The organism is Colwellia sp. F1 (genome assembly GCF_056238625.1).
Map to the genome: position 1 here is coordinate 168,210 of NZ_JBWDLI010000002.1, position 57,671 is coordinate 225,880.

At 38.8% G+C, this 57,671-nt stretch carries 46 protein-coding genes and 1 riboswitch (2 of these 47 cut by a window edge); of the genes, 18 read left to right on the forward strand and 28 right to left on the reverse strand.

Translation table 11 applies throughout. The annotated features are described in order from the left end of the window. On the reverse strand, positions 1–12 hold the 5' end (the start) of the coding sequence (locus tag AC0UA9_RS02500; RefSeq protein WP_475656566.1) for a multidrug effflux MFS transporter. Its footprint begins 1,251 nt before the window's first position; 12 of the gene's 1,263 nt are visible here — the first part of the coding sequence; it begins with the start codon at positions 10–12; its stop codon lies off the left edge, out of view. Between the two features lie 36 nt (positions 13–48). Next, positions 49–1,503 (reverse strand): aminotransferase-like domain-containing protein, encoded by a 1,455-nt coding sequence (locus AC0UA9_RS02505; protein ID WP_475656568.1) that lies wholly within the window; start codon positions 1,501–1,503, stop codon positions 49–51. A 219-nt stretch (positions 1,504–1,722) separates the two neighbouring features. Here AC0UA9_RS02505 and AC0UA9_RS02510 point away from each other — a divergent pair, with 219 nt between their 5' ends. The 5 genes from AC0UA9_RS02510 to tyrS all read left to right on the forward strand — a co-directional run bounded on the left by AC0UA9_RS02510 (position 1,723) and on the right by tyrS (position 7,425). Then, positions 1,723–2,661, forward strand: coding sequence for a DMT family transporter (locus AC0UA9_RS02510; protein ID WP_475656572.1), 939 nt, complete (start codon positions 1,723–1,725; stop codon positions 2,659–2,661). A gap of 235 nt (positions 2,662–2,896) precedes the next feature. After that, positions 2,897–3,865 (forward strand): class 1 fructose-bisphosphatase, encoded by a 969-nt coding sequence (locus tag AC0UA9_RS02515; protein ID WP_475656575.1) that lies wholly within the window; start codon positions 2,897–2,899, stop codon positions 3,863–3,865. A gap of 212 nt (positions 3,866–4,077) precedes the next feature. Next, a complete protein-coding gene (locus AC0UA9_RS02520; protein ID WP_475656579.1) occupies positions 4,078–4,998 on the forward strand; it encodes a manganese-dependent inorganic pyrophosphatase in 921 nt (306 codons plus the stop codon). Positions 4,999–5,258: 260 nt separating this feature from the next. Further along, on the forward strand, positions 5,259–6,050 hold the full coding sequence (locus tag AC0UA9_RS02525; protein WP_475656582.1) for a LuxR C-terminal-related transcriptional regulator: 792 nt from the start codon (positions 5,259–5,261) through the stop codon (positions 6,048–6,050). A gap of 112 nt (positions 6,051–6,162) precedes the next feature. Beyond that, entirely contained in the window at positions 6,163–7,425 is a 1,263-nt protein-coding gene (gene tyrS, locus AC0UA9_RS02530) for a tyrosine--tRNA ligase (RefSeq protein WP_475656586.1), read from the forward strand. Positions 7,426–7,717: 292 nt separating this feature from the next. Here tyrS and fadA read toward each other — a convergent pair whose 3' ends face one another. From fadA to AC0UA9_RS02545, 3 genes are all read right to left on the reverse strand, one after another. After that, the gene (gene fadA, locus AC0UA9_RS02535) at positions 7,718–8,878 is read right to left on the reverse strand and encodes an acetyl-CoA C-acyltransferase FadA (protein ID WP_475656590.1); all 1,161 of its coding nucleotides are present in this window, start codon (positions 8,876–8,878) and stop codon (positions 7,718–7,720) included. 15 nt (positions 8,879–8,893) lie between these two features. After that, positions 8,894–11,065 (reverse strand): fatty acid oxidation complex subunit alpha FadB, encoded by a 2,172-nt coding sequence (gene fadB, locus AC0UA9_RS02540; protein ID WP_475656595.1) that lies wholly within the window; start codon positions 11,063–11,065, stop codon positions 8,894–8,896. A 615-nt stretch (positions 11,066–11,680) separates the two neighbouring features. After that, positions 11,681–13,903 carry a bifunctional diguanylate cyclase/phosphodiesterase gene (locus tag AC0UA9_RS02545; RefSeq protein WP_475656598.1) on the reverse strand — a complete coding sequence of 741 codons (2,223 nt, stop codon included), beginning with the start codon at positions 13,901–13,903 and terminating at the stop codon, positions 11,681–11,683. A gap of 366 nt (positions 13,904–14,269) precedes the next feature. Here AC0UA9_RS02545 and AC0UA9_RS02550 point away from each other — a divergent pair, with 366 nt between their 5' ends. Beyond that, a complete protein-coding gene (locus tag AC0UA9_RS02550; protein ID WP_475656601.1) occupies positions 14,270–15,163 on the forward strand; it encodes a TIGR03899 family protein in 894 nt (297 codons plus the stop codon). A gap of 143 nt (positions 15,164–15,306) precedes the next feature. On the opposite strand, the gene cysH is transcribed toward AC0UA9_RS02550, so the two are convergent. The 6 genes from cysH to AC0UA9_RS02580 all read right to left on the reverse strand — a co-directional run bounded on the left by cysH (position 15,307) and on the right by AC0UA9_RS02580 (position 22,112). Then, complete coding sequence (cysH, locus tag AC0UA9_RS02555) at positions 15,307–16,083, reverse strand: phosphoadenosine phosphosulfate reductase (RefSeq protein ID WP_475656603.1); 777 nt, start codon at positions 16,081–16,083, stop codon at positions 15,307–15,309. Next, positions 16,076–17,830, reverse strand: coding sequence for an assimilatory sulfite reductase (NADPH) hemoprotein subunit (gene cysI, locus AC0UA9_RS02560; RefSeq protein ID WP_475656606.1), 1,755 nt, complete (start codon positions 17,828–17,830; stop codon positions 16,076–16,078). The genes cysH and cysI overlap by 8 nt, the downstream gene beginning before the upstream one ends. Further along, positions 17,830–19,659: an assimilatory sulfite reductase (NADPH) flavoprotein subunit gene (locus AC0UA9_RS02565; protein ID WP_475656610.1), complete on the reverse strand. Its 1,830-nt coding sequence runs from the start codon at positions 19,657–19,659 to the stop codon at positions 17,830–17,832. Before AC0UA9_RS02565 ends, cysI begins: the two co-directional genes overlap by 1 nt. A 168-nt stretch (positions 19,660–19,827) precedes the next feature. Beyond that, complete coding sequence (locus tag AC0UA9_RS02570; protein WP_475656614.1) at positions 19,828–20,592, reverse strand: TIGR04219 family outer membrane beta-barrel protein; 765 nt, start codon at positions 20,590–20,592, stop codon at positions 19,828–19,830. A 5-nt stretch (positions 20,593–20,597) separates the two neighbouring features. Further along, positions 20,598–21,599 carry a DUF2333 family protein gene (locus tag AC0UA9_RS02575; RefSeq protein WP_475656617.1) on the reverse strand — a complete coding sequence of 334 codons (1,002 nt, stop codon included), beginning with the start codon at positions 21,597–21,599 and terminating at the stop codon, positions 20,598–20,600. A 9-nt stretch (positions 21,600–21,608) separates the two neighbouring features. Continuing rightward, positions 21,609–22,112 (reverse strand): copper chaperone PCu(A)C, encoded by a 504-nt coding sequence (locus AC0UA9_RS02580; RefSeq protein ID WP_475656621.1) that lies wholly within the window; start codon positions 22,110–22,112, stop codon positions 21,609–21,611. A 67-nt stretch (positions 22,113–22,179) separates the two neighbouring features. On the opposite strand from AC0UA9_RS02580, the gene AC0UA9_RS02585 reads away from it, so the two are divergent. After that, positions 22,180–22,917, forward strand: a complete 738-nt coding sequence (locus AC0UA9_RS02585) for an enoyl-CoA hydratase-related protein (RefSeq protein WP_475656623.1) — start codon at positions 22,180–22,182, stop codon at positions 22,915–22,917. A 20-nt stretch (positions 22,918–22,937) separates the two neighbouring features. Here the strand turns inward: AC0UA9_RS02585 and AC0UA9_RS02590 are convergent, their stop codons facing one another. The 3 genes from AC0UA9_RS02590 to dusA form a co-directional block, all read right to left on the reverse strand. Next, complete coding sequence (locus tag AC0UA9_RS02590) at positions 22,938–23,282, reverse strand: hypothetical protein (protein ID WP_475656626.1); 345 nt, start codon at positions 23,280–23,282, stop codon at positions 22,938–22,940. Positions 23,283–23,317: 35 nt separating this feature from the next. Next, the gene (locus AC0UA9_RS02595; protein WP_475656629.1) at positions 23,318–23,545 is read right to left on the reverse strand and encodes a PspC domain-containing protein; all 228 of its coding nucleotides are present in this window, start codon (positions 23,543–23,545) and stop codon (positions 23,318–23,320) included. 445 nt (positions 23,546–23,990) lie between these two features. Then, complete coding sequence (dusA, locus tag AC0UA9_RS02600; protein ID WP_475656631.1) at positions 23,991–24,980, reverse strand: tRNA dihydrouridine(20/20a) synthase DusA; 990 nt, start codon at positions 24,978–24,980, stop codon at positions 23,991–23,993. Positions 24,981–25,176: 196 nt separating this feature from the next. Between dusA and AC0UA9_RS02605 the strand changes: the two genes are divergently transcribed. Then, the gene (locus tag AC0UA9_RS02605; protein WP_475656888.1) at positions 25,177–26,031 is read left to right on the forward strand and encodes a DMT family transporter; all 855 of its coding nucleotides are present in this window, start codon (positions 25,177–25,179) and stop codon (positions 26,029–26,031) included. Between the two features lie 16 nt (positions 26,032–26,047). Here AC0UA9_RS02605 and AC0UA9_RS02610 read toward each other — a convergent pair whose 3' ends face one another. From AC0UA9_RS02610 to AC0UA9_RS02620, 3 genes are all read right to left on the reverse strand, one after another. Next, positions 26,048–26,935, reverse strand: a complete 888-nt coding sequence (locus AC0UA9_RS02610; RefSeq protein WP_475656633.1) for a LysR family transcriptional regulator — start codon at positions 26,933–26,935, stop codon at positions 26,048–26,050. Continuing rightward, positions 26,932–28,314 carry a hypothetical protein gene (locus AC0UA9_RS02615; RefSeq protein ID WP_475656635.1) on the reverse strand — a complete coding sequence of 461 codons (1,383 nt, stop codon included), beginning with the start codon at positions 28,312–28,314 and terminating at the stop codon, positions 26,932–26,934. The genes AC0UA9_RS02610 and AC0UA9_RS02615 overlap by 4 nt, the downstream gene beginning before the upstream one ends. 508 nt (positions 28,315–28,822) lie before the next feature. Continuing rightward, entirely contained in the window at positions 28,823–29,899 is a 1,077-nt protein-coding gene (locus AC0UA9_RS02620) for an acyltransferase family protein (RefSeq protein ID WP_475656636.1), read from the reverse strand. Positions 29,900–30,113: 214 nt separating this feature from the next. Between AC0UA9_RS02620 and zur the strand changes: the two genes are divergently transcribed. Both zur and AC0UA9_RS02630 read left to right on the forward strand, forming a co-directional pair. Beyond that, complete coding sequence (zur, locus tag AC0UA9_RS02625; protein ID WP_475656891.1) at positions 30,114–30,548, forward strand: zinc uptake transcriptional repressor Zur; 435 nt, start codon at positions 30,114–30,116, stop codon at positions 30,546–30,548. A gap of 191 nt (positions 30,549–30,739) precedes the next feature. Continuing rightward, positions 30,740–31,204, forward strand: coding sequence for a chemotaxis protein CheX (locus AC0UA9_RS02630; protein ID WP_475656638.1), 465 nt, complete (start codon positions 30,740–30,742; stop codon positions 31,202–31,204). 6 nt (positions 31,205–31,210) lie between these two features. Here AC0UA9_RS02630 and AC0UA9_RS02635 read toward each other — a convergent pair whose 3' ends face one another. From AC0UA9_RS02635 to AC0UA9_RS02650, 4 genes are all read right to left on the reverse strand, one after another. Then, the gene (locus AC0UA9_RS02635; RefSeq protein WP_475656640.1) at positions 31,211–31,681 is read right to left on the reverse strand and encodes a hypothetical protein; all 471 of its coding nucleotides are present in this window, start codon (positions 31,679–31,681) and stop codon (positions 31,211–31,213) included. 17 nt (positions 31,682–31,698) lie between these two features. Further along, positions 31,699–34,110, reverse strand: coding sequence for a reprolysin-like metallopeptidase (locus AC0UA9_RS02640; protein ID WP_475656642.1), 2,412 nt, complete (start codon positions 34,108–34,110; stop codon positions 31,699–31,701). Positions 34,111–34,334: 224 nt separating this feature from the next. Then, a complete protein-coding gene (locus tag AC0UA9_RS02645; RefSeq protein ID WP_475656643.1) occupies positions 34,335–37,580 on the reverse strand; it encodes an efflux RND transporter permease subunit in 3,246 nt (1,081 codons plus the stop codon). Positions 37,581–37,582: 2 nt separating this feature from the next. Beyond that, positions 37,583–38,806 carry an efflux RND transporter periplasmic adaptor subunit gene (locus AC0UA9_RS02650; protein ID WP_475656645.1) on the reverse strand — a complete coding sequence of 408 codons (1,224 nt, stop codon included), beginning with the start codon at positions 38,804–38,806 and terminating at the stop codon, positions 37,583–37,585. A gap of 348 nt (positions 38,807–39,154) precedes the next feature. Between AC0UA9_RS02650 and AC0UA9_RS02655 the strand changes: the two genes are divergently transcribed. Continuing rightward, on the forward strand, positions 39,155–39,610 hold the full coding sequence (locus AC0UA9_RS02655) for a tellurite resistance TerB family protein (RefSeq protein ID WP_475656647.1): 456 nt from the start codon (positions 39,155–39,157) through the stop codon (positions 39,608–39,610). 96 nt (positions 39,611–39,706) lie between these two features. After that, positions 39,707–40,573, forward strand: a complete 867-nt coding sequence (locus tag AC0UA9_RS02660) for a CvfB family protein (protein WP_475656649.1) — start codon at positions 39,707–39,709, stop codon at positions 40,571–40,573. Positions 40,574–40,605: 32 nt separating this feature from the next. On the opposite strand, the gene AC0UA9_RS02665 is transcribed toward AC0UA9_RS02660, so the two are convergent. Beyond that, complete coding sequence (locus tag AC0UA9_RS02665; protein ID WP_475656650.1) at positions 40,606–40,728, reverse strand: hypothetical protein; 123 nt, start codon at positions 40,726–40,728, stop codon at positions 40,606–40,608. 170 nt (positions 40,729–40,898) lie between these two features. Beyond that, a complete protein-coding gene (locus tag AC0UA9_RS02670) occupies positions 40,899–41,552 on the reverse strand; it encodes a methyltransferase (protein ID WP_475656653.1) in 654 nt (217 codons plus the stop codon). A gap of 187 nt (positions 41,553–41,739) precedes the next feature. Between AC0UA9_RS02670 and AC0UA9_RS02675 the strand changes: the two genes are divergently transcribed. Continuing rightward, positions 41,740–44,970, forward strand: coding sequence for an EAL domain-containing protein (locus AC0UA9_RS02675; RefSeq protein WP_475656655.1), 3,231 nt, complete (start codon positions 41,740–41,742; stop codon positions 44,968–44,970). A gap of 130 nt (positions 44,971–45,100) precedes the next feature. Here AC0UA9_RS02675 and AC0UA9_RS02680 read toward each other — a convergent pair whose 3' ends face one another. The 4 genes from AC0UA9_RS02680 to dapA all read right to left on the reverse strand — a co-directional run bounded on the left by AC0UA9_RS02680 (position 45,101) and on the right by dapA (position 49,412). Then, positions 45,101–46,303 carry a succinylglutamate desuccinylase/aspartoacylase family protein gene (locus tag AC0UA9_RS02680; protein ID WP_475656656.1) on the reverse strand — a complete coding sequence of 401 codons (1,203 nt, stop codon included), beginning with the start codon at positions 46,301–46,303 and terminating at the stop codon, positions 45,101–45,103. 36 nt (positions 46,304–46,339) lie between these two features. Then, positions 46,340–47,578 carry a PLP-dependent decarboxylase gene (locus AC0UA9_RS02685; RefSeq protein ID WP_475656659.1) on the reverse strand — a complete coding sequence of 413 codons (1,239 nt, stop codon included), beginning with the start codon at positions 47,576–47,578 and terminating at the stop codon, positions 46,340–46,342. A gap of 116 nt (positions 47,579–47,694) precedes the next feature. Further along, the gene (locus AC0UA9_RS02690) at positions 47,695–48,444 is read right to left on the reverse strand and encodes a 2,3,4,5-tetrahydropyridine-2,6-dicarboxylate N-succinyltransferase (protein WP_475656660.1); all 750 of its coding nucleotides are present in this window, start codon (positions 48,442–48,444) and stop codon (positions 47,695–47,697) included. Next, positions 48,441–49,412 carry a 4-hydroxy-tetrahydrodipicolinate synthase gene (dapA, locus tag AC0UA9_RS02695; protein ID WP_475656662.1) on the reverse strand — a complete coding sequence of 324 codons (972 nt, stop codon included), beginning with the start codon at positions 49,410–49,412 and terminating at the stop codon, positions 48,441–48,443. The genes AC0UA9_RS02690 and dapA overlap by 4 nt, the downstream gene beginning before the upstream one ends. Positions 49,413–49,576: 164 nt before the next feature. Then, a riboswitch (Lysine riboswitch) is annotated at positions 49,577–49,817 on the reverse strand. Positions 49,818–50,057: 240 nt separating this feature from the next. On the opposite strand from dapA, the gene AC0UA9_RS02700 reads away from it, so the two are divergent. The 3 genes from AC0UA9_RS02700 to arcA all read left to right on the forward strand — a co-directional run bounded on the left by AC0UA9_RS02700 (position 50,058) and on the right by arcA (position 53,688). Beyond that, the gene (locus AC0UA9_RS02700; RefSeq protein ID WP_475656665.1) at positions 50,058–51,095 is read left to right on the forward strand and encodes a methyltransferase; all 1,038 of its coding nucleotides are present in this window, start codon (positions 50,058–50,060) and stop codon (positions 51,093–51,095) included. Positions 51,096–51,168: 73 nt separating this feature from the next. Next, complete coding sequence (locus AC0UA9_RS02705) at positions 51,169–52,806, forward strand: sensor histidine kinase (RefSeq protein WP_475656666.1); 1,638 nt, start codon at positions 51,169–51,171, stop codon at positions 52,804–52,806. A 168-nt stretch (positions 52,807–52,974) separates the two neighbouring features. Next, a complete protein-coding gene (arcA, locus tag AC0UA9_RS02710) occupies positions 52,975–53,688 on the forward strand; it encodes a two-component system response regulator ArcA (RefSeq protein WP_475656669.1) in 714 nt (237 codons plus the stop codon). Between the two features lie 23 nt (positions 53,689–53,711). Here arcA and AC0UA9_RS02715 read toward each other — a convergent pair whose 3' ends face one another. Then, the gene (locus tag AC0UA9_RS02715; RefSeq protein WP_475656672.1) at positions 53,712–54,068 is read right to left on the reverse strand and encodes an Hpt domain-containing protein; all 357 of its coding nucleotides are present in this window, start codon (positions 54,066–54,068) and stop codon (positions 53,712–53,714) included. 233 nt (positions 54,069–54,301) lie between these two features. Between AC0UA9_RS02715 and folE2 the strand changes: the two genes are divergently transcribed. Then, entirely contained in the window at positions 54,302–55,225 is a 924-nt protein-coding gene (folE2, locus tag AC0UA9_RS02720; protein ID WP_475656676.1) for a GTP cyclohydrolase FolE2, read from the forward strand. Between the two features lie 553 nt (positions 55,226–55,778). Next, on the forward strand, positions 55,779–57,671 hold the start of the coding sequence (gene gltB, locus AC0UA9_RS02725; protein WP_475656679.1) for a glutamate synthase large subunit. The gene runs 2,715 nt beyond the window's last position; only the first 1,893 of its 4,608 coding nucleotides appear in the window; the start codon lies at positions 55,779–55,781; the stop codon falls past the right edge of the window.

Consider the following 57,671-nt stretch of genomic DNA (forward strand, 5'->3'; position numbering starts at 1 on the left):
GGCTGTGCTCATTGACGAGCTTTATGGCGTGGCTTGGTTGTACTGTTTTTATTTATTTTGCTTATAGGAATGTTCAAACACAAGCTTCCCTAATGTTTTTACTGCATCTTCTACTTGGCTATTCCATTGCACGCCAAAGCTAATACGCATATAGTTGGTATACTTTCCTGAAGGAGAAAATATGATGCCTGGTGCAAAGCTCACGCCCTGTTCCAGTGCTTGTTGAAAAAAGTCACTGGTACTCACATGTGACTGACACCGAACCCAGAGCACACTGCCGCCCTGTGGTTTAGAAATACAAACTTCACTTGGAAAGTGTTCAGCAATTAATGCTCGCATACGTTCACAGTTGTAAATTAACTTTTTCCGCAATACACATAAGTGGCGATCGTAGTCACCACTTTGTATATACTCATTAAGTGTCCACTGCTGCAACATCGGCGTTGAACATGACTGCGCTCGTTTAATCCGCTTAGCTTGCGCTTCATACTTACCAGGTAACAACCAACCGGTTCTGTACCCAGGGGCAGCAGTTTTAGAAAATGATGAACAGGTTATCACCAAATTTTTTTCTGAATACAGTTGTGCAGGCTTTGGCTTTTGCTCGGTAAAATACAGTTCACTGTATACTTCATCTTCAATTAAGGGGATGTTATGTTGCTCAAGTAAATTGATCATAGCCTGTCGCTGTTTATCTGTTTTCATTGAGCCTAAAGGGTTATTTATTGCCGTAGAGAACACACAAGCTTTAATAGGGTGTAAGCTTATGGCTTTAGTCAATTCGTCTAAACAAACACCGTCTTCCGTGCAGGTGTATACTTCTAATGCCTGCATGCCTAATGTTTCTATTAATTCAATAATACCAAAAAAACAGGGCGACTCTATAGCAATCACATCACCTCTTTGCGCGACACATTGCAGGGCAATAGATAAGGCTTCCTGCGCACCATTAGTCATGACAACGTCATCTGAATTAATCGCTACGCCTTGTTCTTGATACCGAAAAGCAAGCTGCATGCGCAATTTAGCATCCCCCGTTACTGGGCCATAACTCACGGCTTTTTCAGCCACTTTTGATAAAACTGAGCGCATTAACCTTGCCAAGGTTTTGTCTGGCGGGTTAGCCTGTACTGGGTTTGAAATCCCTAGTGCGATGGTGTCAGGCATATGTAATGCCGCATGGACTTGTTCGATCATATTACGACACAGTACAGTGACGGGTTCGCAATGAGCCCATTTTGTTGGCATGGGTTTTAATGTACGCGCTTGCGCTGCAGTTAAATAATAACCAGATTGTGGCCTAGCGCAAACGCGCCCTTGACGCTCTAACTCAATATAAGCTTGCTTTACCGTTGGTATGCTTATTTCAAATTGGCGGCTGAGTTTTCGTAAACTTGGTAACTTATCACCCGGTGCTAACGCCCCACTTTTTTGTTGATAACCAATAAAGTCGATGACTTGTTGATATAAAAAGGCGGATGAGGCTCTATTCAGTAATCGCATGCTACTCTCTTTACGGTGTTCTAGATAATAGGACTAGGGATTAAGTGCTAAACGCTCAAACTGTATAGGTTCCATTTTCGCTATTCTGTATATGTTATTAAAACAAAAAAACGTTACACTGTCATTAATAATCTGCTGTAGTCCTAACAACAAAATACACTTGTATTACTACCTTTACTTTGTTCATTATGACTATCAACCCCAAAAAGACACCAAAAAATGAATAATAGCTTACTCTACCTGCTCACTGTCCTTATTTGGGGCTCTACCTGGATTGCCATTAATTACCAATTAGGTGATGTTACACCAGAAGCATCGGTAAGCTATAGGTTTGCACTTTCTGCCTTAATTTTATTTTCTTTTGCTAAAATAAAACACCTACCGATGCGCTTTTCGTTAAAGCAACATGGCTTGTTTGCTGCTTTTGGCATTTGTTTATTTGGTTTAAATTATCTACTACTGTATAGCGCCCAGCAACATATTAACTCAGCCCTTGCTTGCATTGCCTTTTCTACTTTAATGTTAATGAACATTGTTAATGCTAGGGTATTTTTTAATACCAAAATCACTAAACAAGTCTACTTAGGCGGCTCTTTGGGTTTATTTGGTATAATGACACTCTTTTGGCCACAGTTAACTGATATTAATTTAGGTATGACAACCTTATTAGGTTTAGCCTTATGTTTAGTCGGCACTTTCTCCGCTTCACTTGGCAATATGTTATCCATTAAAAACCAAAAGAATAAGGTACCTATTGTGCAAGCGAATGCTTGGGGTATGTTATATGGTGCAATTTTTACCAGTTTAGCTGTTATAATTCAGGGCAAACAATTTACCTTTTCATTTGAGCCTGCTTATTTAACCTCGCTACTTTATTTGTCACTATTTGGCTCTGTTATCGCTTTTGGTTGTTATTTGAGTTTAATGACGCGTATCGGCCCACACAAAACTTCATACGCTAATATTATTTTTCCTGCGATTGCGGTGTTAATATCAACCGTGGTAGAAGGTTTTATTTGGAGTGGCTACACCGTGATTGGGCTCAGCTTTGTTTTACTGGGAAACTTGGTAGTGCTTACTAAAACAACAACATTTTCACGGTTTTTCCATTTAAAGCCCCTGAGAAAAGTTAATACTGATATTATCATAAACAAGTAATTAGGAGTAATAAAACAGTTTAGGCTTTAGAAAGCAAAGTGAAACTTGTTATAATAAAAGTGAAAGTAACATAAAAAACCATAAAGATTACTTTTTCAAACCATACACAGCTATTAACAAGACGCCCCCTCATTAATAGTCAGTAGTAAACTATTAGTTTTAAGTAAACTAACAATAATAAATAAACAGTGTGTTTACTTATAAAATATAAACTTTAACGTTATTAGGTAATACTATGCAAAGACTCGCACCTTCTCTACGCCAAGACAATGTTCCTTTAGATCTTATTTCTCTCATAAAAACTGTTCTAGCAGCAACGAAAGAAATTTCATTTCGTGTTAGCCAAGCTCACTTAAGTGGCTTAATGGGCTCAACATTAGATGAAAATATTCAAGGTGAAGTACAAAAAAAACTTGATGTGGTAGCCAATGAATTATTTAAAGATATTTTACTTGAATCAGGCTTTGTTAAAGCCATTTCGTCTGAAGAAGAAGATACGTCTGTCGCAGGCAACCCTGCAGGAAATTATATTGTTTCGTTTGACCCATTAGACGGTAGCTCCAACATTGACATTAACTCGCTGATAGGGACCATTTTCTCTATTCATGAAGCACCTAAGCACATGGATGCGGGTGATCCTGATATGTTCAAACAATCAGGTAATAAACAAGTTTGTGCCGGTTATGTTTTATATGGCCCAGCGACCATGCTCGTAATGACCACGGGTAGCGGCACACACTTTTATGTACTCGATAGAACACACGGTGGTTATCTTTTAGTTCAGCGTAATGTTCAAGTACCTGCCGACACACAAGAATTTGCAATTAACATGTCAAACCAACGGTTTTGGCAAACGCCAATGCAAAACTACATCAATGACTTAATTGCTGGTGATACTGGCCCACGCGGTAAAAACTTTAATATGCGCTGGATTGCTGCCATGGTAGGCGATATTCACCGTGTATTATGTCGTGGTGGTATTTTCACTTACCCTACCGACAACAAAAATGCTGAACAACCTAATAAATTACGTTTAATGTATGAAGCCAACCCAATGGCATTTTTACTTGAGCAAGCAGGTGGTTTAGCAGTAACAAGTAAAGAACGTATTATGGATATAGAGCCAACCAGCATTCATCAGCGCGTTGAAGTGATTATGGGCTCTAAAAATGAAGTAGAAGCCTGTTTACGTTACTATAAATAAAACAATAAACACTCTGCCACCTTGAAAGGTGAAACTCAACGAGCATTGAACAATTTATTCAAGCTAGGTGCTCGTTGCACAAGCGTTCTCTTGATGGCGTACGTTACTTATCAACTGCGCCAAACTTTGTGACAAAAAAGCGTTCAACTCTATCCTAGTCACATTTTTCTTGATAAAATGTCGCCCATCTTATTTTATGCTCGAGATTATTCATGCCAAACTATGCTGTTGGTCACAAAATTCCTGACTCAGACTCTATTTGTTCCGCTATTGCCCTATCGTACTTAAAAACGGCTTTAGGTGAAGAAACCGTTCCTGCCCGTTTAGGTGAACTGAACCCTGAAACTTTATTTATTTTAGATAAATTTGGTTTTGAACAACCAGAATTAAAATTAAGTTATGCTGGTGAAAGTCTTTATATTGTTGACCACTCTGAACGAACCCAAGGTCCTGATGATATTGATGAAGCGACGATATTAGGAATTATTGATCACCACAAACTCGGTGATATTACCACCTCTACTCCTCTAGAAATTTGGGTGAGGCCTGTAGGCTGTACAAATACAATCATTAAAATGATGTATGATTTTCATGATATCGACATTCCTAAAAATATTGCCGCCATCATGATGTGCGCAATTTTAAGCGATACAATTATTTTTAAATCTCCTACCTGCACAACCGCCGATAAAAAGTGTGTTGAAGCGTTAGCTGAAATTGCCGGCATTGATAACCCCATTGAACTGGGTATGGAGATGTTTAGAGTAAAATCAGCCGTTGCAGACACCCCCGTTAGAGACCTAGTGCTACAAGACTTTAAAGATTTTAATATGAACGGCAACCTTGTTGGCGTTGGCCAGTTAGAAGTGATTGATCTAGCTATTTTTGATGAACTAAAAGCTGATTTAATCACAGAAATTGCCAAACTTAAAGTTGAGGGTAAACGCCACACCGTGCTTTTGTTACTGACGGATATTATGAAAGAAGGCTCTGAGTTACTTGTTGCCACTGACCATGATAATTTAGCCTTAGATGCTTTTGGTAAAGCAAGCACTGACAACAAAGTATGGCTTGATGGCGTATTAAGCCGTAAAAAACAGGTAATACCACCATTAGAAGCTGTTTTTGCTTAATGTAAGCACAAACAATAAGCCTACTTTTTTATATGCTATTTTACCAATAAAAAAGTAGGCCTTGCTTAAGATGAATCAGAGCAAGGTAGCTAAGCCAGTTTGCTATCATTTTAACTAACTCTCTTCCTTTATTTTAACTGGCGTTGTACCCCTAGCAGTTACGTTACTCGCGTGTAATATATTAATTATATCCCTTTTTAATATTACCCAACATAGCGTTAATCACCCTTCATTAACATTCACTAAGACGCTAGACGACAATGAAAAATTTAAAAAATGAAGAGTATCAACTCATTGCAGAGTGTATCGCATCACTCAATACTATTAACTTTGCACAAAAGTTAGTGGCATTGATAGAAACACTCCTTGATTTTGACTGCCTTGTTATCTTAGGGTACAGAAAAAACAAACACCCTATTTATCTGTATGACTCGATTAAGACTCGCCGACAATTACTTTTTCAACGCTATTTAATGAATTCATTTCTTTATGATCCTTTTTACCTTGCTCTAACCCGACAGGGCATTGAAGGAGTGAGTAGCCTAAAAAATATAAGTGAAGGCACTCAAGAATATAAAAAATATCAACAGCAATTTTACAATGAAACAAACTGGCAAGATGAATTAGGAGTAACTATCCGTCTTGATGAAAGCCGTTGGGTTGTTATTTATTTAGGCTGCACGCAAGCCAATAAAAAATTTACGCAAGAACAGGAATACGCCTTAACAAGCCGCTATACGCTTATACAAGCACTGTGCCAACAACATTGGTCACAAGATATGTTTCTTTTAGCCAACGCAAAACAAAGCAATATAGGAGATATGGTTGAGCAGGCGCTAACTACCTTTGCTGAAGATATACTCACGGTAAGGGAAAAAGAAATCACTGTACTATTAGTCCAGGGGTTCGACTCTATTGATATTGCCTCGCATTTTAATATCAGTGTTGGTACCGTTAAAAATCACCGAAAACGTATTTACGCTCAACTTAATGTGTCTTCATTAAGTGCATTATTTCAACTTTTCTTAAACCATCTAATTGCCAGTCATTAATTTCCTCCTGTTATAGTGTATTAATTTACGCTTATATCCCTTTAGGGATATCGCCCAATCGTTAAACCTTCATTACTATTTACCTCTACTCACCAATTACTAGAGAAAAATAATGAATAACCAGCTTATTGCCGATATTACCGAACGCGGTTTAATTGCTCAAATCAGCCATCAAGAAGCAGTTCGCTCTTTATTAAATACACCACAAATCGTCTACTGTGGTTTTGACCCAACGGCTGGCAGTTTACATATTGGTCATCTTGTGCCACTGATAATGTTAAAAAGATTTCAAGATGCGGGCCATAAAAGTATCGCATTAATTGGGGGTGCAACGGGGTTAATTGGTGATCCAAGCTTTAAAGCCACAGAAAGATCATTAAACTCTGCAGACACAGTAACCACATGGGTTAATTCATTATCATCACAAATACAAGCGATCATGACCCCTCACTTAACCAAGCCACTCAGCATTAAAAATAATGCAGATTGGATCAACTCTCTTTCGATACTTGATTTTTTTCGCGATGTAGGCAAGCACTTTTCAATCAATGCGATGATCAATAAGGAGTCAGTGAAACAACGATTACAACGTCCCGAACAAGGACTTTCGTTTACTGAGTTTAGTTATTCATTATTACAGTCGTACGACTTTGCAAGGCTAAATAAAAAGTTAGGTTGTCGTTTGCAAATTGGTGGCAATGACCAATGGGGCAATATTGTCAGTGGTATAGACTTAACGCGTCGTTTAAACAAGACAACTGTATACGGTTTAACACTACCGCTGATAACTAAATCTGATGGAACCAAGTTTGGGAAAACAGAGAATGGCGCTATTTGGCTTGATCCTGATAAAACCTCCCCCTATAGTTTTTATCAATTCTGGTTAAACACCGATGACAGCGATGTTTACAACTTTCTACGTTTTTATACTTTTTTATCAAACAGCGAAATAAAAAGCATTGAGTTGGCTGATCTGAAAAGTAAAGGGAAACCCCAAGCACAAAGAATATTGGCTGAAAAATTAACACTTTTCGTCCACGGCGAGGAAAAGTTAACCAGCGCTAAACGTATTAGCCAATCACTTTTTAGTGGTGCGGTGCAACAATTAACCTTATCTGAACTGACTCAACTTGAGCTTGATGGCTTAAGGGTTACCACTGTAGGGCAGACTGTTGATTTAATTGAAGTGTTAATCGCATCAAAATTAGCAAGCTCAAAACGCATTGCAAGAGAGTTAGTTCACAATAAGGCGATTAAAGTCAATGGCGAGCTAATCACTGAAGATAACATGCAATTAGGCTTTCCATTATTTGATCGTTTTTGGATTATTCAACGCGGTAAGAAAAAATTTACCCTACTTAAAAAAATAAGTTAACTCGTTACTTTTAACAAACGTACGTAGTTTGGCCACAACCCGTTTCTCGTTATTAACGTGTCAAAGAAAAAAACCAGCAGATTGCTGGTTTTTTCTTTTTAATATTAAGTAAAAGGGAGCTACCCTGCCGATGAAAACTTTACTAACAAGACGAATGCACGGAGTTGACTTTAGTCAATACTCCGTACATCCTATACTACGCCTTTCAGGCCATCCTTCGGATGTTCAAATTATTTCCCGAAGAATTTGTGAGTACTTTCAACGATGTTAATAAAGATTTTCAGCAAAAAGATTAAGCTCGCTCGAAGACTGTTGCTATCCCTTGGCCTAACCCAATACACATGGTGGCTAAACCTAAGTTAACATCTTGACCTTCCATTAAGTTAATTAGCGTTCCTGAAATACGAGAGCCGGAACAACCTAATGGGTGACCTAGGGCAATAGCACCACCATTTAAGTTAATTTGATCCATTCTATCTTCAACTTTTAATGCCCTAACACATGAAAGTGCTTGGGCAGCAAAGGCTTCATTAAATTCAAATAACTCAATATCTTCAATGGATAAACCTGCACGTTTTAACGCTTTATTCGTTGCAGGTACAGGCCCATATCCCATAGTAGCAGGGTCACAACCCGCCACGCCCATACCGCGTATTTTAACCCGGGGGGTTAAACCCAACGCTTTGGCTTTAGCTGCTGACATAACTAACATTGCTGATGCACCGTCAGAAAGCGCAGAAGAAGTACCTGCCGTTACTGTACCGTTGACTGGATCGAACACAGGACGTAACGCAGATAAGCTTTCTGCCGTGGTTTCTGGGCGAATAACTTCATCGTGTTCCACCACTGTTAGCGCACCGTTAGCGTCATGGCCTTGTGTAGCCACAATTTCATTGCTCCAACGACCCGCAAGGGTTGCTTCATGTGCTTTTTGATGTGAGCGTGCGCCAAATGCATCTTGCATTTCTCGGGTAATACCGTGCTGTTTACCAAGTAACTCAGCCGTTAAGCCCATATTGCCAGAAGCTAAAGCGATATGCTTATTCAAGGCAGGGTCAAAATCAACATCGTACATCATCGGGACATGCCCCATGTGCTCAACGCCACCTATCAAAAACACATCACCTTGGCCACACATAATACTAGTACTCGCTTGGTGTAATGCTTCCATTGACGAACCACATAAGCGGTTGATAGTAACGCCACCAATTGATTTAGGTAAACCGGCAAGTAACGACGCATTTCGGGCAATATTAAAGCCCTGCTCTTTCGTTTGTTTGACACAACCCCAAATAACATCTTCAATTTCTTCTGGGTTTAAGGCTGGATTACGTTTTAAAATTTCTGTCATCAAATGTGCTGACAAGGTTTCAGCACGTACATTACGAAAAACACCCGCCTTTGAGCGGCCCATGGGAGTTCGTATGCAGTCTACTATTACAACTTCGTTCATTTTATTCTCCTTGGGTTAAGCGTTGGTTTTAACGTCTGTTGTGAAATATGATTTACCTGATTTTGCCATAGCACGTAAGCCATCGGTTACTTGGTATATTTCGCCTAAGTGCGCATACTTGTCAGCCATGGCAATAAAGTTATCTAAACCTAATGTTTCTAAATAACGAATTGCGCCACCTCTAAATGGTGGGAAACCAACCCCGTAAATTAAGCCCATATCAGCTTCAGCAGCGGTATCAACAACGCCTTCTTCTAAACAGCGTATCACTTCATTCACCATTGGAATCATTAAACGTGCAATGATTTCTTCACTGCTAAACTCTTTTTTATCAGCACAATGTTGTCCTAATAATTCATAAGCAACGGGTGCTGGTACTTTCATCGGACGACCACGTTTATCTTTCATATGATCATAAAAGCCCTTACCATTTTTCTGGCCAAAACGTTCATTAGCATACAAAGTACTTACTGGATCATTGGCAATTTTTTTCATGCGAGTTGGGAAGCCAGCTGACATTACGCCTGTACAATGATCTGCTGTATCAACACCAACCACATCAAGTAAATAAGCAGGCCCCATTGGCCAGCCAAATTGTTTTTCCATCACTTTATCAATCGTGGTAAAGTCTGCGCCTTCAAGTACCAATTGACTAAAGCCGGCAAAATATGGAAATAAAACACGGTTAACATAAAAACCAGGACAATCATTAACAACAATAGGTGATTTACCCATTTTTGCCGCATAAGCAACAACCGCTGCCACAGTATCGTCTGAGGTGTCTTTACCACGAATAACTTCTACTAATGGCATTTTATTCACTGGGTTAAAAAAGTGCATACCACAAAAATTTTCTGGCCGTTTTACGCTTTGTGCTAATAAATCAATAGAGATAGTTGATGTGTTAGAAGTTAAAATTGCTTCTTCATTGATCACCCCTTCAACTTCTGCTAACACTACCCCTTTAACTTTAGGGTTTTCGACTACAGCTTCAACAACAATATCGACACCTTTAACGCTGTCATAACTCAATGATGGAGTAATATTATTAAGTACGCCTGCCATTTGTTTAGCATTCATACGACCACGTTCAACTTGTTTAGTTAAAATACCTGTTGCTGTTTTTAAGCCTAAGTCTAATGCTTGATCATTAATATCTTTCATAATGATCGGCGTGCCTTTATAAGCAGACTGATAAGCGATACCACCGCCCATAATACCAGCACCTAACACTGCTGCTTTATTGACTGTTTTAGTTGCTTGTTTAGCCGCCTGCTTCGCTTTGCCTTTAATCACTTGGTCTGCCATAAACAAACCTATTTGGGCTGTAGCCTCGTCAGTTTTTGCCAATTTAGCAAAACCCGCGTTTTCTGCCGCCATTGCGCCAGCACGATCTAAACCTGCTGCTGCAGTTAACGTTTTGATCATTACCATAGGTGCAGGGTAATGTTTGCCTGCTTTTGCCGCTATCATACCCGTACAGGTAGTCGACGACATGATTAATTCTGTTTGAGATAAGGTTAATGGCGCTAATTTAGGTTGGCGTTTTGCGCGCCAATCGAGTGTTCCGTCAATTGCCAATTTCAGCATACTGATCGCTGCTGAACGTAAGTTTTCAGGGGCAACCACCGCATCTATAAGCCCTTGCGCTTGTGCTGCAGCAGGTTTAAAGGTTTTGCCTGTTGACATCCACGTCGCTGCGTTATCAAAACCAATAATACGCGGTAACCTTACTGTACCACCAAAACCAGGCATTAAGCCTAATTTCACTTCAGGTAAGCCAACACTCGCATTAGTATCGGCAACACGGTAATCACATACCAAGGTCATTTCACAACCACCGCCTAATGCCACACCGTTTATTGCCGCAAGAGTGGGTAATTGAATATCTTCAAATGAATCAAAAACATCCGTTGCCCCCTTAGCCCAAGAGACTAATTGGTCTTCTGGTTGTTTAAATGACCCTAAAAATTCAGTAATGTCAGCGCCAACAATAAATGTTGATTTGCCTGAGGTAACCATAACGCCTTTCGCTTCATTGCATTGATTAATTGCAGCGATTACTGCTTTATATTCTTCAAAGGTTGCTTGGTCAAACTTGTTCACTGAGCCTTGAGCGTCGAACTTAAGCTCTACAATGCCGTCTTCGAGTAATTGAGCAGAAAGGCTTTTGCCTTGATATATCATACGTGATCTCCTTCACCTAAAAGTGGTGTTGATGTTTTGATGATTATTGGTATGTAACTTTGTTTTTAACTTGGTTTTTTCACTTAACTAGTGACTGCGTTAATGAGTCATGCCGTGCTAAAAATGTAAAGTCAACTAATAATAGCTGACTGAGTGTGCCTTGAAAGGAAATGAATAGCAAATTTATTTAAACACTTGTTTTAATCACTTGTATTAATTATCTTACAGTTAAGGTGAATAACGGCTTAAAGTTAAGTTATAAATAATATCTGCCTATACAAGGAAGCACGCAGTCAGTACTGTTTTATGTACAAAACGCTCATCGTTTACTTACTTATAAAAATATTATTATATTTGCCCATAGCAAAGCTCACCTGCATTGTTGAAGTGCGGCGTATTTATATCATTTTTTCACGGGTATATTGTTACAAGCTTTGCTCTGTAACGCAGCTTAATAGTGAGCTCACATATAAAGGAGATAAGGGCTTGCTAAGATGGAGATAATAAATTAGGTATAGCAAAGCAAATACCCCTAGAATAGGTGTGTTCGTTACAACTTGCTCTCAAGACCTTTATTATACTTTAGCCAAGATAAATAAAGCGCTCAATTGGTTATTATGACTGATTTTGGAGGAATGCTAAGAAATCATCAGAGGGCATAGGTTTAGCATAATAAAAACCTTGTACTTCATCGCAACCTAACTCAAGTAATCGGTCTTGCTGTTCAACTTCCTCAATACCTTCGGCAATAACTTTTAGCTTCATTTTTTTGCCTAAGTTAATAATGGTTTCCGCAATAATAGATTGTCCCTTTTGCGCAATGCCATTAATAAATGATCGATCTACTTTTAGGCGGTCAAGGGGAAGCTTCTGTAAATAACTCATTGACGAAAAGCCAGTGCCAAAGTCATCAAGCGCAATACTGATCCCTTGACTCTTCAAGCTAACCAAAGCATCGATGACCGCTTGGGGGTCATCCATTAGAATATTTTCAGTAATTTCTAATTCTAATTTACTCGGTAGTATTTTGTGTGCTTTTGTCGAATTAAGTACGGTGTCAACGAAGTTGCCACACCTAAACTGAGGTATTGATACATTCACGGATATGGTAATATCATCAAATAATGTTTGTTCTAGTCGTTTAATTTCTGCGCAAGCTTTATTAATAACCCACTCGCCAATTCCTACAATTAAACCTGAATATTCTGCCAATGGAATAAATACCGCAGGAGAAATAAAATTACCATCTCTCGTGCGCCAGCGTAAGAGCGCCTCGGCCCCAATGACTTTACCCGTAGTAAGGTTCAATTGCGGTTGATACCATAGCTCTAGACGGTTTTCAGCAAAATCACTACGCAACTGCCTTATCATATTTAAACGCCATTGCGTTTCGTCTGCTAACTCTGGGTTATAATAAGCGTAATGGGTTTCTCGCTTTTTCTTGGCTAGATTCAAAGCAATATTAATTTGGTTTAATACTTTTACGCCGCTACTACTCGCATGCGCTTTGCTGCAAAAGCCAAAACAAGCATTCATAGGGATTTTTTGCTCCCCAGCTGTAAAGGGCTGTTCAAATAAAGCCAGCAGTATTTCAGGTGTTAAACAGGTACTTGTGCCAATAATACCAAAAACATCTGCGCCAACACGCGCAACTGTACAGCCACAGCTTATGTCTTGTAATCGTTGAGCAACCGCAATCAGTAACTGATTACCGATATCTTGCCCTAATGCGTCATTCACATCACTAAAGTGATTTAAATCAATTAAAGCAGCCACTTCATTATCAAGGCCACTGCGCGTAAAAGTGTCAAGCATGCGCACAAACTCTAAACGATTAGGTAAATTTGTTAACCAATCTTTATAAGCTGCATTATTGAGCTTATGAAACAAGTATACATTTTCATAACCAATACCAATGCCTGTTATAAACACTTCTAACAGTTGTTTTTGAAGATCCTGTAAAGGCTCGGATAAAGCAAGATAGACAACAGCACGTGAGGTGTTTCTAGCAATGTATAAATAAACTGAGTCAGCAAAGTATAAATGTTGTTTTTGAGTAAAACAGGTATTAATAGACTGGCTGACTTGCTCATCTTTTAACATCACTAATTTTTGCTTAGGCAGCAATGATGAAAAACCTTGCTGAGCAATAACGTAAAGACTTAAGTCGTCAACGTTATCAATTATTCCTTGCCCCCTACCACAGAACAAGCCTTCAATGTCTTGATTTAACAGTTGTGATAATTGCTTTAAAGTGCCTTTAGCGTACGCAGCTATAGAGTGGAGCTCAAAAAGACTCGAAGAGCCTGAAACAATTTTCTCTAAACCTTGTCGGCTTTCGGTAACGGTGGCAATTTGTTGATAAGAGCGAATAGCTGCATAAACGGTTGTTACAAGCTTTCGGCGTGTTAACTCTGTTTTTGTTTTGTAGTCATTAATGTCATATTCTTTGATGACACTTTCTTCTGGTGCATACCCAGGCTGGCCTGTTCTTAAAACAATACGTATGTCCTGTCGGTTTAACACCTCACGGATATGTTTAACAACCGTTAACCCCGCATTATCCGTTTCCATAACAACGTCAAGCAAAACTAATACTATATCAGGGTTTTTTTCAATCACTTGACAAGCTTCATTGCCAGAATAGGCATGAAAATATTCCAAGCGACGACCAAGAACGACTAAATCAGATAGTGCTAATTGAGTAACTGAGTGTATTTCAGGATCATCGTCGACAATCAGAACTTGCCAGACTTTTTTTGTCTCGTCTAAAGTTTCTTCTTCATCACTGTCATCGATAAAAAGAAAGTCATTTTCTGGATTTCCTGAAACCTGCATACTACCCTCAAGTAATTAGTTTATAACTAATTAAATTAGAAAATTGATCAACTAGCTCGTATTGACTCAATACTTTCTTTAATTATAACGGACTACTCCTAACTATAACCGAACTATAGCGTATTACTACTTTTTTGCTGCATACTTTTTCATTTTTTTCGCTTTACTTTATAATTTATATACCGACAGATAATAAACTATATTTATATATACCTAATAAATGTCGCTTTGACAAACGTTAATAAATCCATACAATAAATAATAGTTATATGGCAATAGATGGTGTGTGCTGTTTCGTTTTATCTTACTAAGATTCATTGCAGAGCAAGCATATCATTAGGGGGTTTATTAATATGGAGTATTCAATTGAAATCAGATAAACCAGCCGTTGTTATTGAACACGCTAATGACAATAATACTGCCCTTCCCACGGAAAGTGATGAGCTCAATAAAAAGAGCGGTGAATCAACCGCGCAAAACCAATTCTTTAAAATAAGTCAGCAATTTGGTCTTGAGGCGCCTTTATTACCCAAAGAAAAGCAAATGCCACTGGAGGAGCGGAGTAAAAAGCGAGAAAGATTAACACACCTTCGTAAGCAAGAAAACATAGAAGAGATAATGGAGAAAACCTTTGCTTTTTGTTCCGATAAGTCAATTGATAAGAGAACTGACTTAGACTGGTTTAATAGTTATATAAACTTGGCTGAAAATATTAGTAATAGTATTATGCAAGACTTGTGGGCCAAAATATTAGCCGGGGAATTAGCCCGTCCGGGGTTATATTCACTTAAAGCATTAAAAGTGTTTCGTGAGATGAGTATTGTTGACGCTAAGTTATTTGCAAAAGCATGCGCTTTAGCGGTAAAAGATCACAGTAAAAGAAATATTCGCGTACTTTCCGGCTCCTACCAAAAGCCAAACCTATTCAATTTTTTTAGCCAAGGCAACCAACAGTATATTAATTTAAGTCATTTTGGCTTGAATTATGCCGATATATTAGCACTTGCTGACAATCACCTAATTTTTAAACAACAAAGTGAATCAAGTATGATGGCAAAGGGTGAAGCACTTCATTTTTCATATAATGGCGCTGCATTAAAGCTGATCAGTAAAAAAAATAATATTGCATTACAGTTTTATAAGTTCACGCCAATTGGTACTGAATTAGCAAATTTAATTAATGATAAGCCCAACGAAGCTTTCTTGGCAACATTACAAAAAAAGCTAGCGTACCATTTTGATGTAAATAACGGAGAATAGGTTGACTATAATTTATAAGGGGTGAGCTTACCCCCCCCCCGTAAAATAAGCACAACGAAGGCGTCATATCTTGACTATTATCTGCCTTCGCTTGCTGTCGTTATTGGTTGGTTTCTAGCCACACCGCTAACCACACCGCTGCTTTAAATGCCATCACCATCAGTGTGTAAGCCACATTCACGTTGGCCACCGCCAAAGCGTGTTTCGCTTTCATCCATCCCTAGCGTTAATGGCTTAGTGCTATGTACATCCCCCACAGATACATAACCTTCATCCCACAATGGATGGTAAGGCAAGTTATGTTTTGTTAGGTACTGGTGTACGTCTTTGTTAGTCCAATCAATAATTGGATGCACCTTGTAGCGCCCTCGTAATGTACTCACAACTCCTAAGCTTTCACGATGAGCAGACTGCTGACGTCGAACGCCTGAGAACCAAGTTTGGGCATTAAGCTCGGATAAACCACGCTCTAACGGCTCTACTTTATTACGACGGTTATAGGCTTTTAATGCTTCATCACCTGCTGCCCATTCTTCACCATATTTTGCTAGTTGCCATGCAGTGCTTTCTTTCGCCTGATACACTTTTAAATTTAAGTTTAAGCGCTCTGTTAACTGCTCAATAAATTGATAGGTTTCTGGGAATAAATGCCCAGTATCTGTAAGCAGGACAGGAATATTGTTATCAATTTGTGTTAACAAGTGCAGCATTACCGCAGATTGAACACCAAAGCTAGAAGACAAAACAAATTCGCTCGGCAAGTTTTCCATTGCCCACTCAGTGCGCGCTTGTGCTGTTTGCTTTTCAAGTTGTTGGTTCCATTCATCTAACGAGCCACTCGGAAAAGTAAGCTCAATAGCACGATTAGCCGTATCACTACTTGTGGCAACCTTTGCATTATTTGTTACAGCATTAAGCATGATGAAAATCTCTAAAGCTTACAATCACCTGCTCAACAATACCTGCACGAATAACAAAATCACCAAAAGCTTCATTTTCGTTGCGCTCTGCCACCCAACGTGCACTCAGTGCATCAATTTCACTTAGTATCGTTGCTTCATCCACGTTTTCTTTGTAAAGCTTGGGCACACGAGATCCGGCTAAGTCACTCCCTAAATACATATTGTATTTACCTGGACCTTTACCAACAAGGCCAATTTCTGCCAACATAGCTCGACCACAACCATTAGGGCAACCTGTTACCCGTAAGATAATGCTTTCGTCTTTTAAGCCATTTTTTTCAAGGATAGCTTCAACATCATCAACCAAACCGGGGAGGTAACGCTCAGCTTCTGCCATCGCTAATGGGCACGTTGGAAACGCAACACACGCCATAGAGCTTTTGCGCTGGTTACTCACACCATCATTAATTAACCCGTGATCGCGTGCTAGTTTTTCAATAGCCGCTTTATCTTCTGGAGCAACGCCGGCAACAATTAAGTTTTGGTTTGCCGTTATACGAAAATCACCTTTGTGTATCTTAGCAATTTCACGCATTCCCGTTTTTAATGCTCTATTACCTGTAGCAGCATCATCAAAATCTAAAATACGACCATTTTCAATAAATAAAGTTAGGTGCTGTTTACCGTCAATGCCATTAACCCAACCAAAACTATCACCACGGTGGGTAAACTTGTAAGGACGTGAGTCAGCAAATTTAACACCCGCACGGCGTTCTACTTCGGCCCTAAACGTTTCAGCGCCAACACGATCTAATGTGTATTTCGTTTTCGCATTTTTACGGTTGACACGGTTACCCCAATCACGCTGTGTACTTACTACCGCAGCAGCGATAGCTAAGGTGTGCTCTTTATCGATATAACCAAAATCATCTGCACAGCGAGGGTAAGTTGCCGTATCGCCATGAGTCATGGCTAAACCACCGCCAACGAGTACGTTAAAACCAGTTAACTTTCCGCCCTCATGAATAGCAACAAAGTTTAAGTCATTACCATGCACATCAATATCATTATGCGGTGGGATAACAACAGTTGTTTTAAATTTACGTGGTAAGTAGTTGCTGCCTAAAATTGGCTCAATTACTTCATCTTCAGTCGTTTCAACACGCTCTTCATCTAGCCAAACTTCAGCGTAAGCACGCGTTTTAGGCAGTAAATGTTCACTGATTTTAGTTGCCCATTCATAAGCTTCTTGGTGAAACTCAGACTCTACGGGGTTAGACGTACAAAGTACGTTACGGTTAACATCACCCGCGGTAGCAATTGAATCAAGCCCTACACTATTAAGTGTTTGGTGCATCAATTTAATATTGGGTTTTAATACACCATGAAACTGAAATGTTTGACGCGTTGTTAAGCGAATGCTGCCGTAAGCAGTGTACTCATCAGCAAACTTATCAATCGCTAACCACTGTTTAGTACTGATAATACCGCCAGGCAAACGAGCTCTAAGCATGACATTATGCAACGGTTCAAGCTTTTGCTTTTGACGTTCTGCTCGAATATCACGGTCATCTTGTTGATACATGCCATGAGTACGGATCAACTGAAAATTATCGCTTGTGAAGCCGCCGGTTATTCTATCTTTTAAATCTTCTGTAATGGTGCCGCGAAGATAATCACTTTCTGCTTTTAAACGCTCGTTATCAGTCTGTTTGCCTTCAACAATTAATACAGGGTTTTCTACTTTTGGTAAATCATTGCTCATTAGTAAACATCCTTCTGGTAACGCTTATTAGATCTAAGTGATTTTAAATAATCTTCTGCTTGCTCGTTGCTTAGTTGGGCTTGATCTTCGATAATTTCAACCAGCGTTTGGTGAACATCTTTTGCCATACGGTTAGCATCACCACAAACATACAAGTGCGCGCCACGCTCTAACCATTCAAAAATATCGCTCGCATGTTCTTTTAACCTGTCTTGTACATATATCTTTGTTGCTTGGTCACGAGAGAATGCAACGTCCATACGTGTTAATAAACCAGATTTTAAATAGTTTTGCCATTCAACCTGATATAAAAAGTCTTGCGTAAAGGTTTGATCACCAAAAAACATCCAGTTGTCACCACTTGCATCACGTGCTTCACGCTCTTGCATGAACGCTCTAAATGGCGCAACACCTGTGCCAGGACCAATCATAATAACCGGTGTGTCGTCTGAGGTAGGTAAACGAAAGTTATCATTATGCTCAACAAAAACTTTGACTTGCTGCCCTTCCTCTAAACGGTGTGATAAGAAACCAGAAGCTCCGCCAGTGCGAGTTTCGCCATCAGCGTCATAACTAACCACACCTACGGTTAAATGGACTTCTTCCTCCACTTCAGCTTGTGCTGAGGCAATAGAATATAAACGCGGCGTGATTTTACGTAACGCATCAACAAATGTTTGAGCATCGAGTTCGGCCTTAGCAATTTTTACCACATCTATAATTTGATGAGCGCCAGCAAATTCACGCGCTGCATTCTTATCACTTGCAATTTCACTCAGCTGTTCATTTTTAGATTGTAACGCCCAAAATTCGATAAAAGACGGCGCTGTTTGCGTGATTTCTAATTGGCTAATTAATGCGTTTCTTAAGCTGTATTCTTGGCTTTCACCGGCAATTTTTAAGTTAACTTTTTCATCACCTGAAAAGTTAAGCTCGCTTAATAATTGAGTAACCAAGGTTTCATCATTTTCAAACCATACGCCTAAAGCATCACCGACTTGATAGGTTAAGCCAGAATCGCCTAAATCTATTTCAATATGGCGAACATCTTTGGCAGAATCTCGGCCAGTAATTTTTTGGCTTACTGAAAACTCAGCCACTAATGGGTTTTGTTTAGTGTATTGGCTAGCCGCTCCCGCTACGGGTAAATCGACTACTGCAGCTAAAGGGGTATCGGTTTGGGTAAGCTCTTCTTTTAATGACTCAACAATGTTTAATGTCCAGCTTTCACAGTCACTGTCATAATCAACATCACAATCTAAGCGAGGAGCAATTTGTGTTGCTCCTAGCGCTTTTAAGCGATTATCAAAATCTTTACCTGTTTGACAGAAGAATTCATAACTACTATCTCCTAATGCTAACACACTGTATTGTAAGTTAGGCAATTTAGGCGCTTTTTTACCAAGTAAAAACTCATGGAATTCAATAGCATCATCAGGTGCTTCACCTTCACCATTAGTGCTCGCAACAATTAATAAATGCGTTTCATTCTTTAATGACTTAGGTTTATAGTCAGCTGTATTTTTTAATACTACCGTGATCCCTGCCGCCTTAGCACTTTCAGCTAATTGAGTGGCAACACCTTTCGCGTTACCCGTTTGCGAAGCATAAAGAATGGTTAAAGTTTTAGCTGCTGCGGCGGCTGGTGCCGGAGATAATGACACGCCCTGGCCTGACTCACTTTTTGCGGCTAAATAACCACTTGCCCAGGCAAGTTGTAACGGCGAGTAGCCAGACGTAGCCTGTTGTAATAAAACAAGTTGATTTGCATCAAGCGAGCTCGATGCTGTATTTGAATTTTGCTGTAAAGATAGCTGTGCTTGTGGCATAAGAATGTTCACCATTAACAATTTATAGGCTAATGATAGACAAAAACAGATCAAACTAAAAAGAATAGATAGAAGTTTGTTATTCCAAAAAGGAATATGGAAAGAAGATTGAATTGTGCTTGACGCTAGTTCAAGCACTCAACTTGTAGAAAATACTGCTGTTAATCACTAAAAGTGAATAATGGCACCAGCAAATACGCCGTCAAAAGTTAGGTCTGAGTATAAGCCATCGATGTCATTTAATACTAACTTTACACTTCGATAACCTAAGGTAACGTCAAAGTCGACAGCAAGGTTATCAAGTATCGCATAACTTACACCCACTTGGTAGTCATGTACGCTGTCACTGTCATATGAGAAATAGTTACCTTCAGCAAATACATTAAAACCTGTAAATGGCAAGCCAACTATCGTTTTAGCATACAGCAAGGGTAAAAAGCCAGAGGCCATCAATTTACTATTGAGTGAGCCACTTTGTTCTGCAACACCAAAATTAGTCTCAATATCTCGTACTGTTAAGCCAAAGTCAAACGTCAGTAAGTCGTTATCAAATAGCTCATAATAAAAGGTGTAGTCAACGTAGCTAAGATCTAACGTGGTGTCTACATTTATTGGACCGCTGTAGGTTTCTCCACCGAAGGTAAAACTACGGTCGCTATCTATTGTGCTTTCTCCCACGGTATCAAGTGTTGTAGATGTTAATTTGATATTCGGAATTAGAGGAATTGGGTGTTCAAGCGCGACAAAGTAGCTCCCTTGCGTTTTATCTTCAAAATTAAAAGCTACTTGATCTAATTTACTCTCGCCAAAAGAACCGTCTGCTTGGCTTGCCCAAACTTGCCCGCCAATATAAAGCCCTAACAGGGTGTCCGCCTGTACATTTGTAACACAAAGCATTGTCGCCAAACTTGTGGCTATGATTGCTTTTTTCATTCTTATTACCCTTTTCTTAATAGTTCGTTTAAATCAATTAATGCCGCATTGGCGCGTGATATATAATTAGCCATCACGAGCGAGTGATTGGCAAGCACACCAAAGCCATCACCATTTAACACCATTGGGCTCCAAAGTGTTTGCTGGCTTGCTTCTAATTCTCTAATTATTTGTTGTAAGCTAATAGTAGCATTTTTATTTTTTAACACGCTGTCGAAATCAATTTCTATTGCTTGTAAAAAATGAAGTAATGCCCACGCCGCGCCACGTGATTCATAAAAAACATCGTCTAACTGCCACCAACTGGTTCTAACCTGTGAACGAGCACTTTCGCTAGTTGATTGTTTAGCTTCATTGTCACCCGCTAAATCGGTATTTATTTTTTCTTTACCAACACTCGCACTTAATCGTTGAGAATAACTCCCTAAACGCTTTTGTACCTCATCTAAATAGGAGGTTAAGTTGTCAGCTCGTGCATAAAACTGAGCATTGCCACTTTTTACTGTGCTCAAGCCTACTAAGGCATCTCTGTAGAGGTGCAAGCTCTCAATTGCTTTTCTATATTCTGACTCTGCGCTAGGCATCGCCCAGCTTTTATTGTCGATATTAAACTGTGGTTGTGCTTTTTGAATATGAACATTTTCTAACGATTGAGATTGAGAGCGACTGAAGTCTTTACGTAACACCAGCGCCATATCTCGTACCATTTCAAGCACACCAAATTCCCATGCGGGCATGTTGTCTAAAAACACACCTGGAGGTAATGCGTCGTTTGAGATATAACCACCAGGTTTGTCTAAAATACTGCTTGCCACTTTAATTAAGGTGGTCGTGGTGGTGTAACCAACAACTGGCGCAACCTTATCTGCTGTTGCCGCTATTTTTACTTCTTGCGCAATATCAAAAGAATCAACACTAGTGCTCCAGTAAACACCGATCAAATAAAAAAATACAAAAATACCTACCACTAGGTAGCCAATGTTTTTCGTTGAAAAGTTCATTTTCATTTTTTTCTCCTAGTGATGGTGATGTAAGTGTTTGACTGTTTCGCGCGCTGACTTCTCTTGCTTAGGACTATAAACCGGCACTTGTATCTTTCTCGTTACATCATTAGAAAAATGTAAGATTAAGTCGACTTTTTGCTGAGGTGTAAGCGGCTCTCGCACATCAAAAACCATTAAATGTAAGCCTGATGGTTGCAATTTAACTCGCGTTTTAGGTTTTATGTCCAATGAGTTGAATTTACGCATACGCATCATACCATCAACCATTGTATGTTGGTGTATTTCAATGCGCGGTGAAATAGCGCTAGTAACCTTTAGTAAGGTAATATTTTGCTCATTTGTGTTTTCAATGTCCATATAAGCTGACGAAATAGACGTACCTGGGATGGTAGCACGGATATAAGCTTTCTCAATGAAAGGGCCTGAGCTTTTATTTTCTGCTGAGGCACTTGCTACGCCAACAAAACTCAGCGCACAACATAGTAGTAATAAACAAAATAAATAAGTATTTTTCATTTGATGCTATACATCCTTTTTGATAACCCTTAAAGTTTAACTTTATCACTCTTCGTAAAGTAACAAAATGACTGACTTCATTATAACCAAAGAAAGCAACAGTGTATTAACTATTATTTTAACGCGTTTTGACAAAAAAAACGCGCTTAATACAAAAATGTACCAGCAGCTTTGCCAGCACTTTGAATACGCTAAAAATAGCGCTAAAATTCATTGTGTTTTGATTCACGGTAATGAACAATGTTTTAGTGCTGGTAATGACCTACAAGACTTTATTGAAAGCTCACAAAGTGATTCCTTGGCTGCGCTTGACTTTGTTAAGGTACTAAGTGAGTTTAACAAACCCATTATTGCTGCTGTTGCCGGTGCGGCAGTTGGTATTGGTACCACTTTATTACTCCATTGTGATATGGTGATTGCCGCTAATAATGCTAAGTTTAAACTGCCTTTTACTCAATTAGGCTTATGCCCCGAAGCAGGCTCTAGTTTTTTATTAACCCGCTTAGTTGGCCAAAACCGTGCGTTTGAATTAATGGTACTTGGTAATACCTTTTCAGCTGAACAAGCCTTAGAATACGGTATAGCCAATCAAATTTGTGCTCCTAACGAGTTATTGCCTACTGCTGCAAAAATCGCAGAAAACATTGCTACATTACCGAGTGATGCAGTAATGACAAGTAGAAAACTTATTCGCCAAGCTAGCCAAAACCACTTGTCACAAGTTATTGCAAACGAAGGTGATGAGTTTTCCCGCTTAGTTAACACACCTGAGTGCAAAGCTATTTTAGCCCGTTTTTTTAAGTAAATTTTTTGTAAATCTTACAGTTAGTAAGGGTATTGTTTTCTTGGTGTATCTTTAACGACTAACCAAATCACTGCTGCAATTAAAAAAACAGGCCAGAAAACACCTATCGCTAATAAAACTACTGACCCTGCGATTAAAAAGCCGATAAAAATCAACGAACCAAATACACTTAACACGATCGCTAGCGCGATCAATACTAAAATCACCGTAGACACTGTCCCCACTCCTATTGCTTTTAATGGCGCTATTAACTCACCATTAATGGTTAGGTTTACGTTAAAAAGCGCTAAAAAGCTAACACCTAAAACATAGGTTAAAAACACAGTTGCCAAAATAGCGAGTAATAACGATTTAATAAAGCCCAATTTCTCTCCCCTCTTTGCCTTACAATCAGTGCTTATTAGTATTTACGCTCTGGCAATAAAATACTTGCAACGACATAAGCAACCCCTGTCACAACGGGAAAAAAGATTAGGGCAGCCAATGTTACAAGGCGGACTGCAATACGCGAAAATCCATAATGTTTGGCAATTCCTGAACATACACCCGATACTTTTTTATACCTGCCATCTTTCGACAACCTGCCATGTATACGCTGGTGTGGGGAAAATTCTCTTTCGTATTTCATTGTGCGTTCCTTTTATACCTTGCAAGGTGACTTTGAACAAAGCCATTACTACCTAAGTTAGTTTGTGTATTCTCTAGTCAGCTACTAGTAAATAATTGATGGTACTTAATTTACTTTACTGAGTATTACAAGACTGAGTATTACAAGTGCCGTGCCAACGAGTAAAAAAACATTAACTATTGATTTTAAAGGATAAGTGTCGCGTCTCTACTGGAGAGACCTAAAGACATAATATGTCAATTATTCACATAATAGTTAAATTGACCGCATAATTGGTTAAATTGACTAACATTAACGAGATGTTTTTCGCTATTAACCGTGAGTTTTGTCAACTATTGAAGGTAGCGTCGGCAGCAGAACAAAGCAGATATAGCCAGATGTAAGATATAATAAGGAATAACGCTATTAACTAGGGTTCACGCCAATAGCGTATAAACCCCCTTTATTAGTCAACGTCAAGTAGTGTTACCTTAGCAAAAGCCTGTTTTAACGAGTCACCGTTAGCATTAGCATTGCCCGAGCAGTCACTTAAATCACGACGAAACTGTCTAGCGCCGGGTAAACCATTACAAAGCCCGAGCATATGTCGTAACACATGCCATGCCCTATTGCTACCATGTTCAGGTGTGGTGCTAATATAAGTATTAATGTAATCAGCCATTAAGTTAATCACCTGCTCGCGCGAGATAACCGGTTTGTCTATACCATAAATGTGTTGATCTGCTGCTGACAATAAATAGGGACTGTTGTATATTTCACGCCCTATCATCACGCCATCAACGTGCTGTAAATGCGCCTTTGTTTCTGCTAACGATTTAATGCCACCATTAATGGAGATGGCAACGTTAGGGAAGTCTTGTTTTATTTGATACACCCTTGCATAGTCTAGCGGTGGAATATCACGGTTTTGTTTAGGGCTTAAACCACTTAACCACGCTTTTCTTGCATGCACAATAAAATGCTGACAACCAGCAGCTGCTACTTGCTCAATAAAGGTATGCAAAAATTCATATGAATCTAGGTCATCTATACCAATGCGAGATTTCACAGTTACAGGCAGGTTAGTAGCCGCTTGCATTTCAGTAACACAATCGGCAACTAATTGTGGCTCAGCCATTAAGCAAGCACCAAAACGGCCGTTTTGCACTCGATCTGAAGGGCAACCGACATTAATATTAATTTCATCATACCCATACTGCTCTGCTATTTTTGCGCATTCAGTCATATCGTTTACATTACTGCCGCCTAATTGCAGCACTAACGGATGCTCTGTATCATGGTAAGAAAGATAGTCGCCTTTACCATGTAAAATAGCGCCTGTTGTGACCATTTCAGTATAAAGCACAGTATGGGCAGACAAAACGCGATAAAAATATCGACAATGACGATCGGTCCAATCAAGCATGGGGGCAACGGAAAGTTTGTGAGAAATCATGAAGTAACGATAAAACCTTTAAATCTAAATAAGTTGAACGCCAACAATTAACGTCGTATATTCCGTGGATTATACTGCGTTTATAAACGCTAAACAAAGAAATAACCATAATAGATTTGAGCTGTACCCCACTTAAACACGCGTATCAAACAGGTAAAAAAACTTGAGAAAAGATTACAACAACAATGTTAAAACAATGGCCTACACCCTAGCCGCTTTACTAGCTTTTGCTGCCAATTCAGTATTAGGGAGAATGGCATTAAAAAATAACGCGATAGATGCCTCAAGCTTTACGGTTATTCGTCTTTTGTCAGGCGCGCTAATGCTGTTTTTTTTACATGCGATATTATCCCATAACACCCAACGTACTCATCATAAGCAACCCAATAAATTAGCAAGGTGGCAAGCAGCCTTCATGTTATTTGTTTATGCTGTTACCTTTTCTTTTGCTTATATTTCCTTAGATACCGGTACTGGGGCATTGGTTTTGTTTGGTGCGGTTCAGCTCACCATGATTATTGTTAGCCTATTATCAGGCAATAGACTGCGCAGTGCTGAATGGCTGGGCGTTATTATTTCTTTTGCTGGGTTAGTTTATTTAATTTATCCTACGATAACGACACCGAGTTTATTTGGTTTTATACTAATGGCTATATCAGGCATTGCTTGGGGGCTATATACTCTTACGGGTCGCTCTTCTTTAGAGCCGCTCAAAGATACTACCTATAATTTTAGTTACGCCATTCCTTTTGTTTTACTGCTAGCGCTGGTGATGCTGCCCAGTATTACGCTATCTTTTGCAGGTATTATATTGGCCATTTTATCAGGGGTATGTGCTTCTGCATTAGGCTACACACTTTGGTATATTGCATTGTCGGGCTTATCTGCAACTGAGGCGGCCGTAGTGCAATTATCTGTTCCTATTTTAGCGGCTATAGGTGGTGTTATATTTTTATCTGAGTCTATTACTCTGCGATTAATCATTGCATGCGCGCTGGTTTTAGGGGGGATCTTGATCGTTATTTTAAGTAACAAAAATAAGCGTAGCTAGCCCAGTAAAGTAACCATTAACGAAAATAATCTAACACATACTCAATAAATAATCGCACCCTAAGCGGCATATTATTGCGATCACGATAAAGCATAGACAAGGCGCGGCTTTTGCTTTGCCATTGAGGCAATACGCGCTTTATTTCACCCGCCTCAATTAAAGGCAATGCTAAATAGTCTGGCAAGTAACTAATACCAACTCCTTTTTTTACTGCATGCATTACCATTTGAATTTCATCCACCTCTAAACGAACTGACTTATGAGGTCGATAATTAAACTCTTCCCCTGTTACTTGGTTTTCTAATCGCCATGGGATTAATGGGAAACTAATTATCGTTGCATGATCACATAGCTTTTTCGGGTGGGTAATATCATCAGTGCAGTAGTTTGCATGGCCACACAAAATATTATAAGTGTCTTTTAGTGGCCTCACGACCCAGTCTTCTACCGATGGGTCTCCCATACGAAAAGCAACATCAATACCTTGCTCTTCAATATCAATTAATTTGTTTGAAAAGCGTAAATCAAGCTGAATTTCAGGATGCTGCAATAAGAATTCATAAAAAGCCGGCCGCAAAAAGTGTGTACCTGAGTAGATAGGTGCTGTTACTCTAATTTTTCCTTTGGGCTGATTCTTTTCTTTATGTAGATCTTTATCAATATCATTTAGCTCATCAAACAGTGAGCTAGAGCGCAAAAAGTACTGCTCGCCGGTGTGTGTTAATGACACGCGGTGAGCATCTCGGTTAAGTAGTCTTAATTGCAGATCAGATTCTAATTGACGAATGCGACGACTCAGCGTTGATAGTGGTATAGCCAAATTAGACGCGGCGGCTTTAAAACTACCTAATTTGGCTACTGTGCAAAAATAACGTAAGTCATCGAGTGAGTAATTTAGCTTCATTCGTCTACTGCTGGCATGGCTTCTATATTAACAATTTCACTACGGTTTAAAGTAATTTTAAAGCGCTGTAAGTGCTCTCCTCGTTTATCGATACTACGCAAAATGAGATTAATTTGATAGCGACGTTCAACCGCTTGGCTTGATATTTTTTGCCCATCGAGTGTATATAAACGTCCCGCGCCTTTTTTTAAAAAACGAACAAAGGGCGTTAAGTTAAAAAAGATTTGTTGTTGAATCTCGTCATAACCAGGTAAAAACTCTTTCACGATAACCTTATTATCGCAGCGAAAATGTAACAAACGCGCCGCTTGTTTATTTTGTTGTCGTCGCTTTTGAAATAGTGTATTTACCGATTTAGGTAAGTCACTATTTTTTATATACTCTAACCATAATATTTGGCTCAAAATGCGCTTTTGACTAACGCTATGACGAAATATATTTTGCCACTTTGGTCGTCCTTTTTGTATTTTACGCCAAATAAGGTTAGTAACGTCATCTTTAAATATTTCTCGCAAGCCATAAATCACTCCCAAAAAAGCAATCAAGGCAACAGTAACTTCAGTAAAGTTTGAACGAGCATTAAGCACAAGCACCATAACAAAAGCCATGATCACAGCCGTCACTGTACCTCTAACCAAGCGTTTTAGATGTAAATCTAAGTAGCGAGTTTGCTTTTGAAAAACAACACCATATTCTATCAAACGTTGCAATAAGCGCATTTTATTTGTAATACGGTTTGGATCATCAAGCGTCACTTGAGAGTTATATTTACGCTCTGTGCGGTAGTTATTTTCGTCTCGACAAAAAGTAAATAAAAATTCACGCTCTGCGGTAAACTCACTACTTTTTGGCCCCTTCGATAATAGCTTTAAAAATGACTGCTCAATATGCCAACTTAGGTAATTATCTGCATTTTTAAAAAAAGAATTAAGTGTGCTGTCTGGTGGCGTATAACGGCGTAACTTCTTAATTAACCCTGTTGTTTGCTCGGCCAGTTCAATGGCCTCGGGATAAAACTCTTCCGCTGTTTTCAACTTAAGTGTTTGTTTTACGTCTGCATCAAGCGCCTTGATTAACTGATAACAGTATAGGTTTAAGTTTAAACGGTAGTCACTTGGTCCGTCTTTATTTTCTCCCTCAAAACGTTGGCTAATAAAACGACTTCTTACTAAAGGAAGGTGTTGCTTGTCTGAGTAGTAAGCGCTCTGGCTTCTTATATTGCTATAAAAATAGTCCTCAGTGTTTAATGTGCTGGGACTTATACCCATTTCAACTGGTAAAGAAAGGTAAAGATCAATACGCTGTAACTCTTGTGGTAACAGTTGATGGGTTAATTTTATTGATAAATTCTCATCTTGAGATAACGTTATTTTGTTCACGCTTTAAGCTTTTCTCCTAAAATATAATATTGTTCAAGTGCTATTAGCTTTATTCCTTTCTTTAAAACATAGCACTATTGTAAGTTAAAGCAAAGAAAACATAGCGTTAAGCAGTGCAGTTAATAACACGAGTGCAGTTTACCCATGATAATAATTACTGAAAACATCAGAGTAAATTAAATACTGCCAAAACATTGTGCCAAGCTATAACGACTCAGGCACTGAGTATGCACGGCATAATCGAAAATATGCCCATCAATTAATAGCTTTACAAGCACTGTTGTAGAGGTAAACAACAGCAACTCACTGCTAATACAAGAGTAGCTATGTGCACTCCAATAGCAGTTGCTGCTTAGATCATATCAAGCTAGAGCAGTGTTAATATGCTCTTGGTTAAGGTTGGACAAAAGTGAGCGGCCGAGCTTTCTATATTATACCCGTTTGAAACAAATAGTCTTAGCACAAAGTTTAGCTATATAAATAGCAGTAAAGTTGCCGCTCATCGTTGTTAAATTTTTATAAATATTTTTCGTTGATACAATTTTAACGAAACAAGCCAAAATAAAACAACATGAAAAAAAGCAAACAAAAATGAGGCTAAGGTTGGCTCTGCAATTAGTTTAAATTTTTCATAAAGCCAGTGGTATGCTGTACTGTTCCCTATACTGATATTTAAATACAAAGTCACAATTAAAAATGACAGCACATAGACAAACAAAGGGTTGGTACCGTAAACAAGTAAAGGTGAGGCTAATTTTTCTTGGCCTTTTATATCAATTAGCCAAATAAATGCTGCCAATAAAAGACACGCAAAGCCGGTGGTGTAAATAACATAAGAGCTCGTCCATAACGATTTATTAATAGGGAATATAACTCCCCATAAAGCGCCAAAACCAATTGCCAGACCACCAATAAGTGTTAGCTTAATAACACTCTCTTTTTTATCGTTAATACTGGTTAAATAACGTGTTAATTCAAAGCCTAACAACATATTAACCACAGCTGGAATTGTACTAAGCAAACCTTCAGGTTCAAAGCTAACACCACGCATATTATACATATGGCTAGCCCCTAAGGTGGCTAAGTCAAACTGTCGAATAATATTGCCTTCTAACGTTAAAGCCCCCTCTCCTACACTTACCAACACCCCCCAATAAGCTAATAAAATAATGCCTGATATAATAAAAATTCCGCGGCGGTTAAATAGTAAGACGAGACTTGCGGCAATAACGTAAGCGATACCAATACGCTGTAACACGCCCATAATACGCCACCCTTCGATGGGGGTGTTAAAAGGTATAACATTGAGCATAAAACCAATAAAAAACATGATAAATCCACGTTTTACAATTTTTTTAAATTGCTCGGGTGTCGCAGTAAAGTTACTCTTTTTAAAAGAGAAAAACATTGCTGAACCGATAATAAACAAGAAAAAAGGAAACACTAAATCTGTTGGTGTTGCGCCATGCCAGCTGGCATGTAATAAAGGGGCATAAACATGCGCCCATGTGCCTGGTGTATTAACTAAAATCATTAAGGCAATGGTTATTCCTCTAAAAGCATCAAGAGCAAGGTATCGAGTCATATATTAAGTCCAAAAACATCTAATCGTTTAAAAAATTGAGTATTAAATTGGCAGACAACACAAAAATGACAGCGCTATCATTTAGCTAATGTAAATGATTTTTTCAACATTAGCTAATAATTTTAACAAAGATAAGTCGGTCTTAGAACGTTCACCTATAGACGAGTATAATTACTGTGATAGACTGAGGAGAAAATACTTGATGTTAAAGACCATGTCACCTGAAAAATTACTCACTCAAGCACAAGATGTTTGCCAAAAAAATGGAGCCCGATTAACCAAAGCACGCGAGCAAGTCTTTTTATTACTTGCTAAACACGAAGGTGCTATTGGCGCTTATGATTTATTAGATGAGCTTAAAAAGATCGATTCATCGGCAAAGCCGGCTACTGTATACCGCGCATTAGATTTTTTATCTAAGCAAGGCTTTGTCCACAAAATAGAGTCTATTAATGCTTTTATTATGTGCCATCATTTTGGTGATTGTGATCACCCAGTGCAATTACTTATTTGTGACCAATGTGGTGATGTGAAAGAGATTCAGTCGAATAATTTTGATTTAGCCTTAAAGGCTATGGCAGACGCCAATGGTTTTACTATTAGCCATCAAATTATAGAAGCACATGGCCGTTGTACACACTGTCGCTGATTCTGTTGGGGGCAATGATCGTCATAGCAAAAAGCTAAAACAATTTAACTATTTGAGTGGCAAAATATAACAGAGTCGTTGATAATTATAAAATACGGCGAATATCGATATAATTAACCAGTTTGATTTACATTTGTTTCTTAAATGTGCAAAATCATCACATTGCAAACAGCTAAGGCTTGGAAGACTTCATGAGAGTAGAGTTTATAAACCCATTTTTATCATCAATGCTAAACGTCATGTCGACAATGGCACAAATGGAATTAATTCCTGAAAAGCCTCAATTAAAGAAAGACCAGATTTCTATGGGTGACGTATCTGGGCTAATAGGTATGGTTAGTACTGAAGCTAAAGGCTCTTTATCTATTACTTTTGACGCCCCATTGGCGCTAGCGACAATGCAAGGCATGGTGGGTGAAGCCCCCGATGAAGTAAACGATGAAATAACGGACCTTGTAGGCGAAATCACTAATATGGTTACCGGTGGCGCAAAACGTATGCTCAGTGAAAAAGGCATCGATTTTGATATGGCAACACCGATTGTTGTTTCGGGTAAAGATCATAGCATTCACCATAAATCTAAAGGCCCTGTGGTTGTTATCGCCTTAAAAGGCGAGCAAGGTAAAGCCTATATAGAGTTTTCATTTGATGAATAAAGCGCGCTAGTTTGTGGTTTTACTTTTTTTGTTTTTTTGTTGACAAATAACGAGTATTTTTTCATTGTATTGGCGCATATAATCCACTTGTTGTTTACGTGTTATGCGCTGCTCTTGCGATAGAATGACATCGCCAGTCTCCCCACTATACTTCTTGCCACATAATTCAATCATCGCTTGGTATTCAATGGCTTTTACGCCCGGTATACTTAGGCTTCTTCCTGAGGTAACCAATAAGCGATAATCTTGGTTTTTTAGTGCGAGCGCTAGTGCTTCTTTTACTTTGTTACTCGTTGCATTTTTCTTGACATCACTCTCTGTTTCTTTATTTTTAATTACCACAGCACTGGCTGTTTTGTCCTGTTCAATAGCCATACTTTCTCGCGATGATACTTTCCCCCCTTTAGTTGGTAATAAAGGCTTAGAGGTACAACTAATAGATAACACTATTAATAAGAGTAAAGTTATATAGTTCAATGGAGATACCTCCTTCATTAAATGGTGTGGTGAGTATGGGCTCGTCTGCGGCACAAGATAACAAAGACTAATAACCAAAACACACTACCACCTGATTTTGATGTAGACGCTGGTTTTGGTGTAGCTGTTTGATCGGGTATTGGCTCTGGCAACGGCTTTGCTTCAACAGTAAGTGTCATTAGGTAGGGTGCGCTACTTATATTCCCCTGGTTAGCAACAACAGGTACTAAAAGCTCACCGGTAAAGTCACTGTTTGGCGTGATAGATTGCCCGCTAAAGGTATAGTTATCGCCCGCAACAATTGTTATATCATCGGCTGTTTCACACGCAAAGTTAAAGATAGCGCTCGATAACTTTACACTCTCCCCTTGGGTTAGGGTAATTGTTTGTTGGCTGGTAATCGCTATATCTGCAGGGCTTAATGCTTTATCAATACTAAATGCACCACTATTAACGGCATAAAAAATATTATCGCTACATAACAGTTTTATTCTGGCTGTTTGCGAAGCGTTTATTTCATCTGCACAAAAATCGTCTAGTGATATCTCAGCACTGCCACTATTAGTTACCTGGTTGGCCAGCGTTAGATCAAAACTGTGACCGCCATCTTTTGAAAGTAAAATATCAACTGTCGCACAGTTAATCGGTGCTATATCTGTGTCGGCCACTTGCCAACTAATAGTATTCCTTGTCTCTAGCCATATATCATCTAACACGGGTGAATTGAGGGCAAAAGCTGCTCCGGTATCAATAACGGTTAGCTTGGTTTCATCAAAACTTGCGCCACCATCGTTATCATATACCATTAAACGAAAATTTAGCTCTCTGTTCGTTGTGGGCAGTATTTCACCTATTGTTGTAGTGTTCGTTAGGACGTCAGATAGTTGAGGAAAATGCCGAGTTGCGTTTGTACTTGGCTTAAAAGCACGAAATAAAGGGCGAGAGCCATCGTCAACATGTTCAACAAGCGACGCTGTTTTAGCGCCTAAATCAAATTGTTGCCAACTATATTGCAACACATTGCTGTCTACATCTGTTGCTGCGCCTGATAATGTAAAGGGGGTGCGTGCTGGAATAGTATAATCAGCACCAGCATCAACAATTGGCGTTTGATTTATACTGTCGCTAGTCTCACCGCAGTGACTACCAATACCCGTTTGGATATTATCGCTTATTTGCTCTATTGATCTAGCATGAAAAAAAGCATCTGAATGCGGTTGTAAATTCTGCTTATTGCAAATACCTGCATAAGACATCACTGTTGAACCACTACCCACTTCATAAGCTGATAAGGCTGCTCGATTACCAGCACAAGCACCCTCTGTAGCATTGAAGGTGTGATCAGCGCCAAATTGATGGCCAATTTCATGCGCAACATAATCAATATAAAAAGCCTCATTAACAGGCTCAGGCGCGCCAGTAACGCCATCGCCTTTAATGTCTGGGTTACAAACTGAGCCCAGCCAAGCTAAACCGCCCCCACCGGTATTGACGACATGGCCAATATCATAATTGGCGCTACCAATAATTCTGTCTATAACAGCCGTATTTAACGCCCCGTCATCGCTGTCATTATTAAATGGGTCACTATCAGCATCAGTAAAAATTAATAAGTCATTATCTTCTACTAATGTTAACTTTATTGCTAAATCATGCTGATAAACTTGGTTTAACCGGTTAACTAAGGTAATAATTTCTGCCATGGCACCATCAACAGTTCCCCCATGAAAAGCGGTATATTCCGCTGCAGCAGTGATAGCAATACGATAGGTTTTAGTTATACTTTGTGTTAGTGGATTTTTTGCTTTTTTAATGCTGTTATTTACTACAGCATCAAATTGATGCACAGTTTTTTTAGGTGCGTGAAAAGTATGAGCGAATGAATCAATTGCACGGCTATTTTTTCCCGTGTAAATTTTATACTGACTATTGACCTGGTTAAGCGCTCTGTTACTGTTTTTTGGTTTATAGTTTGCCGGTAAACGTGATTTTTCATGAAGGGAAGCTATAACAGGGTCAATAAAAACACGTTCTCCTTGATGATAAAACATACCATGGAAACCGTTTAAGGTAATATCAAAGCGGCCCGTGTCGGATGGATTATCAAGGGAAGCCCCGGTAAAAGTTCTGACATTGGGATATTTTAGTGCTAGCTGTTCTGCCATAACACTGTCAGCGGTTAGTTTAAAGTTAACAAATCCGCCATTAGGCAAAGGCAATGCAACAACAATGGGGTTACTTTCGTTAAGCAGCGCTGTTTGCAGTTCAACAATATTGGCTGTTAGCGCATCTGTTTGGCTGCTTTGTGTAAATAGCTGTAGTGATTTTTTTAGCTGTGACTGGGTAAAAGCAAGGGCTGAAAAGCTTATTTGAGTAGATAATATGAGTAAAGTTATTACACACAAAAAAAACTGTCTCGGTAAATTCATATTAATAACCTCATGGTAATGTACCGCTTTTATTATTGTTGCGTTGCTTATAACAAAGCTAACCAAACTAAGTTTATCTTTAATATAAAAAAACAGCCACATTAATACTATTGTATGTAATATATAAAGAAAAATATAAACAAACTAGTAATAATGTGGCTTTAGGATTTAACACCTTCAATTTACGGCAATAAAAAACACCGTAAATCTCGCGATTACATTGGTTAATTCAAAGGCGCTTCTGGTAATGGCGCTGCATTAACGCTACCTTGTTCAGTTTGCTGCTCATGCTTATTTCCACTTGTTTTTTTACGTTTAAAAAGGCCACGTAAGTCTTCAATAATAACGTATAAACTCGGAATGAATACTAAAGTAACAACGGTTGCAAACAAAATACCAAAAGACAAAGAGACTGCCATCGGAATAACTATTTGTGCTTGTGCACTGGTTTCAAAAAAGATAATGGGCACTAAACCAATAAAGGTGGTTAATGACGTTAACATAATCGCCCTAAAACGCTTTGTACCTGCATGAATAACTGCATTCTTTAACAGCTCACCTCGTTTTCGCGCATTATTAACATAATCTACCATAACCAATGAGTCATTCACGACAACCCCTGATGCAGCTAAAATTCCCATCACAGACAAGGCACTTAAGTCCATTCCTAAGAGAAAATGGCCAAATACTGCACCAATAACGCCAAAGGGTATTACCACCATTATCATCACTGCTTGTGCATAAGAGCGCAGTGGAATAGCTAGCAAAGAGAAAATGACCATTAATGAAATAACAAAATCTCGTAATTGGTCATTCGCACTGTCCATTTCCTCCTGAATGCTACCAGAGACTTCACTTTGCACCTGTGGGTATTGTCTTAGTAGCTGCGGAATATAGTTATCTCTAATGTCTTTCGCTATTTCAAATGGTTCAACTTGTTCTGCATCAACACTCGCCCAAACATTAATAGTACGGTTACCATCTTCACGACGAATACGCGTAACACCTTCGGTTAACGAGATATGAGCAAGCTCAGACAAAGGCAGCTCTGCGCCATTAGGAGCTTGAATCATTACATCATTAACATGACCAACACTGCTTCGCTGTTCAAGAGGGTAGCGTACCATCACTTTAATTTCTTCACTGTCACGTAAAATACGCTGGGCTTCTAAGCCATAAAAACTATAACTCACTTGCGATGCTACTTCTGCTAATGATAACCCCAAGCTGTGTGCCAAAGGTTTAAGTTCAAGTTGCACTTCTTTAGCGCTGGTTTGCCTTGAATCATTAACATCACCAACCCCTTTTAAAGAATTAAGTTTTACTTTTAATGCTTTCGCTGCTGCCAATAGCTGTTCATCATTAACACTTTCTAATTTAAAGGCAACATCACCATCATCACGGCCTCCGCCAAATAAATTATCATCAATTGACAGTGATTTTACCCCAGGATAATTAGGAATAGCTTTGCGCCATAAATCAGCTAATTCAAATGTGTTAATAGCTCTTTCTTTTGGAATAACCAATTTAACCATGACATTGCCACTAATACGGCTGCGTAAATCTACCTGCATATCTGCGATCATTGAACTGCCATATTGTGCTTGAATCTCTTCATCAACTTCATAAAGAATACGTTCAATGTTTAGCAAAGTTTTTAACGTCGATTTTTCAGAAGCATCGACATTCATTTCAATATTTACTCGGGGAAAATCATGCGGTATTTTAGGTTGCCCAATATAACGCACAAAACCACCTCCAAATAAACCAGCACTTAATAACATTAAACTAATAAAGAACATGAGTACCGCATAGCGATACTCAATACACACAGTTAATGTGGGCCGGTAAATGTTCGTAATAAAGCTTTTTAAGGCGGTATCAACCCAATGACGAATTCTGTCTATTGGGTTTTTGGGGTTAAACGCCTTAACTTTCATTTTTACTAAGTGCGCAGGTAATATAAGCTTTGATTCTATTAACGAAAAAACAAGGCAGAGTATAACCACCGAGCCAATGGCTTTGCCAAAGGCTGACGAAGGCCCTTCACCAAACAAAAAAGGGACAAATACGGCTATGGTAGTTAAGACGCCAAAGGTAGCAGGCATTGCAACACGTTTAATACCACGAATGACATTGTCAGTTGAATGCCCGTGTGCTTCTATTTCATCATGAGCACTCTCACCCATCACGATAGCGTCATCAACAACAATCCCTAGCACCAAAATAAAAGCAAACAAGCTAATTATATTAATAGTTACGCCAACAAATTCCATTGGCATAATCAATAAAGTACCTAAAAAGCAGACTGGCAAGCCCATCATAACCCAAAAAGCCAAACGCACACGAAGAAAAAGTGCCAACATAATAAAGACCAGTACGGCACCACTTTCCATGTTATTTAACATCATGTTCAGTCGGCCTTCAAGGTAGTAGGTCATATCCACCCAAGTTTCTAGCTTTACACCTTGCGGCAAGGCTGCTGCTTTATCATTGACATAGGATTTTACTATTTTGGCAACATCAGTGATGCTTTGATTATCTGCCGCGCCAACAAAAAGTGTGACCGAATTTTTACCATTAAATTTAGAGTACTGTAATCCTTCTTCAAAGCCATCAACAATCGTAGCAATATCTCCTAACAAGATGTTGGTACCATCGGCCAAGGTGATCACAGGAAGCAGTTCAAACTCATGACCACGATACGCTTGGTTTTCTACTCTAAGATTAATATAACCATTCTCGGCACGAATTTGCCCGGCTGACATATTACGAGAAGAGCTACGCACTGCATTAGCTACATCGATAAAGCTTAAGCCATATTCTCTTAACTTGTCTTTACTTACTTCAATAGAGATTTCATAACCTAAACCACTATAAAACTCTGAAATGTTAATTTTGGGCAATTGTTGAATTTCATGGTGAATTTTTCGACCTAAATCTTTTAACTCACCATTGGTTAAATCACCGTATAAACTAATATACATCACTTCTTGACGAAATTTTTCTCGTTCAACTTTTATGCGCTCCATGTCATCAGGAAAGCTTGAGATTGAATCAATAGCCGACTTAACTTCTTCAAGTACTACTTGCGGGTCGTAATCAAGCTCAACTTCAAACCAACCATTGGAAAAGTTTCGGTTAGAATAAGTGATAACGCGTTTAAGGCCTTGCACTGTTTTTAGTGCTTCTTCAATTTTGATGGTAATCCCTTCTTCCACTTCTTGTGGCGCTGCACCAGGGTAAGGCGCAGTGTAAGAGATCCAATTAATTTTTACCTGTGGAAACATCTGTTTATCAATGGTTTGCATGGTTAAGAAGCCACCAACCAAAATAAAAACCATTAATAAATTAGCGGCGACTGTATTACGTGCAAACCAAGCGATAAGGCCTGTTTTAGTGTCTATAGATTCATCAATTTTAGCAGGTGTTTTGTTAACTTCTACTTTACTTGAGGAAGAAGAGCTCATCACTATTCTCCTTCATTCTGATTGTTGACCACTTGTACTTCAACGTTTTCCTTGGGCGCGGTATTGTTGGTATCTGGCTTGTCTACGTCTTCCACTGATAACGCTAGCTTCATGCCGTCTACTGGGTAATCTAACGCCGACACAATAAGCTTATCACCATTGAGCAACCCTTTAGAAATAACAACATCACTACCTTGTTGGCGAACAATATTTACATCTGCGTAATGCAGCCTTGAGTCGCTGCCTAACAAAGCAACACGGTTATTAAGCACTAAGTACCGAGGAACAACACTGGCACTGTCTATTTCAACGCCCAAAATTTTTGCTTGTACATAAGAGCCAAAACGTAAGGGTAAGCCAAGTGCAGCTTCACTGTTCTGTAAATGATAAGGGTCTTGAATTTCAGCAACTAGATAGCTCATACGGCTTTTGCTATCTATCACGCCTTCATTTCTTACGACTTTGGCCTGCCATTGTATTTCTTCACCTGCATAGGTACCGGTTAAGTTCACTGTCGCATTAAGCCCTTGCTCAACCAAAAATTGCAACTGATTGTCAGCAACAGGCAAGCGCACTTCCGCAATAGCGGTACCTAATAACATCCCTATTTGACTACCAACACTAACAAAGGAGCCTAAACCAATATCCCTGCTACTGATCATTGCATCATAAGGTGCTCTTATTTCAGTACGCTGTAGATTTCGCTTTGCTCGTAAAATAGCCGCTTGAGCTGACTTAACACGCGCTAGTTCTTGCGCAAGTTGAGGTTTTCGTAAACTTAATTCAGTCGGTGATGTATCCGTAATTTGTCGCCATTCTTGCTCTGCAACTTTACCCTGTGCTACTTCTTTTTCTAATGCTGCACGTGCCGATGCCATATTTGCTTGTGCGTCAATTAGCGCTGCATGGTAATCATTAGGGTCTATGCGCGCTAAAAGTTGCCCTTTTTTAACTAAACCGCCACGCACAAAAACATCACTTAACTCCACAACTTCCCCTGTGACTTGCGCAACCATCGTTGTTTCATATTTTGGGTTCACTACACCATAAGAGCTAACTTCTAATACCATTGGCACCACTGAAATCTCTTCTACTGCAACTATCGGGGTGTTATCTGTTTCTGCTTTTTCTTCTGGTGGTTTTTTCATGCTCGAAAAAACAATAAACGTCATAACGCCAAGCGCTAAAATGGCAATAGGTATCAAGATTTGTTTTTTATTCGCCACTGGCAGTTCCTTTTAAAAATGAAATGTTATTTTGCACAACAGGTTTTAATAAATCACCTGCTTGTTTTTGCGTATAAATAATAACGACTAGTTTATAACGAAATAGCAAAAAAGTTGTAACTGTGTATTACAAAATATGCGCCCATTTGTAAAAAAAGTAAGGATTTCGTGACAACCAAGTATTTATTAACTTTTATATCAATAAGTTAGAGTAAAAAAGTTTTAAGGTCGATTTTTATAAAAAACACTATAAACTCTATAAGCAAGATAGAACCTTAGCTTATTTAACCATTTATTAAGATTTTTTTAATAATAGTTGTTAAATTAACCACTTAAATAGGGGCCTTCATGCTTAATAAAATAACGGATTTTTTTGAAAACTTGTTCAACACTAACGATGATCAGGATAACTACCAACCCTCGTTAGAAATCTCATGTGCAGTGCTGCTCTGTGAAGTTATGCGTGCTGATCACGTGTTTACACAAAGTGAGCAAGACGCACTGTGTAATATTTTAATAAAACAATTTAACCTCACTGTGCCAGAAGTGAATACACTCTTAGCGCAAGCTGTTAAGTTAAGTGACAATGCTAGTGACTTTTATCAGTTTACCACTAAGTTAAACCAACACTATGCTTTACCTGAGCGAATTGAAATAGTCGCCTTATTATGGAAGGTTGCTTATGCCGATGGTGAGTTAACAACTATTGAAGAGCATATTATTCGAAAAATTGCGGATTTACTTCACCTAAGGCACAGTGAGTATATAGCGACTAAAATTGCTGCCCAAGCGCAGGTGCAATGAAATAATTCATCAAAAAAGTTAAATAATTGCTAAACAACGTAGATAATCAGTTATTATAAGCGTCTATTTCTTCTTCCGGTTCAAATGGCACTTTTCATGACAAGTTCAACAATACAACCCGCTAATTCATCGCGTATTGAAATAGGAAAATATAACACCCTTAAAGTCGTTGCCGTAACTCCAACTGGGGTTTATCTTAATGGTGGTGATTTAGGTGAAATATTATTACCTAATCGTTATGTACCCAACGACTGTAAAGTTGGTAATAACATTACCGTATTCATCTATGTAGACTCAGCAGAGCGCTTTGTCGCCACCACTGAAAAAGTCCTGGGCCAAGTAGGTGAGTTTGTTTCTTTAAAAGTGGTCCAAGTGAATAAAATTGGAGCTTTTTTAGACTGGGGCTTGCCTAAGGATCTACTGGTTCCTTTTAACCAACAACATACCAAGATGGAAGTAGGTAAATACTATTTAGTACGTATTTTTATTGATCAACACACAGACCGCATTGTCGCATCAAGTAAGCTTGATAAATTTATTGATATTTGGCCCGCAGAATATCAGCAAGGCGAACAAGTAAAATTAATTATTGGCAATAAAACAGATTTAGGCTTTAAAGCAATAGTGAACGATTTACACTGGGGTTTACTATACGACAATGAAATTTTTCAACCGCTGCGTATTGGTAAAAAAATTGACGGCTACATTAAACAAGTTCGAGAAGACGGCCGCTTAGACCTTATTTTAACCCGCGGCAGTAAAAATAAAGTAAATAACTTTGCTGATAAGTTAATTGATGCTTTACGAAAAAATGATGGTTTTCTACCGCTGCACGATAAAAGCGCGCCCGAGTTAATTCAAAGAACCTTAGGGGTCAGTAAAAAAACATTTAAAGCTACCGTCGGCAACTTATTAAAACATAATAAATTAACCATAGAAAAGAATGGAATTCGATTAAAGTAGCCTGCTCCCTTGGCTACTTTAATACACAGCGGCTAGCGTAACAGTGAAAACCACCCCATCAACATGGGAAATAAAGGCAAAGCAATAAAAGCTACTACCCCTACTAAAATTTGAGTTACGCCTGTGCTATCTTTAAAATCTTCATCGTGTGACATTTTCATTACACCTTAACAAGAAAAAAACAGCTATAGTTTAACCAGTAATGGCGCTAAAAAAAAGCTTTATTTAGATAGGCCTTGGTGGACAAAACACAAACCGTTTATAATACTAATCAAGGTGATACGAGCTTGCCATGGTAACCGTTTATATCATACCCACCACCCGCTTATTCTATGTCTTTAGGCTTAATGGCTACTATTTGTGCAATCGCTTGTTGAGCACAACCGCCTTGAGATGTATTGACAATACCTTCAAAACTATACAGTATTTTCCAGTCTGAGAATAACTCAACCAACTCTGCTGGTTTTAATAAGTAATCTGGGTTGTTAGGCCTTCCAAATTTTGCCTGCTTTGTCGTAAATGTTTCATAAATAATCACACCTCCAGGTTTTATCGCTGATTTAATCTGCTCAAATAAAGGCCGATGTAAGTATCTAAAGACCATAACAGCGCTAAAGGCTTGTCTGGCTAGCACTGTGTCTCTCAACGCTGTAGTCCTTAATAGTGTAGTGTTTAATAAAGCATCATCAGCTTGTTCTAAGTCTACCTGCCAACACTGTGCTAGCGCTTGTTGCTCTGTCGTTAGCCGACGTAATGATTGTTCAACCTGCAAAAGTGCTACATTACTCACATCAGTAAAAGCTACCTTAATATCATTTGCAATAAGGTATAACCCATTGCGTCCTTTACCACAAGCAAGATCCAACACTGGCGCTTGTGTGTCTGCATGTACTGTTTTTAATAACGGTAAGTATTGCTCAATTAATGGTGAGTGCTGCAATGAAAACGCCTTTATTTCTATTGTATTTTGTTCAAACAAATGAAGGTTTACTCGGTATTATAGTGCTCTTTCACCACTCACTAAAAACAAGTAAAGGTGACAAACAGCGTTATGTCGCTAGCATAAGATAATGTGTACCAAAATGTAGCTACTATTGTAATAATGGCTTAGATAATAGCCTAGGTAATGGTATAATATCTTAATAAAATCGTTTAACTTGCTATTTATGAAACTATTATTTACTCCCGCTATAAACTTAATGAATAACTTGAGTTTCTCTCGTAAGTTTATAGCACTGGGCAGCCTTTCGCTACTTGCGTTGTTTATTGTGTCGGCTTCGTTAACGGTTTATTTATCTAAATCAATCAACACCGCTAATAAACAGCTAGCAGGGTTAAATCAGGTAGCAAATGTCTCGCTATTAATTCAATCACTACAACAACATAGAGGTATCTCCTTAGCCATTATTGCCGGTGTTAAAGAGAGCGCAGATAAACTCTCTCCTATCAATAAAGCGGTAAACAAACACTTCTCTGTCATTAATGAAAACTTACCTTCAACGTTAAAGCAAGCTGGCAAATGGTCTTCTCTAATGACGCAGTGGCGCAATTTAAGTAACCAAGGGCTACTGTTATCGCCAAACGAGAGCTTTAGTTTACACTCTGAATTAATTCATACAATAAATTCGTTGCAGTTAAAAATAGCCGATGATTACCGCTTGCTAGTTATGGATGATCTTGACTCATATTACTTAACCAATAGTTTTTTATTTACCGTGCCCATTACGTTAGAGCTCCTCGGCAAAGCACGCGGCACCAGCATGTTGTACTTAATAAATAAAAACAAAAGATCTAAAGAAACGACCACAACACTGTTATCAAACGCCTTAAGCCCTTTAGCCGTTTTTAACGAGGGTATACAGAAGGTAAAAGGGCCTATATTGTCACAGGGTGATAGTATCTCTGCCCAAGCACTTATTCAAACAATAGAAAACCACATTAATTACAGCTTAGATGAAATACTCTCTGACAAAAGCGTATTAACTCCTGTCGATTTTTATAACCTATCAACTACCGTGATTAACCAAGGTTATCATTTCTTAGATAATACCCTATCTTTCACACTCAGTGAGTTAATGCAACAACGCGTTAAGCAAGCAAATTACCAATGGGTATTAAGCGTAGGTATTTCATCATTGTTATTTTTGTTGGTATTTTATTTTCTTATTGGCTTTTATTTGTCAGCAACTAATAGCATCAATGCACTCACTAAAGTGACCGGTAAATTTTACAGTGGTGATTTTAATGCCCGAGTAACGCTTGATACCAACGATGAGCTTAATAATATTGCTTATGGATTTAATGAAATGGCTGCCGCTTTGCAAAACATGATGACTGATAATCAAGAAATCAGTACTAAGTTACGCTCTATTATTGACAACTCCCCTGTAGGGATTTGGCTCACTGGAACGGACGGCTATTTTCAATTTGCCAATAAAACATTTACTGATTTAGTGGGTGTTGAGGAGAAGGCGTTTATTAATACGCATACTAGTAACTTAGACAAATTACTAGGAAAAGATGTCGCGGCTAACTGTTTAAAATCTAATGAAGCTGTGCTGGCACAAGACTCACCTCATATCTCATTTGAAATGATACCTCGTGTCAATGCCAAGCCAAGAATACTCGAAGTTACTAAAGTAAAATTAAAAAATAATGAAGGTAAAGTCATTGGTATCATTGGTATTAGCACAGACATTACAGATAAACGCCAACAAGAAGAGGCGCTAAAGTTGGCTAATATGGTTTATCAAAATAGCGCAGAGGCTATGATGATTACCAATATTAACAATGAAATTATTGCCGTTAACCCTGCTTTATCAGAGATTACGGGTTATAGCAGTAATGAATTACTAGGAAAAAACCCTAAAATATTTAGCTCTGGCAAGCACAGCAATGATTTTTATCAACGAATGTGGCAAGAAATCACACTGACAGGAAAGTGGCAAGGGGAAATTTGGAATACCCGAAAAGACGGTACTCATTACCTAGAATGGCTTTCAATCAACACAATTTACGAACAGGGCCAAGTAAGCAGAAGAATAGCCTTGTTTTCAGACATAACAGAAAAAAAAGAAGCGGATGAACTCATCTTCCAACAAGCAAATTATGACGCGTTAACTCAACTACCTAATCGCCGTATGTTTATCACTAGGCTAGAAGATGAAATTAAGAAATTTAACCATGAGAAGCAAGGCTTTACCCTCATATTTATTGACTTAGATAACTTTAAAGTCATTAACGAAAGCCTAGGCCACTCCTATGGAGACGCACTGTTAATCGAGGCCGGAAAACGTATTTCAACTTGTATCCGTGAAGCAGACTTTATTGCTCGAATAGGAGGCGATGAGTTTACCATTATATTGCCAGGATTATCTGACTTACATAAAATAGAATCAATTTGCCAAAAAGTCCTACACGCGTTAAACAAGCCCTATCAGCTGGCTACAATCCCTACTTATATGTCTGCTAGCTTAGGGATTACACTTTACCCAAGTGATGGTAGCACAGCTTCAGCACTCATAAAAAATGCTGAACAAGCTATGTACCTTGCTAAAGATCTAGGCCGTAATCGATTTTGCTACTTTACCCCCTCAATGCAAGAGCAAGCGTTATATAACTTAGCCTTAATGAATGATTTACGTAGTGCAATTAGCTTAAATCAATTAGCTGTATTTTATCAGCCCATTGTTGAATTAAAAACAGGTGTTATTCACAAAGCAGAAGCGCTATTACGCTGGAACCACCCTACTAGAGGTATGGTGAGCCCTGCTGAGTTTATTCCGTTGGCGGAAGAGTCAAAATTAATCGTAGAAATTGGTGATTGGGTCTTTCAACAAACAGTACAATACATAAAACAATGTAAAGCACAGCTTGGTGTAGATATACAAGTGAGTGTAAATAAATCACCGGTGCAATTTGATGAGACAATAGATAAGTTAGATTGGCTAAACTATCTTACAGAGCAGAACTTGCCTGGGGAAAACATTGTCGTTGAAATAACAGAAGGTCTGTTGATGCATAATGATCAAACAACGATTGAACTGCTTTCTCAATTAAGATCAGCAGGTATTAAACTCTCTATGGATGACTTTGGCACCGGGTATTCATCGCTCTCCTATTTGAAAAAATTTGACCTAGACTACCTAAAAATTGATCAGTCATTTACCAAAAATTTAGCGCCAGAGTCTCAAGACATGATTTTATCTGAAGCGATAATTACCATGGCGCAAAAGTTAGGGTTACAAGTGATCGCTGAAGGCATAGAAACAAAGGCGCAACTGGACTTGCTACAAGCGGCTGGCTGTGACTATGGCCAAGGGTATCACTTCTCAAGACCCATACCCGCAGATGAGTTTTTACAGTTGCTTTCGCAACAGAAACCAACACTAACTTAGTGCTAATCACAAGGTAAAGACTCAAGGTAATGATACTCGTTAAACAATATAACCCCTTGTGAGACAGCTGTTACCGCTTCTGTTATCAATATAAAAGGTATATCTATCAGCCCAAGGTTAGCGATATTTTCTATATTTCAAAAAAGTTAGTAAACACTTTATAAAGCTCAGTACCTTGGTTAACACTTGCAGATGCAAAATGTAAAATAGGAATAACTTCTTGATCAAGAGCAATATTATGCAGAGGATTACCATCACCGTAGTTATCCATACGTAAAATACGTGCTAGCGGCTCACCTGCTGGTAACGGTTTACCAAACTCAGCTAAATAATCGACCATACCGCCCATGGGAGAGTACAACGCTTTATAATCTTTTAAATAACAGGTATAGCGGGTCATTTCTTGTGGCTGATATTCTCTTGGTTTTACCCCTGTGGAAACAGTATGTTTTGTTTGGCCCGCTTCAGGACAAGCAATAACGCCTTTATGTTGTAAGTAGCTTAAGATTCCTAGTGCATCTTGGTGCGCTACCGCTAAATCAATTTGCTCTTGAGAGCCAAGCTCTACAGTAAAGCTTTCTTTCGCAAAAATCCCCTCGCCCATAACAAAACTTCTTCCTAGTGTATTAAAGTTTTGTTGCAACTCCCACCAAGGACAAAAAGTAGCTTCGTCCATCGCACCATCAAAATCATTAGGTATTAAAATAGTATGGGGGATATCAAAATAACGGGCACTTGCTTTTGCATATTCGGGGCAATATAAATGTTTACTCGAAATCGGCCCCGTATGTAAATCCAATACTATATCAGCTTGATGTGCCATGCGTTGTAATTGAAATGCAATACGCTGACCTGTGGTTAACCCCCAAATGTTATGGTCTAGCTTTTGCTCGATCTGATCAATTAACAACCGCTCAAAATTCACGTTAATGTCATCATTGCTCGCATTCAGATGTTGCTGGGCAAAAGGAGCAATTATTGCTTTGTTAAAATGATACATACGATTCCAGTTAACACCGGTAATAGGATCAAAACGGCCTAAGGTATATTCACCATTTTTATGATTACAAGCAACAGGGTTAGCATAAGGCACTAAGGTAATATTACTTTGTATCTCTATATTTTTTAATAATTCTAGTAGCTGAAAAATAACGGCATTACCCTGTACTTCTGCACCATGCATATTTGCTTGAATATACACATTAGGTTTTTTTTGTGCTGAGCCTGTTTGTGCTTTCTCATAAGAATAAACAGGCACGGTTAAAGTAGCACCACTGGCCATTTCACCGACATGCAAAATGCGCTTGTTAAAGGTATTAGCGAAGGTTTTCATAATTCATCTCTTCTTTTAAGCAAAGGTTAAACCGGATTATGCCAGGTAAGCACTGGCTGGTTTGGCCGCTCTCACTTCAATTAACCTACTGTCTTTAATAACATATTCAGCCGCCAATTGATGACATAAGAAAAACGGCATACTTTCAGTAAAGCCATAAGCACCGCAATAACCAAACACTAATTCATCACCTACACTAACATCTTTAGGTAAAGGTAAATGCCCTAGTTTATCTAGGCTTGTACATAAAGGTCCGTGTAAATCAAAGTGTTGGCTAGGCTCATTCGATTGACGCAGTAGCGCCACAGGAAAAGGTTGCTCGGTTATTGCAGGGCGAATCAGATGATTAATACCCGCTGCCAGTACTAACTGCTCTTGCGCATAATTAATTTTTCTATCAATGACAGGCACAACATAATATCCGCATTCAGCGACAGCAAAACGGCCCAGCTCTAGCCACAATGCTTCAACTCCGGCTTGCGCTTTAATATTGGCTAAATCGGCAATAACTTGTTGCCATGCTAAGGCTTTACCTTCACCTAGGTAATCAATACCCAAGCCACCGCCCAAATCAAGAATTTTTAATGCCATACCAATATTGCTTGCAAGTTGCCTTAACGGCAAAACCATTTGTTGCCACAGCGAATACATTTTTTCATTGCTGAGCATATTCCCCCACTGAAAAATATGTAAACCACAAATATTTAATGCTGGAAAATCACTCACCTGTATAGTTTCCCACGCCTGTACCGACAAACCAAAGGGCGTTAAACTATTGCCGCCTAATGGGTTTTTTTCGCCGTCAGGCCATTGTAATTGCACACGCAGCAATACTTTTGGTGTGGTAAATCTTGCATTGGTTACTTTTTGCTCTGCCACAACCTCATTAAGCCAATTTAATTGGTTGAGGCTTTCAACGACAAAGGTGTTAACTCCTTGTTTAACAAATGCTGCTAGCTGTTTTTTTGATTTAGCTGGCCCAGTATTAAGTATACGACTGGGATTAACACCTTGTGCTAACACTTGTGACAACTCACCGGTGCTTGCAACATCAAAATCAAAGCCTGCACTGTCTAATGTTTGAATAACGCTTGATAAAGGGTTAGCTTTTACGGCAAACCATAGCTTAACAACGTCTTGCTGCTGCAGTTCATCAAGGTGTTTTTTTAACGCATCAAGTTGATAAACAAAGTAGCCCTGCTCCTCTTCGGGTGACTGGTGTGCCAACAAAATATTTTCGATATCGGGGTCGAACCAAGTGGGTTTATTCGCCATATTATTTCAGTTTTATTTAGTTAAGGTATTAGTTGGTAAAGTCACATTAAACCATGCTGACTGAGGTTAACCAGCACAGCTTAATATTCCTCCTCGCAAGGCCTAGCCTAGGTTAATTAACGAAGAATAGACTCTAATTCTAGGGCAGCATCACTTTTTTCATCTCGATACTTCACAATAAGCGCACATGCCATGCTTAAGCCTTGTGCCTGTGCCCACTGCCCTTTAACAGGACGAGTACCTGGCACAACAACCGCATTCTCTGGTATTTCAGCCCCTTTTTCACGCATCACTTCATTGATACAATCATAGACTGGCACTGACTTAGACAATGACACACCTGGTGCCAATACCGCGCCTTTTTTCACGACAATCCCTTCAACTACCACGACGCCAGCACTTAAAAATGCATTATCTTCAATAATTACAGGACTAGCCCCTATTGGCTCTAATACACCGCCAATTTGTACTGCCGCAGACACATGTACATTACGGCCAACTTGCGCACACGAACCTATTAATGCGTGGCTATCAACCATGGTACCACTATCAACATATGCACCTATATTAATATAAGCAGGGGGCATAATAATAACCCCTTTAGCGACATAAGCCCCTGCTCGTACTGAAGAGCCTCCCGGTACTAAGCGTATTTCATCTTCCGGGGTAAATTGTCGAGCAGCCAAGTTGGCTTTATCAACAAACCCTTGGTAAGGTCCTGAGAAACCAACATTCACTCCTGCCTTAAAGGCCGCTAAAATTCCTTGCTTTACTGTAACATTGGCATGCCAGTTACCCTCAGCATCTTGATTTGCAGCACGTAGTGTGCCAGCTTCTAGCTGCGCTATTACCTCTTGCCAGTTCATGCACTATTCCTATTTTCAATATTTTTTTTAAAAGACGTTTGATTAACTTGTGCTAACCAATGATTAATTTTTTCATCAAAAGCCAACAGTGTTAGATTGTTGGTTAACTCTTGGTGGGTCAGGGGCGCGCGTAATGTAGGCGTTTGAATGTTTTTCTGGTGCGCCATTAGCACTTTAAGGGGGATAGGGTTAGCCACACAAAAAAGGGCATCTACTGCATCATTCCACAGCGGAAACATCGTTTTTGTTTCTTGTGCAAAACACATTGTCACGTAGGTTTGCGTGGCTTGAGGCCACGCATTACTGCACACAGACACCAGCCCTTTAGCGCCGGCAGGTACTAAATACGGCAGCATGGCATCTTCACCGCTATATATTGCTATGTTTGGACAAGATTTACGGTAGCTTAAAAAGGTGCTTAACTCCCCGCTTGCTTCTTTCATTGCCCAAAAATTAGGATGATTTTGTAGGTTTTCCACAGTGTTAACAGGAATACCAACACCACTACGAGAAGGCACATTATACAACATACAAGGTAACTTAGCGGCATCAAGCAATGCTTCAAACCATTGGGTTTGACCAATTTCCCCTGGCTTTGCATAAAGAGGAGTCGCTAGAAGAAAACTATCAATGGCTAATGTATTACAGCGCTCAATCCAGTTAATTTGATCTGGTAAATTATAACCACCAACTGCCACCATTAATGGTGTATTAAGCTGTAAATGACAAACAAACTCAACAATGCTTAATTGTTCTGCACGGGTTAGTGCAAGGCCCTCTCCCGTACTTCCCAGCAATAAAATACCATTACCTGCTTGTGCCTGTGCTATCGCTATTTGTTTTAAACTAGCAAAGTCTATTTCGTTATTTTCAAGAAATGGCGTGATTAACGCTGTCCATAAAAGGCAGGTACCAATATTATGGCTTCTACTAAAAGTTGTCGGGGGGGGAGGCGTTTTTGTATTCATTATTCTCGAACTCATTAATTACTTCAGAGTACAAATGTACTATGAGAAATAGTTCGGAGAACTTAAGGGCATTTACAATGGGTCGAGCAACTGCGCATTGATTAAGTATTACTTATAAGGTATCACTTAGACATTACTTATGGAAATTACTGACTTTATTTGCAAAGGCCAGAAGCTCTCCACTCAATTATAACTCACCTTAGGTAAGTCAATATCAGTGACAATTGTCGGGATTCAACCCTAAACCTTTGTTCCTAAAACAAAAGTAAACAACCGATAACTATCTAACCAAATCAATAGTTACCTCGGCGTTAATCCCCCTCATTACTATTATCAGAGTTTGATCTCTGTGCAATATCCCTATTGCAATAATAACTACCTGGTTAGCGCTCCTCTTCTGGCCCCTTTCCTCAACATAACTAGCCTTATGCTTGTTTCATCATTCTCTGATAGTTGCAGTAAAATGCTAATAATATACGAGGAAGATCTTATGAATTATATTATTCACAAGGTCGAAATTAGGGACAGTGGTATTAAACCATTGATCACACTTTTATGTCAACGTTCAAGTACGCTAATTGTTGTATTCACTTGTGTATACAGTAGAATACCACCTCTTATCTTTTTATTACTGCTTTTTTTCTTATGTCAACTTCAAACATTAGCCAAGTACTATTACGAAATAGTGAATTACTTTCAGCGAGCACACCACTGTTTATTAACTTAACGGCTGATGGTTTTATTGAAGACTACTTGCTCCGTAACCCCAAGGCTAAAGTCACTTGCCATAACACTAATTATATTGACTACCTTGCGCTTAATAATAACTACGAAACGCGTGTAGCAGTCAGTTTTAATAGTGAATATCAAACCGAGCTAAAACATGACTTAATCATCATTAACTTTCCTAAAAGTAAAGATGAGCTTGCGTATACTTTAGCAATGATAGCGCCTTATTTACTTCCTGATGCTAAAGTGGTTTTAGTGGGCGAGAAAAAAGGAGGCGTGCAATCTAGCCCTAAACTAACACAGCACTTTTTACTGGCTTGTCAGAAAATTGATGCCGCTCGCCATTGCTTAGTTTTTGCGGGCATAGTCAACAGTGCAAGCTTGAATAAACCTTTTGTTCTTAATGATTGGTTTAAAGAATACCAAATTAACATTGACAATATAGCGCTAACAATAGCCGCTTTACCCGGTGTTTTTAGTCAAAAGAAACTTGATGTGGGTACGGCCTTGTTATTAGAAAACTTACCTAAGACTATGCAAGGAAAAACGTTAGATTTTGGCTGTGGTGCGGGTGTTATCAGCGCGTTTGTTGGCAAAAAATTTCCCGACACACAATTATCTTTACTTGATGTAAATGCATTAGCAATAACGTCAGCAAACAAAACATTAGCACTTAATGGTTTATCTGGTGATGTTTTTGCGTCAAATAGTTTATCTAATGTGACTGACACATACCAACATGTTGTGGCCAACCCCCCCTTTCATCAAGGAACAAAAACAAGTTACCTGGCAAGCGAGTTATTTTTAAAAGGCATAAAAGCGCATATGGCCCCCCGTGGGAATATCACCATCGTTGCTAATAGCTTTTTGCAATACTTACCTATAATGCAAACGCATATTGGTGCAACCAAACGCGTGACGAGTCAGCACGGTTTTACTATTTATCGTTACTAAATTAATTGCTCCAAAAAATAATTAAACTTGAATTAAACTTGATAAATATAATTTTTTCAGCAATTGTGACTAAATGAAAACTAAAAATAAATTAACTTCCATTCATCAATTTTTATTTACCCGCATCATTGGCGTTGCTGCTTTTGTGTTAATGATGGTGTTAACAAGCCTTATTTACATAGTAGAAACGAAAGATGAACTCGCTTTAGAAGAAAAAACACTGCGGTGGGCTAATTTTCTCGCTACAGCAAGCACCCGCTACTTAGTAGCGCCCCAAGAAGATGCTATAATAAAAGCGAATGCCAAACTCAAAGCGTTAATTACTCCGGACTATATTAACCATATTCATATTTATCAAAAAAACGCTGATGACATTACTTACTTCACTGGGTTTAATAAAAGTATGTATTACCCTGCCATTCCCGATAAAATTTCCCAGCTAGAAGAACTATCAAGCCTTAAACACCAAAAAAACAATATAGAGTTGGTGGTAGAAATAAAAAAGGATGAAAATACAGTCGGTTATTTATATATACAAACGAGCAAGCAACATATTAACGACTTTAGTAGGCAATTATACATGACGGCTGTTTTGTTATTTTTGTCTGGGATAAGTGTTTTCTTATTTTTAGCCTATGCAATTAAAAGTAAGATTAATCAAAACATTACAAACATTGTTGAGTCGGTACAAGAAATATCACAAAGCAAAAACTACCACGATAGAATTGAACAACTGCCATTGACTGAATTGGATGTATTAGCTCAAAATATTAACATTCTATTGAATAGAATCGCCAAGCAGATGATGAAGAAGGATGAAACTTACCAGCAAACACTATTGCAAAACAACCTACTAGCTGAAAAAGTACAAGCAAGAACCGATGCGTTAAAAGAGTCAAACCAAGAACTGCTTTCAACGTTAGAAAAGCTGCACCAATTTCAAGGGCAATTAGTTGAAACAAAAAAAATGGCTTCTCTTGGCGATATGGTGGCAGGTATTGCGCATGAAATAAATACCCCTATAGGCTTAGGGGTGACAGCCTCAACATTAATGAATGATCGCCTTTTAGAAATAAAAAAAGCTTTTGAAGATAAATCGTTAAAATCCAGTCAATTGAAAAAATTCTTAATACACGGTGAAGAAAATATAGGTATTGTTTATCGTAATCTAGATCGCGCAGCCAAATTAATTGCCAATTTTAAACAGGTTGCGGTTGATCAATCAAACCTAGACACTCATCCCTTTAACGTTAAAGAGCTTCTTAATGAAGTCACTTTAACACTCAAGTCAAAGCTGAAAAAAGCCAATGTCACTCTTATAATGGATTGCCCTGACAACCTTGTCATTGACAGTAAAGCAGACTCTATTCACCAAATATTAATCAACCTTATTATAAACTCAATCATTCATGGCTTTGAAAACAAGCCCCAAGGTGAAATAACAATCACTGTTTTATATTTAAGTGGCCAGTTACATCTTAACTTTCAAGATAATGGCGTTGGTATTCATGAAAGCGTCAAGAGCAAAATTTTTGACCCTTTCATTACCACTAAACGGGGTAGTGGTGGTAGTGGCTTAGGCCTTCATCTAGTCTTTAATATTGTAACACAAGCACTTAATGGGCATATTGACCTTGAAAGTGAAATGGGTTCAGGCACAAAATTTAATATAATTTTTCCAGCAACACGCGTGCTAGACAATAAAATTTAAGTAATAGCAGCCAATATAATTGTTATTTAACCTATACTTAGCTAACATATGCTATCAGAGCAGATTAGATGTTTACCGTCCTGGTAACACAAAAGGGAAAACCCTTTAAAATCAAGCAACTACACTTTAACCTTGCTAAAACATAGTCATTAAACAAATGGAAAAATCATGGACAATCATCATATACTCATAGTCGAAGATGAAGACGTAACCCGCTTTAACTTACGCAATATATTCGAAGGAGAAGGTTATAAGGTTTTTGAAGCTATTGACGGAGAATCAATGGCAACAATGCTTGCTCAACATGATATTAACCTTGTTATAATGGACATTAATCTGCCAGGAAAAAATGGCCTGTTACTTGGCAGAGAGTTAGCAAACAATAAGCGTTTAGGTTTAATTTTTCTGACAGGCAGAGACAGTGACATAGATAAAATACTAGGACTAGAAATTGGTGCTGATGACTATTTAACCAAACCATTTAATCCTAGAGAGCTAACAATTAGAGCGCGTAATATTCTTAACCGTATAGGTAATAGTAAATCAGAAATAGATACCGAAGCCGAACAAGCTATCGTCACTTTCAATGACTGGACATTAAATGGCAACTCACGTGAAATGACAAGCCCAAAAGGTGATGTTATTCCTATCCCTCGTGGCGAATATCGAGCATTGCGCTTACTGATTAAAAATGAAGGTAACATCGTATCTAGACAAGCTTTAATTAAAGAAATGACTGGCCGAGATTTACGAAGTAATGACAGAACGGTTGATGTAACTATTAGAAGGTTACGTAAGCATTTTGAATCTAATGCCGATACACCTGAATTAATCAATACGATACATGGAGAGGGTTACCGTTTTGTCGGCAAAGCCACATAGTTTTATGTTAAGTTATTAACGAATTAAACACCGGTAAACCAATCCATAAAATCAGCCATGGCTTGTTCATTATGAATTTTAAGCGCTGCTAATTGATGAGCCTTTTCGCTGGTATCAGCGGTGGTTTTCTCCATCGCTTTTAAACGTTCCTGCAGCGCTTTTAAACCAAGGCTGCCCGACGCCCCTTTCATTTTATGGCAGTGTTCTTGCCATTGTTGGGTGTTATCACACAACAATGACGCTTCAATATCATTAATATACAAAGCTACTTGCTGAACGTATAAGTCAAACATTTGTGTTAGCACACTCTTACCTAAACTTTGTAGGTAATGATCAAGCAACTCTGTATCTAATTGCGCTAACGCATTATTGTTATTCATCACGGTGATTACCTGAATTTCGTCGGTTCAATTATATAATCAGTGTAACAATTTTTGTCGTAAGCACCAATAAACACCGTTAATTATTCTTAGCCGACGACAAATAAATTTTGAAGTGGAATGCCCATACAAAATGAGCTAAACTACGCGGCCTTGAATATACTTGCTGCGGGGTTTATTAGCTATCATCGCGCAGCCCTAGTTAAGTAACTATAGCTTAAAGCGGAGTCGTAATGCCGACATCAATGCCCGATATTGCCAACCACACCACAGCCCAAACTGAAGGAACCCTCGATTGGGTTGGCATGAGCAATATTGAAATGCCCATAATGGTTGCCTCAAAAGGCGAAAGCGAACGTATGGTTTCAGCCCATGTTGATGCGTTTGTTAATTTAAAAGAAGCTCAAGCGAAGGGCATTCACATGTCCCGCCTGTATTTATTGCTCGACGAATTGTCGACCAGCAATGTCTTAAACTATCAAAGTTTAGTGACGCTACTTGATGGCTTCATTAGCAGTCACCAAGATTTAAGTGATCAGGCCAAAGTCACCTTTAGCTTTGACTATCACTTGCGCAGAAAGTCTTTAATCAGTGGAAAAGAAGGTTGGAAAGCTTACCCTATCACCTTAACTGGCCATTTAAACCAAGGCAAATTATTCATAGAACTAATGATTGATGTACCTTATTCATCAACATGCCCTTGTTCTGCTGCTTTGGCCAGACAACTAATTCAAAAAGCATTTCAGCAAAACTTTAATGAATCAAATTTTGATATAGACACTGTACATGAATGGCTTGGCACCACAGAAGGTATTGTTGCTACTCCACATTCACAGCGCTCTATTGCGCAAGTAAAAGTGAAGCTTAATAATAATGTTAGCGACTTTCCTATCACTGACCTAGTTAACTTAATTGAAGGCTCTTTAAAAACACCAGTGCAAGCCGCGGTAAAACGTGAAGATGAGCAAGAGTTTGCCCGTCTTAATGGTCAAAATTTAATGTTCTGTGAAGATGCAGCCCGCCGTTTACAATACAGCATGAATCAAGCACAAGGCTACGATGATTTTTGGCTAAAAATAAATCACCTTGAGTCATTACATGCGCACGATGCGGTGAGTATCACAACCAAAGGTGTCGTTGGCGGCTACCTACCTTAAACAACACAATAAAAGCCTATAAATTTACAGTATTTGTTATTTGCAAAAAAGCCTCTATAGCGATATAGAGGCTTTTTTATTCTTTACGCCCTGACATTGCTTGCTTTTTACACTACTATTAATGTTATTAACATTAAACAATAACGATTATTTTATAGCGAAAGTTAGAAACAAATGAATAAAAGCCATTTATTTTCAAAAAAATTTCTTCTCTGTAAAAACTCATAAAACTGCCATACAGGTAGCTTATAACGCAGGTGTCAATGTTTTTATTTGTTTTTTTTACCCATAAATATTCACATATAGAGCATATATATTCAAAAAAAATAATTGACTCCACATCATTTTAGGCGTATTTTTTCCAACCGCTTTAAAAAATGATTTTCATTGATGACATATCGTCTCCTAAAGACTCAGTAGAAGTCTGGCGTTCAATATTAAAGAAACTCTCCATTACATTAGGAAGGAACCGTCTCTATATAGCACATTTACAATAGAGATTTAATTGGCAAGAAGCGGTTAATAAAATAGTAGACGAAATAGGAATACGCAAATGAATAATATGAGCAAAAAATCCCAAGGTCTTTATCGCACCGAATTTGAACATGATAGCTGTGGCATAGGGTTTGTCGCTAACCTAAAGGGTAAGAAGTCTCACGACATTATCGAAAATGCACTCACTATGTTGAGCTGTATGGAACACCGTGGTGGTACGGGTTTTGACGTAAAAAGTGGCGATGGCGCCGGAATACTGATCCAAATACCACACGATTTTTTTTACCAAGAAGCAACCTCGCTAGGTTTTACTTTACCTGCCGCCGGTGAGTATGGCGTTGGTATGATCTTCTTTCCAAATACTAAAGAGCAGAGCGAAGCCTGTCGAAAAATATTAAATGACAATATAGCCCAACTGGGCTTAACCTTGTTAGGTTACCGTAATGTTCCTGGTGATAACTCAATGCTAGGTGCTGATTCATTAAACAGCGAACCAAACATTGAACAGGTATTTATTGCTAAACCTACCAACCTAAGTGCTCAAGCATTTGAACGTAAACTCTTTGTCTTACGTAAGTATACCTCACATAAAATTAATGGCTTAAACATTGCTGAGCGCGACGAGTTTTATGTCACGTCAATGTCTTCAACTAAAATAGTCTATAAAGGGCAATTTACCACGGAGCAAGTGCGTCAATATTATCTTGATTTACAAGACGAACGCACTATTTCTGGTATGGCAATGTTCCACTCTCGCTTCTCAACCAATACCTTTCCTGCATGGCGCAGAGCCCAGCCATTTCGTTATATAGCGCACAATGGTGAAATAAATACCGTACGCGGTAATGTCAATTGGATGAACGCCCGTGAAGCGCTGTTTAGTTCAGTCAACTTTAGTGACGCTGAATTGAAAATGTTAAATCCTATTTGCAATAAAGATAATTCAGATTCAGCCAACCTCGATATGGCAATTGAATTATTAGTGTTAAGTGGTCGTCCACTAGCGCAAGTGATGATGATGATGGTGCCAGAAGCTTGGCAAACACAAACAGATATGGACGCAACCAGAAAAGCCTTTTATGAGTATTACGCTTGTATTATGGAGCCTTGGGATGGCCCTGCTTCATTATCTTTTACTGATGGTAATGTTATTGGTGCAACGCTTGACCGCAATGGTTTACGCCCTTCTCGTTATTTATTAACCCAAGACGGTACTTTAGTGATGGGTTCAGAAACGGGCACCTTGTGTGTTGATCAGTCTACGGTTGTTGAAAAAGGTCGCCTACAGCCTGGTAAAATTTTTATTGCAGACTTAACGCAAGGTCGCATCATTAGCGATGAAGAAGTTAAGCAACAAGTCAGCACTTCACAACCTTATGGTCAATGGCTAGCTGACAACAAAATTACATTAGATGAATTACCCGTACCCCAGGCGTCTATTGCACAACCGCCAGTAAAAGAGTTACGCAAAATACAAAAAGCCTTTGGCTACACCAATGAAGACCTTAACCTAATACTTGCGGGTATGGTTGGCACAGCTAAAGAGCCATTAGGCGCTATGGGCACTGACACGCCATTAGCAGTATTATCTCATCGTCCACAACAACTTTCACATTACTTTAAACAATTATTTGCACAAGTCACTAACCCACCGATTGACCCTATTCGTGAAGAGTTAGTGATGTCTTTACGTGGTTACATCGGTAGATCGCTTAATTTACTCGAAGAAACACCAGCGCACTGCCATAAAGTTGAAATAACACAGCCGGTATTAACCAACGAGCAGTTACGTAAATTACAGTATATTGATAACGATCACCTACAAGCCAAAGTGATTAGTATTACCTTTAAAGCAAGCGGCGGACCTGGCGCCTTAAAGAAAGCCCTTGATCGTATTTGTTTGTATGCAAAAAATGCTGTTGAAGACGATTATGAAATATTAATTTTAAGT

Coding starts and splice junctions, on each gene's coding strand:
- cysH (WP_475656603.1), bottom strand. CDS start 16,083: ATGCTTAATGCTGTAACAAATAATGCAAAGGTTGCCACAAGTAGTGAT.
- AC0UA9_RS02565 (WP_475656610.1), bottom strand. CDS start 19,659: ATGCCACAAGCACAGCTATCTTTACAGCAAAATTCAAATACAGCATCG.
- AC0UA9_RS02525 (WP_475656582.1), top strand. CDS start 5,259: ATGAAAAATTTAAAAAATGAAGAGTATCAACTCATTGCAGAGTGTATC.
- AC0UA9_RS02680 (WP_475656656.1), bottom strand. CDS start 46,303: ATGAAAACCTTCGCTAATACCTTTAACAAGCGCATTTTGCATGTCGGT.
- AC0UA9_RS02715 (WP_475656672.1), bottom strand. CDS start 54,068: ATGAATAACAATAATGCGTTAGCGCAATTAGATACAGAGTTGCTTGAT.
- AC0UA9_RS02675 (WP_475656655.1), top strand. CDS start 41,740: ATGAAACTATTATTTACTCCCGCTATAAACTTAATGAATAACTTGAGT.
- AC0UA9_RS02580 (WP_475656621.1), bottom strand. CDS start 22,112: ATGAAAAATACTTATTTATTTTGTTTATTACTACTATGTTGTGCGCTG.
- fadA (WP_475656590.1), bottom strand. CDS start 8,878: ATGAACGAAGTTGTAATAGTAGACTGCATACGAACTCCCATGGGCCGC.
- AC0UA9_RS02510 (WP_475656572.1), top strand. CDS start 1,723: ATGAATAATAGCTTACTCTACCTGCTCACTGTCCTTATTTGGGGCTCT.
- AC0UA9_RS02605 (WP_475656888.1), top strand. CDS start 25,177: ATGGCCTACACCCTAGCCGCTTTACTAGCTTTTGCTGCCAATTCAGTA.
- AC0UA9_RS02505 (WP_475656568.1), bottom strand. CDS start 1,503: ATGCGATTACTGAATAGAGCCTCATCCGCCTTTTTATATCAACAAGTC.
- dusA (WP_475656631.1), bottom strand. CDS start 24,980: ATGATTTCTCACAAACTTTCCGTTGCCCCCATGCTTGATTGGACCGAT.
- AC0UA9_RS02595 (WP_475656629.1), bottom strand. CDS start 23,545: ATGAAATACGAAAGAGAATTTTCCCCACACCAGCGTATACATGGCAGG.
- AC0UA9_RS02545 (WP_475656598.1), bottom strand. CDS start 13,903: ATGCAGGTTTCAGGAAATCCAGAAAATGACTTTCTTTTTATCGATGAC.
- AC0UA9_RS02640 (WP_475656642.1), bottom strand. CDS start 34,110: ATGAATTTACCGAGACAGTTTTTTTTGTGTGTAATAACTTTACTCATA.
- folE2 (WP_475656676.1), top strand. CDS start 54,302: ATGCCGACATCAATGCCCGATATTGCCAACCACACCACAGCCCAAACT.
- zur (WP_475656891.1), top strand. CDS start 30,114: ATGTCACCTGAAAAATTACTCACTCAAGCACAAGATGTTTGCCAAAAA.
- AC0UA9_RS02645 (WP_475656643.1), bottom strand. CDS start 37,580: ATGAGCTCTTCTTCCTCAAGTAAAGTAGAAGTTAACAAAACACCTGCT.
- AC0UA9_RS02705 (WP_475656666.1), top strand. CDS start 51,169: ATGAAAACTAAAAATAAATTAACTTCCATTCATCAATTTTTATTTACC.
- tyrS (WP_475656586.1), top strand. CDS start 6,163: ATGAATAACCAGCTTATTGCCGATATTACCGAACGCGGTTTAATTGCT.
- AC0UA9_RS02515 (WP_475656575.1), top strand. CDS start 2,897: ATGCAAAGACTCGCACCTTCTCTACGCCAAGACAATGTTCCTTTAGAT.
- AC0UA9_RS02575 (WP_475656617.1), bottom strand. CDS start 21,599: ATGAAAATGAACTTTTCAACGAAAAACATTGGCTACCTAGTGGTAGGT.
- AC0UA9_RS02700 (WP_475656665.1), top strand. CDS start 50,058: ATGTCAACTTCAAACATTAGCCAAGTACTATTACGAAATAGTGAATTA.
- AC0UA9_RS02520 (WP_475656579.1), top strand. CDS start 4,078: ATGCCAAACTATGCTGTTGGTCACAAAATTCCTGACTCAGACTCTATT.
- AC0UA9_RS02655 (WP_475656647.1), top strand. CDS start 39,155: ATGCTTAATAAAATAACGGATTTTTTTGAAAACTTGTTCAACACTAAC.
- arcA (WP_475656669.1), top strand. CDS start 52,975: ATGGACAATCATCATATACTCATAGTCGAAGATGAAGACGTAACCCGC.
- AC0UA9_RS02610 (WP_475656633.1), bottom strand. CDS start 26,935: ATGAAGCTAAATTACTCACTCGATGACTTACGTTATTTTTGCACAGTA.
- AC0UA9_RS02665 (WP_475656650.1), bottom strand. CDS start 40,728: ATGTCACACGATGAAGATTTTAAAGATAGCACAGGCGTAACTCAAATT.
- AC0UA9_RS02585 (WP_475656623.1), top strand. CDS start 22,180: ATGACTGACTTCATTATAACCAAAGAAAGCAACAGTGTATTAACTATT.
- AC0UA9_RS02685 (WP_475656659.1), bottom strand. CDS start 47,578: ATGGCGAATAAACCCACTTGGTTCGACCCCGATATCGAAAATATTTTG.
- fadB (WP_475656595.1), bottom strand. CDS start 11,065: ATGATATATCAAGGCAAAAGCCTTTCTGCTCAATTACTCGAAGACGGC.
- AC0UA9_RS02660 (WP_475656649.1), top strand. CDS start 39,707: ATGACAAGTTCAACAATACAACCCGCTAATTCATCGCGTATTGAAATA.
- AC0UA9_RS02690 (WP_475656660.1), bottom strand. CDS start 48,444: ATGAACTGGCAAGAGGTAATAGCGCAGCTAGAAGCTGGCACACTACGT.
- AC0UA9_RS02630 (WP_475656638.1), top strand. CDS start 30,740: ATGAGAGTAGAGTTTATAAACCCATTTTTATCATCAATGCTAAACGTC.
- dapA (WP_475656662.1), bottom strand. CDS start 49,412: ATGAATACAAAAACGCCTCCCCCCCCGACAACTTTTAGTAGAAGCCAT.
- AC0UA9_RS02620 (WP_475656636.1), bottom strand. CDS start 29,899: ATGACTCGATACCTTGCTCTTGATGCTTTTAGAGGAATAACCATTGCC.
- AC0UA9_RS02570 (WP_475656614.1), bottom strand. CDS start 20,592: ATGAAAAAAGCAATCATAGCCACAAGTTTGGCGACAATGCTTTGTGTT.
- cysI (WP_475656606.1), bottom strand. CDS start 17,830: ATGAGCAATGATTTACCAAAAGTAGAAAACCCTGTATTAATTGTTGAA.